The organism is Actinopolymorpha sp. B9G3 (assembly GCF_040120725.1).
Lineage (GTDB): Bacteria > Actinomycetota > Actinomycetes > Propionibacteriales > Actinopolymorphaceae > Thermasporomyces.
In genome coordinates, this window is record NZ_JBEEAB010000019.1 from 55,584 (window position 1) to 112,235 (window position 56,652).

Consider the following 56,652-nt stretch of genomic DNA (forward strand, 5'->3'; position numbering starts at 1 on the left):
ACGACGGCAGGGGCGCGGGCAGCGCACGAGTGGGGAGCCGTTGCTGGACGCTCATGTCGTGGTGGAGCGGGAGACGTTCCGGCTCGACCTGGAGCTGCGGATCGACGCCGGCGAGGTCGTCGCGCTGCTCGGGCCCAATGGCGCCGGCAAGACGACCGCCCTTCGCGCGCTCGCCGGTCTGCACCCGCTGACGGCCGGGCACGTCACCCTCGGCGGGCACGACCTCGACCGGCCAGCCGGCCGCGTGTGGACGCCGCCGGAGCTCCGCTCGATCGGCGTCGTCTTCCAGGACTACCTGCTGTTTCCGCACCTGAGCGCCCTGGACAACATCGCGTTCGGACCTCGCCGGCACGGGGTAGAGCGGCGGCAGGCCCGCGCGCAGGCTGCGGGTTGGCTCGACCGGATCGGTCTTTCGGAGTACGCACGGCGCAAGCCGCGGCAGCTCTCCGGCGGACAGGCGCAGCGAGTGGCGCTGGCGAGGGCGCTCGCGGTCGACCCGAGCCTGTTGTTGCTCGACGAGCCGCTCGCGGCCCTCGACGCCCGGACCCGGCTCGACACGCGTGCGGACCTGCACCGCCACCTCCGCGCGCACAACGGCGCCACCCTGCTCGTCACCCACGACCCGCTCGACGCATTGGTCCTCGCGGACCGGCTGGTCATCCTCGAGGACGGCCGGGTCGTGCAGGTCGGTGACGCCGCCACGGTGACCGCCCAGCCGCGGACGGACTATGTGGCCCGCCTCGTCGGCCTCAACCTCTACCGCGGCCGTGCCGAAGGGCTGACCGTCGTCGTCGGCTCGGACCTTGCGCTCGCGGTGGCGGACCGCGTCGACGGCGATGCGTTCGTCGCCTTCCCGCCGTCCGCCGTCGCGTTGCACCGGTCCCGCCCGGACGGCAGCCCGCGAAACACCTGGCCGGCCACCGTCACCGGTGTCCAGCGGCACGGGGACAACCTGCGGATCGGGCTGGACGGGCCGATCGTCGTGGCCGCCGATGTCACGCCGGCCGGTGCGGCCGCCCTCGATCTCGTAATCGGCCAGCGGGTCTGGGCCGCCGTCAAGGCCGCCGAGACCCGCGCCTATCCCGCCACTCCCGACACGGTGTGACGAGCCCGCCGGACTCGCCGGACTCGCCGGACTCGCCGGACTCGCCGGACCCGTCGCCGGATGGGCCGGCGCCTCACTGCTTCCGTAGCCGGATCCCCATCCCGATCCCTTCCGTCGTGACGGTGCACTCCTTGAAGGCGGACTGCTCCGCGAGACGGTGGAACTGGTCCGGTGCGTACGCCCGCCGCCGCAGCATCCCCAACGTCCGCCTGACCATGAAGGCGTTCACTCGGCTGAGCCGCATCCTCGCGACCTCCTGGTCGATCTCGGCCGCCGAGGCGTTGCTGCGCAGGTCCTGGATCACGGCTGTCCCTCCACCGCGCAGCACCCGGTGCATCTCGTCGAGCGCGTCGATGGGGCGGGCGAAGTTCTTGAACGCCGCCTGACAGACCACCAGGTCGAACGACTCCGCCGCGAACGGCATGTCCGCGACATCGCCATGGCGGAAGTCGACGGTCACACCCTCCTGCCGAGCGCGGTCGCTCGCGAGGTCCACGAACGTGTGACTGACGTCCAGGCCGGTCACGCGGAGATGGCCCGTTCGGGCCAGTTCGATCGCGTGAAACCCAGGGCCCGGCGCCACCTCGAGCACGGCGGTGCCGTCGGGGAACTCGCCGGCGAGCTTGGCGGCACCCGTGCGGTAAGACTCCAGCTGGTCACCCGAACTGCGTTGCCGGGCGTACCACCGGGCCGTCATTCCCTCCATCTCCGGCACCAGCTTGAACCGCTTCTGCCGGACGTTCGTCGTGTCGTTCATGGTCTGCTCCTTCGGGTGTCGTGACGATGCGTGTCGTACGAACCGTTCAGGGAGCGAAGGCCCAGCTACTGTTGCGGTTGCCACCTTGTGGCCGGGTTCCGTTCCGCGGGTCCGGTTCGAGGTCGAGGACCCCGGCGTGGTGTTCCCGCACCCGCCGGGGTCCGTTCTGTCGTGGATCCGTTCTCTTGTGGGTCAGTCGTTGGTGCTGCCCCTCTCGGCGAGTGCTTCGAACTCGGGCGGCATCCGGCCGGTCTCGTGCCAGTCCCGCCAGTCCGCGAGGCCGGGCAGCGATCCGGTCGTGAACTCGTCCAGCAGCGAGCGGATCCAGCTGGCTTCCGCCTCGCGAATCGCCAGGTCGTACTCCGACTCGACGAGGAACAGCCGTGGAACCTCGCGACCCGCTTCGGCGAGGGCGTCGCGTTGGGCGGCGATCTGCTGCTCCAGCCTGGTGAGCCGGTCGCGGAGCAGCTGGGTCGCCTCGTCCGGGTGCAGAACGCCGATCACGGAGAGGCCGGCCTCGAACCTCGGCTGCTCGCGTTCGGGGACGGCGACCAGCTCGCGAACCCAGTCCTCGAGCTCTTCGCGTCCTGCGTCGGTGATCCGGTAGAGGGTGCGCTCGGGGCGTCCGCCTTGGCGCTGGCTCCCGGTCGCCTCGAGCAGGCCGTGCTTCTCGAGATTCTGGACGACGGTGTAGAGGGAGCCCCACTTGATCTTCATGTCCTGGTCCTTGCCGCGGGCGCGAAGGACCGAGGCCATTTCGTACGGGTGCATCGGCCTGGACATCACCACCGAGAGGACGGCGAGGGCGAGCAGGTTTCCGACCTTGCGTCGCTTGGCCACGGTGCTCGCCCCTCCTCGACGGGATCCTCGTGAGCGATTACTCGTCCGCGAGCATACGGCTGCGAGTAGAGGCTTTCAACCCCTCACTCTGGCTGGTCGCGGTGCGTTGCGCTGTGGGGATGCTCAACGAGCGTGAGGTGCGACGCCCCGAGGCTCGCCCCGCCGGTTGGGCAGCCACGCAGGCGGTCGACATCCATGACGGGCTGACGTTCGCTGCCGAGGTCGACACGTCCACGCGGTCGCCGGACGCCTGCGCTGACGACGTGATCGCCCAGCTCGACCTCGACGTTGCTCGCCCGTCCTGAGGCTCGGGGAAAGCCGCCACCGGCTCGTTTCGACTGAGGTCGAAAGACCTTGGCACACCACAGCCTGCCCGTGATCATGGTTGCCGTTGTCCGCGTCCAGCGAGCGTGCGACACCGGATCTCACGGGGGTGACGTTCGTGTCCGATCGGGAGACTGTCCGAAGGCGTCCGAGCTTCGAATATGCGAGAACCAGGCCAGCTGGGCGTACTCGCGTCGGTGTTCCGGACGGGAGAACCCCAACACGCTGTCGTAGCCGTACGGCAGCGCGGGTGCTGGTGGCCCTCCTGTGCCTGTGCACCTGCCTACTTGTGGCACCACCGTCGCAGGCTCGAGGCGCCGCGGACGAGGTTCCAGCACCCACCGGGCCACCCCCGCCGGGAGTCGATCCAAAACACTGGGAACGGCTGAAAGCAGTATGGGGTAAGAACAAAGCGATCGATCAGGTGTACCAGCAGCGCTATTACCTCACCCACCCCGAACGCTTCGGCGACCTGGTACTTCACCATGCCATCCCACAAAAGTACTGGAAACCAACGAACCCGTGCCACGGTGTCCTACCGCCGGGCCTTCTTCATTCGCTGGACAACTTGCGCGGCGTCATCAAGGGCGGCGCGAGAGGCGCGCCGCGAAGAAACTGGGTCATCAACAACAGATTCCATCTGTCCCTGATCGAGATGATGTGGAACGCATTCGATGCGGAGTTCATCGTCGGGGGCAGGTGTCGCGCCACGCCGGAAGACTTCTACCGTCAGCGAAACCTCATTGATCAGGCCTGGAGCTGGTTCTTCATCGAGACCTCCTACAAGCTTCCTCCCGAAGAGCGCGAGGTGCGGTTCCAGTCACTGAAGACGATTGGCGAGGGTGCATTCGGACAACCTCACCAGGTTCCCGGCGAGAGAGCGACAGCAGTAGCGGCCAATCACGCAAAGGCGTTCTTTGACAGCGCCAAGGCCGGTGGAATCGACTTCTCGACACTCGAGCTCCGTTACCTCGCTTTAGATCAGAAGAGCGGTGACGTCGGTATCGACTACGCCTTCCGGGTGAGCCCGGGTCGCGGCAGCGCGGATCTTGCGGACGGGCTCGAGAACGCGGCGGAGGCGTCGGACGCCTTCTTCGTGTGGTTGGCGTTGCCGCGCACGGCGTTCTGGGTGAACCTCAAGCCGAACGAGCCGGACAAGATCATGGACGCCCAGCTCGCACGCACGAAGGTCGGTCAGGTGATGCTCGAGGCTGACCTCACTCTCAAGCAGCAGGCATCCTGGGCTCTCCATCCGAAGCGGAAGCTCGGTGCGCGGTTCTGGCGCGAGGCCGGTCGAGACTGCGTCCCGGGAACGCGCTTGTGGATCACGCCGGACATCGCGCAGGTCTACGAGAAGGGCAACGAGCTCTACATCCTGGAGGCACCTCTCGACGTGAAGGTCGAACAGTGGAACTACCAGCCCACCGCAGGTGATCCACAGATCCCTGGAGGCGGCACGTCGTGTCCAGGCATGTCGGAGGCGGAAAAGAAGACAGTGTTCGACGTCTACGGGCAAGTGGTTCTGCCGCACCTGAAGAAGGAGGTGAACACTGCTCCGGAGTTCGCGGCTCTCCGTCGGATCTACCTGAGCCGGATCGCGGCCGAGTGGTATCGCGAACGTGCCGCAGATGGCGACACGTCATTTGCAGGGTTGGTGGAGAGTGGCAACATCGACCGCTGGGCCGATGCGGGTCGGTGGCGTCCAGAGCAGACGTTCAAGCGCTACGTCAAGTCGTTTACCAAGGGCGAGTTCCGCGCCACCGAGTCATGGACCGAGGGCAACGTCGAGAAGACGTGGACGATCCAGGCGGGCGGCGTCGACTTCGCACTGGTGCCGACCAAGTCCGTCGGGAGCCGAGCATTCGAGGATCGTTGGCCCGGGCTGGATGCACTGGCCAGGCAGGGAGTCGCGGGCAGTGCGGTGGACAAGAGCACCGGGAACCGGTGGCTGGGTGGCCACTCCGCGGTCGATCGGGCCGCGTTGGCGCGCGAGTTTCCGCTCGACGACGAGCCCGCGGCCCGCCCTGAGAACCAGACACTCAGCGACAGAGCAAGATCCGCAGCGCCATACCTGGTTGCGGTTCTGGTACTGGCCAGCCTGAGCCTCGTGGCACTGGCAGTCCTTCACGCCCGTCGTTCGCGACAGGGGGGTACGCACTGATGACCGAGGAACTGCCGCCAGAGCCCCGGGAGCCGCGACGGCGTGCCACGACGTGGCTGGTCATCGCCGCTGTGATGTTGCTCGTGGCAGGAGTCGGGATCGGACTGTGGGCGCTCTACGGCGGCGGCAACGGGCCTGACTACGCCGCGGACTGCCGGATGATCGAGAACGAGGCCCCCGAGTTTGGTCAGGACATGATGGCTCTGCAGCAGATGGGCGCCGACAAGGTGGCGCGGCGGCAGTGGCTCACCAGGCAGGCGAAGCACCTGCGTGAGCTGGCCGACAAGCTGACGGATCGCGAGTTTGCCCGTGACATCTACGCAGGTGTGGACGCTGTCGAGGCGATGCAGGAGGACCTCGAGAACGGCGACATGGCCTCTCTCAACAAGGGTATGCAGTCGCTGAAGACGCTGTTCGAGAGCGCGGTGACGTTCCTCGACACCCACTGCGAGCGGTGGCTCGGGCCTGGCCAGTGGGGTACTCCAGGCACCAAGCCCACGGGGCCGACGGACTTTCCGACGGCAGATCTGCCGACGGATTTCCCAACGGACCTGCCGAGCGACCTCCCGACGGATTTCCCAACGGACCTGCGGAGCGTGCCGCCGCTGCCGTCTCTCTCGCCGACGGAGGACCGTGCGGGCGTCCCGTTGCCCAACCCCTCTTCACCTCGGGTAGGTCAACCCTTCACCGCAGTCGTGGCCAAGAACGAGCGCGTATGGATTCCTGTTCGGGTCACGCTGCTGGCCGTCGACGTACGTCGGTCCGGATTGTCCGCAGAATTCGACGGCATGACGGTGACACTGCTGCGGTACAAGGCGACCCATATCGGTGACCGCACAGTCACGTTCCCCGAGGATCCACTCCAGTTCAGCTTCTCGGTCAACGCCGGTGTCGTACCTGCGGGCCCGATGCGGTTCGCACACAATGCACCGAACGCACCGGCACACTGCACGGCGAACGTCGAACCATTCGCATGGGCACCGGGAAGGACAGTGAAGGGTTGCACAGTCGCCATGCTTGACGACTCCCTCACACCTGACGAGGTCAGCTTCTCCAGTGGGCTTCCTGACCGGTGGGATTTCGTCGATTTTCAGTACCCCTGACCGGTGAGGGCAACGCGTCGCCGAATCCCCCGAATGGTCGCGACGGCAGTTTTGCAGCTCAGGACCAGTAGACGATGACCTTGTCGCCGACGCGGGCTTCGTTGAACAGCTGCGAGAGCGTGTCCCAGCTGCGGACGTTCACACAGCCGTGGGAGCAACCGTTGTAGCCGCGGGCCGCGAAGTCGTCGGAGTAGTGGACCGCCTGGTGGCCGCTGAAGAACAGCGAGAACGGCATCCGGGTGTCGTAGAAGTTGGAGTACCCGTCGAGGACCTTCGCGCGGACCGTGAACGCGCCCTCCCTGGTAGGGCTGGACGGGCAGCCGAACCGGACGTCCATACTCAGGCGTACGGAGCCGTCGACCACCCAGCGGAGAGTACGCGTCGACTTGTCGACACAGATCGCGCGACCGGTGGTGCAGCGCGAGTCGAGGGCCGACGCGTTCGGCGCCGGCGTGGGCTTCGGCGGGTACAGCTCGGCGCGCGTCGGCGTGCGGGTCATGGCTACGAGCCGGTCCCAGGTGGCGGCGTCGACGTATCCAAGCCGCGGCATCCCACGACGGGCCTGGAAGCCGTTGACGCCCTCGCGGGTGGTGGTGCCGTAGTAGCCGTCGACCCACTCGGCGGCGAGCCAGTCGAGCTGGTGCAGCCGCGCCTCGAGCTCACGTACGTCGTCGCTGCGGTCCTCGAGTTCCATCAGCGCCTGCGGCTTCGGCTTCGGCGTGGGAGTGGAGGTCGCCGTGGGCGTTGCCGTGGCGGTGGGCGTGGTGGTGGGCGTGGTGGTGCTGGGCGAGGCCGTCGGAGTGGGCCGCGCCGACGTCGACTTCGACGGCGTCGGGCTGGGCGTGCGTACCTGCGAAGGCACGTTCTCCCCGGCGGCTCCCCGGTCGGCGAACGACGCGAAACCGGTCCCGTAGGCCACTCCGCCAAGGGCAGCAACGGCAAGAACTGAAGAGGCAATCACGATGGTGAGCGGACGGCGGCGCATGGGCTCCCCCTGAAGTGGTGCGACATCAACAAGATGCCGGGGACCGGTGAAATGTTGCTCGTGACGATCACCAAATTGGTCACGATCTGGCCAACGCCTGGCAGTGAAGGGACGGATCGTTCCCGTGACGATGAAGGGGGCAGTACGCCGGACGGTCTGAAGCGCGTTCTACAGCAGGTCGGCCAACCAGCTGGTGCCGTCCGCGTGGGCGTGCAGGTCGCGCCACGGCGCCCACGTGCGGATGTCGTCCGTGTCGGCGCCCCAGAGGTCGAGACTTCGGGTGGACTCGGCGTGACGGAGCCAGTGGTGCAGGCCCCACAGGTCGCCGAGGACGGCGTACCCCCAGAGTCTGGTGGGGGCACCGGGCAGCGTCAGGAGGTCTGCCGCGTGCTCGACCACCCGCCGTGCCGCGCGCGGACCGCCGGGTTGCGCGAACACGGTGCGAAGCAGGTGCTCCAGGTCGAGGTCGGCCGGCGCGACGCAGGCGAACTCGAAGTCGATTGGCACGGCCCGCTCGCCATCCCAGACCGCGTTGTGCGGCCCGGCGTCAGTGTGGGTGAGGACGACGGGGACGCGGGCCAGCGCCTGGAACATCGCGTCCAGCATGTCCCGCAGCTGCCCGTGAACCGCGCGGTCGATGACGCCCCGGTCGGTGAGCTCGGCCAGCTGCCGGCGTGCTGTGGTCTCGTCGAGGGCGTAGAACGGCGTCGTCGTACACCCCAGCGCCCGTGCCTGACCGACATCGGTGCGATGGACCGCACGGAGCCGCTCCCACAGGTCCTCGACGGCGCGGGCCCGGGTGATGTCGTCGAGCGCGGCCCAGGACTCTTCGAGGTTCGCTCCAGGAAGTCGGGTGGTGACGATCCACTCGTGCCCGTCTCCGACGCCGTGACCGAGGACGCGCGGGTAGCCGACGGCCGCGGGCAGGATCGCGGCCAGGGCGGCCTCGCGGGCCAGTGATCCGTCCGCTGCGCGGCTGAGGCGGAGCACCACACGCTCGCTCAGCCAGACCTCGTTGGACTGGCTGTGAACCGGCCTGGTGGCCTCCTCGATCCGGGCACCGTACGTCGCCAGAAGGTGACGTGCTGTGCGGTAGAGGTGATCTGCCCTCGGCACACGGTCGTTCCCCGACGTCGACATCCGTACGCACGGTAGAGAAGGCGAGCTGAGCGCGGCAACGGGATTGACCTGAAGGGCTGTCGGTGGTGGCGGCCTACCATGGCCGCCATGCCGGGCCGGGCGGTGGACATTCGCGGGGCGACGGAGAACACGCTCCGCGACGTGGACGTGTCGTTCGGCGCTGGCATCACCGCCGTCGTCGGGGTCTCGGGATCGGGCAAGTCCTCGCTGATCTCCGACACGCTGTTCCACGAGGCGCGGCGGCGGTTCCTGGAGACGCTGACCCTGGGTTCGCCGTGGGCGCAGCTTCGGCCGGCAAGGGTGCGCTCGATCGACGGGCTCGGACCGGCGGTCGCGGTCGCGCAGAACGTCGTCAACCGCAACCCGAACTCCACCGTCGCCACGGCGACCGGGATCCATCCGGTGCTTCGAGTCCTGTACGCGGGTTTCGCCACGCGGACCTGCTCCCGTTGCGGCAGCGATCCCGGCTTCGTCGCCACCAGTCACGAAGAGCAACTCGCGTGGGTCCGCGACGCCGTCTACGGCCTGACAGCCGGCGACGAGGACCGCGACGCCACCGGTGGGCAGAGGCAGGGGCAGGGGCTTCACGTCGAAGGTGCTGGTGAGCAGGTGCCCGATGTCGAGGGCTCTGGTGAGCGGCGGCTCGAGGTGGTCGTTCCGCTGGTACGCGGGACAGAAGGAACCCATCGCCGGCTGCTCGACTTCCTGGCCGAACAGTTCGGGTCGGATGCACTCGACGTGGACGGCAAGGCGCTGACGACCCAGCCGGACCGCGGCCTGTCCGCCCGCCAGCCGCACGACATCGACCTCCGCCTGAAGCCGCTCCGGACCGGCGCCACCACCGACGAACTGCGGGCGATCCTCGCCTCTGTCCGAGGGCTCGGCGCCACCCAGCTGATCCTTCGTACGCCGGAGGGCGCCGCCCGGTCGATGTGCTGCGCGCCGGTGTGCCCCATCTGCGGGGAGCTCCTGCCGTCATTGCGGGCGCCCGACTTCGCCCACAGCGGCGGCGGGATGGTGCGGGCCTACCGGCTGGGCGGCCGGACCCTCGAGGACTATCTCGCTCTGTCGGTGTCCGAGGCGGCGGCCGCGCTCGGCGACTTCGGCCTGCCACCCACGGCGTCCCGGGCGCTCGACCAGGTCCGCGTCCGCCTGGAGGCCCTTGCCGCGATGGAGCTGGGCTATCTGCCTCTCGACCGTCCGTCGCCGTCGCTCTCGCGGGGGGAGGCGCAGCGGCTTCGGCTGGCTGTCATCCTCGCGACACAGGTGGAGGACCTGCTGCACGTCCTCGACGAGCCGACGGTCGGGCTCGACGCCGAGCAGGTCGTACGCCTGATCAGGCAGCTGGCGAAGCTGCGCGGCCCGGTACTGATGGTGGAGCACGACCGCTGGGCCGTCGCGGACGCCGACGACGTCGTCGAGCTAGGACCGGGTGGCGGCGCGGAGGGGGGCCGCGTCACGTTCCAGGGGCCACCCGCGCAGTTGTGGCGTGCGGGCACCGTCACCGGCCGTTGGTTCTCCGGCCGCGAGGTCGCGCCCGTGCGTGCTCGGTCCCTTCGCGAGCCGGCAATGACCACGCTGCCCATGCGTTCGACACCCGGAAGAGGTGTCGATGCCCCTTCCACGTACTACAGGCATACCCAGCGTGGTCATTTGCCGCCGGATTCGCCGCCGTCACCGCCACCACCGTCGGCTGCGTTGGCGGCGTTGGCAGTGTTCGGGGCGTACGCACACAATCTGCAGGCGTTCGACTGCGAGATCCCGGTCGGCCGGCTCACGGTGATCACCGGTCCGTCCGGGGCGGGCAAGTCGACCCTAGCCCGCGACGTGATCGTCGCCTCGATCGACGCGGGCGAGGCGCGCGGCTGCGAGCGCTTCGAAGGTCCGCGGCTGCGGGCCATCACCGTCGACCAGAGCCCGATCGGACGTAACCCGCGGTCCAACCCGGCGACCTACACCGGGCTGGCGGGCCACCTCCGCGACCGGTTCGCCGCCGGGACCGGGCTGCCTGCCTCGGCGTTCTCGTTCAACCGTCCCGACGGCGCCTGCACGACCTGCTCGGGCATGGGTGCTGTCGAACTCACGCTGCTGCACCTGCCCTCGGAATGGCTGGTCTGCGAGGACTGCGGCGGCCAGCGGTTCGGGCGGGACGTCCTCGACGCGCGCGTCGAGCTTGCCGACGGACGCCGCTACACGATCGCCGAGGTCTACGACCTGACCATCGACCAGGCGGCACCGCTGCTCGCCGACGATCGGAAGAGTCAGCCGGTCCTGTCGGCGCTGCGCGACATCGGTCTCGGATACCTCCGGCTCGGCCAGCCCTCACCCACGCTCTCCGGTGGGGAGGCGCAGCGGGTCAAGGTGACCAAGGCGCTGACCCGCGCCCGCGCCGGCTCCCTCGTCCTCCTCGACGAACCCACGACCGGGCTCCACCCCGCCGATCTCTCCCGCCTCACCGGCAACCTCGACCGCCTGATCGGGCAGGGGTGCACGGTGGTGGTTGTCGAGCACCACCCCGACATCGTCGCCGCCGCGGACTGGGTCGTACGCCTGGGACCCGGCGGCGGCCCGGACGGTGGCCGGCTGCTCGGCGCTGGCGCGGCGGACCCGGCTGAGCGTCCTCCCCGGGAGCCGCGACCGAGGGCCCGCGCGCGCCGCCAGCCGCGCGGATCTCCGGCGATCACGGTGACCCGCGCCCACGCCAACAACCTGCGCGACGTGAGCGTGACCTTTCCCAAGAACGCCATCACCGCGATCGTCGGCGTCTCCGGCTCGGGCAAGTCGTCCCTGCTCACCGACGTCCTCGCGGCCGAGGCGGATCGGCGCCTCCTCGAATGCCTGTCGATGTACGAACGCCAGTCGGTCAAGGAAGGTCCTGCCGCAGACGTCGAAGCGGTCGAGGGACTCGGGCCGACGGTGACGATCGGACCTGACCGGGACCTGTGGAACCCCCGGCGTACGGTCGGCACCGCGACCGAACTGAGCTTCCACCTCGGCGTGCTGCTCGCCTACGCCGGCTCCGGTGGCGCAGGTGCAGGTGGCGCCAGTGCTGCGGATGGTGCCAGTGCTGCGGATGGTGCCAGTGCTGCGGATGGTGCCAGTGCTGCGGATGGTGCCAGTGGTGCGGGTGGGAGAGCGGGCGGAGCTGGCAGGGGTCGGTTGACGCCGGCGCACTTCTCGCCGGGTTCGTACGAAGCGGCCTGCCTCACCTGCCACGGCCTGGGCACGGTGCCGGAACCCCGCCCGGAGCGGCTGATCATCCGGCCGGACGCCCCGTTGTGCAAGGGCGCGATGTACTCGCCCGGCTTCTTTCCGCAGTCGTACCTCTCCAAGCCCGCGAACCAGGGCTACTGGATGATCCAGGGACTGGCGAAGCTCTACGACTTCGATCCGTTCGAGACGCCGTGGAACCAAATGACCGACGCCGCCCGCGAGGCGTTCCTCTTCGGCGAACCTGGCGCGAAGGGCCCGCATCTGAACCGGGAGTCCTGGGTCGGCTTCTTCCCGGTCGTCGCGGGTTGGGACCAGGGCGGGCGCTACGTCGACCACGTGCCATGCCCGTCGTGCGCGGGTGGTCGGCTGCGTCCGGAGTTTCTCGCCGTACGACTGGGCGGCGCCAACCGGCAGGACCTGCACGAGCGATCGCTCAGCGCGGTGGCGGACGTGGTGGAGGGCGTACCCGTACCACCAGACGCACCGGGGTGGGTCGCGACCTCGCGCTCGGTCGCGCTCCGCAGGTTGCGGTTCCTCGAAGGCGTCGGACTCGGCTACGTCCACCTCGACCGGAAGTCGGCTTCCCTGTCCGCCGGTGAGGCCCAACGGGTCAAGCTCGCCGGGCTTCTCGGCGCCGAGCTGACCGGCATGACCGTCCTGCTCGACGAGCCGACCCGTGGCCTGCACCCGCGCGAGGTCGACGCGTTGAGCGAGGCGCTGTGCCGCCTCCGGGATGCCGGCAACACGGTCGTCCTCGTCGACCACGATCCGGACCTGGTGGCGCATGCCGACCGGGTGATCGTCCTCGGCCCGGGCGCGGGTCGTGAGGGCGGGCGCCTTCTCCCGGAACGCTCCGCCGAGGCACGTGCCCTCCTGCCCGCGCATCAGGTTGCCGACGTGCGGTCACCACGCCGAACCCCGACCGGGTGGATGCACGTCGTGGGCGCGCGGGAGAACAACCTGTCGGGCGCCGACATCGACCTTCCTCTCGGCGTACTCGCCGGCATCTGTGGGGTCTCCGGTTCGGGCAAGTCGACGCTCGGCATCGACACCCTCGCCCTGGCCCTCGACCCGCCCCGGTCCTCGACGTCCGTGGCGTACGAGAACGCCGATCCCGGCGCCCATGACGCGATCGTCGGCGCACCGCCCCGCACCGTGTGGTCGGACCAGAGTCGGTCCGGTATCCACTCGCCCGGCCAGCATCTCGGCGTGCTGCGCGCGCTGCGGCAGGCGTACGCGGAGTCCGACGCCGCCGCGGCGCTCGACCTGACCGAGAAGAACTTCGCGCCTTCGTGCGACGCGTGTCACGGGCGGGGTTTCGTCAAGCAGGACATGGGATTCCTGCCGTCGATCGAGAGCCCGTGCGACGCGTGCGACGCGACGGGGTACGGCGAGGAGGCCCGCCGGATCGTCGTCCGTGGACACAGCCTGCCGGCACTCACCCACCTGACTCTCGCCGAGGTGAGCGAGGTGTGGCAGGACCGTCCGGGTGTCGCGCGCCCGCTGGAGCAGGCCCGCGCACTGGGGCTCGGATACCTGCGCCTCGGGCAACCCAGCCACGGCCTGTCCGGCGGCGAAGCGCAACGCCTCAAGCTCGCCCGCGAACTCGGCAGAAAGACGCGGAAACCGACGCTGTTCCTCCTCGACGAGCCGACCCTCGGCCTGCACCCGCGCGACGTGGCCCGGTTGCGTGTCGCACTCGACGCGTTGGTCGACGCGGGCCACAGTGTGCTGGTCGTGGAGCACGACCCGGGCCTGCTCACCGGCTGCGACTGGCTCCTCGAGCTGGGTCCCGGCGCCGGACCCGACGGCGGGCGCGTGATCGCGACCGGTACGCCTGAGGAGATCGCTCTCGGGGCGACGCCGACCGCGCCCTATCTCGCGGCGGTCCTCCCATGACGGCCGGCCTCGCGGACGGGCTGGCGCTGCTCTTGTGCGATCCCTCGCCCGCGTTGCGCTACCGCGTCCTCACCGAACTGATGGATGTACCGCCAGACGATCCCGAGGTGACCGACCTGGCCCGGCTACGGGCCGCGACCCTCGAGCTCATGGTCGGCGCGTCTGCCGATCCCAAGGCACTGGCTTTCGCCCTGTGCCGGTGGGCCTACCACGGCATCGGTCGCGACCACCCGCACGTGGCTGCCGTCGCCGAGCGACTCTTCGCTCTCCAGGACGGCGACGGATCGTGGCCACTCCGGTTGTTCCGCCGCGGCAGATCCGAGGGCGTCTACTCGATGGCGCCGCTGCAGGTCGCGCTGCCGCTGCGCGGCCTTGCCGCCGCCGGCTACGCCACCGATCCTCGCGCTCGACGTGCGTACGACTGGCTCCTCGGCCACCAACTCGACGACGGGGGGTGGCCGATGGGTGAGGCGCACGGCCAGCCGGGCTTCATCGCGGGCTACCGAAAGCTGCCGGGCTCGCGGGGCTGTCGGACCACCACGCAGGGAGCACTCGCGTGCCTCGTCCTCCACGACGAGCTCGCCCACGCTCCGCGGACCCGGCGAGCGCTCGACCTCCTCCTGCAACGGGAGTCCCGCGACGAATGGGCCCTCGGCGCCGAGGTCGCGCGACTGACCGGCCGGGAGCCGCCGTCGGGGTTCGTCACCTACTACGCACGCTTCGACCTGGCGTTGGTTCTCGACATCGCGGCACGGGCGGGAGCCGCACCCGACGACGCACGGATCGCCGGCCTGGTCGAGTTCCTCGAGCAACGCCGCGGACCGTTCGGCCTGTGGGAACACCCCCACCATCCCGACCTCAGTCGCTGGCTGACCTTCGACCTCCTCCGCAGCCTCCGCCAGCTCCGGTCCGGTGACTGGTCCGGCGTCGCGCCCCGCGTACCGTTCCGGGCGTACCCGCATCGCCGGCACCGCTACTGACCACCGGTCGGCCACGCTCGCGCACAGGCAGGTGGTCGGGTCGCCAGATCGACTCAGCGGAGGAATCGGTTCGGGTCGACCACGTCGAGTTCGAGGAATGGCGCCTCGTCGCAGGCGATCCGGGCCAGCAGCTCGCCGATGCCGGTGGCGTGCTTGAACGCATGACCGCTGCCGCCACCGCCGACGACGAGCCGCGGATCGTGGTGCGGCCGGCCGACCTGGAACTGACCGTCGGGTGAACGGGTGATCATGCAGGTCGTCGTCCGGACTGGGTGGGGATGCAGACCGGGCAGCGCGGCGGTGACGATCTCACTGAGCAGGCGGTAGTCGGCGGGTGAGATCGCGCGGTCGCACTGGTCCGGGTCGATGACGGGCAGCGACGGGTCGTCGCTGAGGCCGACCTTGGACGGGTGCCCGTCGACCGCGCCGTGTCCCCAGATCCCCGTGCCGTCCGGGAGGGTACGAATGAAGACCGGGAACCGCTTCAGCTCGAACGACGCCGGATCGTCGCGGGCGTCGAACCACGTCATCGGCGTACGCACCGGCTCCAGAGGAAGTTCGGGCACGAGCTTCCCCAACCACGGCCCAGTCGTCACGACGGCCTGGCGGACACGGAAGTCGCGAGCCGCCGTACGGATGAGGACCCCGCCGGCAACGAGGTCGATGCCGCTCACGTCGGTGCGCGGATAGACCGTGGCACCGGCTTCCTGCGCGGCACTCACCGCGGCGCGCACGCCGGCCTCCGGCCGGACCACGCCGGAAAGGGGATCCCAGACTGCCATGTGGTGGTCGGGCAGGTGGGCATGCTGGGGGAAGCGGTCGGTCACCTCGGCGGCGGCGAGTGTGCGCACGGGAAGGTCGTACGTGGCGGCCGCCGCCAGCGTGCCGGCGACCACCGGAGTGTCGGGTGCGCCGATCATCAGCCCGCCCGTGATGTCGAGGAGCGGGCGCGCCGACGCCTCCTCCAGTTTCCGCCACAGACCGAGCGAGGTCTGGGCCAACGGGACGAGGGCGGGATGTTCCTTACATGCCGTACGAAACAGGCGAGTCGACCCGTGCGTGGACCCCCAGGGGTGACCCGGGTCGAAGCGCTCGAAGCCGATGACATCGGTCCCGCGGGCCGCGAGCCGCCACAGGGCACACGCTCCCATGGCACCCAGCCCGACGACGGCAATGTCGGCATCGACGCTCGGCAACCCCGCCACCTCCCGTCGCGGTGCCTGATAGGCGGGTTGCTTTCGTACCACCCCAGCTTGTTCCACGAGCGGCGAATCCGCCACCATTGGTCAACCACGGATCCAGCTGGACCAAGCCGCGGCGGCAGCGTCCGAAGTCCTCAACGTTGATCAAACACCGGCCGTCGCCGCCTCGCGAGGCAGGTCTGCGACCGGCGCCTCCGCTACCCGGTGCTGGTCTGGGCGTCCACGCGGACGACGGTTCCGTTGTCCCCGTCGACCCGTACCAGCTGCCCGTCGGTGAGCACCCGGGTCGCGTCACCGGTGCCCATCACGGCGGGGATGCCGTACTCCCGGGCGACGATCGCGGCGTGCGACGCCGCCCCGCCCGCGTCGGTGACCACGGCGCTTGCCAGCGAGAACAGCGGTGTCCACGCGGGGTTGGTGTACCGGCAGACGAGCACGTCGCCAGGGGCGAGCCGGCCGAAATCCGTCTCGTCGCGGATGATCCGCACGGGTCCGACCACGGTTCCACGGCTGGCCGGTGTGCCATGGATCGCTCCCGCCGCAGGCGTCGGCGAGCCGAGCAGCTCGGCGGGGACCACCGTGTAGGTCGCGAGGGCGGCTTCGCGCGCGGCCTTGCGGCGGGCGACGGCGGCACCGACCTGCACGTCTTGCGGTGTCGTCACCTCGTCCAGTTCGAGGTAGAAGATGTCCCGCGCGTCGGTGAGGAGGCCGCGCTCGACATAGCGCCGCCCGAGATCCAGGAGTACGCGACGGATGGCCGCGCAGGCGACCATGAACAGGTGGAAGTGGCTGTCCTCCCGCACGCTGGTGCCGGTGCGTACGGCGTCGGTCAGCTTGAGCGCGAGCGGCCCGAACACGCGGGTACGCACCTTCCCGCCGGCCAGGTCCGCGCGGGCGCGTCCAGCGCGAGCCGCGTCGTCCTGCGCGGTCGCGACGGTCGGGCGACGGTCGGCCATGGCCGGCGCGTGTCCCTTGAGCATGCCGTGGACGGCCGCCGGTGTCTCGCGCAGCGGTGGGAACCCGGCGAGTGGCTGGGCGATCTGCCGGAACCCGAACCGCCGCAGGTAGGCGTCGATCTCGTCGAGCAGTGCGCGCCCGGGCTCGGTCTCCCGCAGCCGCTCCGGGACGTCCTCGGCGGGCGTCTCGGCGTAGGTCCGCGACAGGTCGGGCGACCGGTGGATCGTGGCGGCGAGCCGGTCGAGCTCCTGGCTCGCCGCCCGGGTGACGGAGGGGATCCCGGACAGGAGGTCCGTGTGCAGCTGTTCGCTGCGGCCGCGGCCGACCGCCAGCCGGAGGACCGTCGCCAGTACACGGTCGGCGGGCAGCACCCAGGGGACGATGGAACTGAATCGGGTGAGGACCAGCTCGCCCTGTACCTGTCGCAGCTCCCGCACGCGGTCGAGCAGCTCGCGGTCAGACAGCGCCGTGAGGTCCTCCGCCTCGATCCGCTCGACGAGCGGGACCAGCGTGGCGTGACAGCGCGCGAGCCAGTCCGTCGGGCGTACCCGCAGGGCGGCGATCAGCTTCGGCAGCGCGGCGGGCGTACGAATGAGCGCTCGCGCCGTGGGCCGGATCCGCGGTGGAACGACCTGCACCACACCGTCGTCGATCTCGACCAGAACGTCGTCGACGTCGGGCGTGGTGAACCCGGCGGAGCGAAGCCCGTCGAGAATCGCACCCACCGCCGGCCGCAAGGACAGCCCCAGGTCCATCGGAAACGGCGGGTACGGCACGTGGTCCGCCGCGATCTGGTAGTCCGGGCCACGTCGCCTGCGCCGACTTCCCCAGCGCCCCTTCCTGTCGCGCTGGTCCGCGGCCGGCTGCGGACCTCGGCTCTGCCGCCGTGGCGGACCTTCGCTCTCCCCGCCGGCGTCCGGTGCGTCGGGCAGTGCCGTCAGCGGCCGCGCCTGGACCAGCGCGCAGCGCTCCTCGGCGTAGGCCCACTCGATGTCCTGCGGTCGACCGAACGCCTCCTCGACCCGCGTGCCGAGTTTCACCAGCTCGTCGAGGAGTCCGGGCGGAAGCGGCGACGGTGGCGATTCGGCACTGTCGACGAGTTGGCCTGTGCCCTTGTCCACCTCCAGGTGATGGCCCGTCGCCTCACCGGAGACCAGGGCTTCACCGAGCCCGCGGACAGCCTCGATCACCAGTCGGTCGCGACGTCCGCTGACCGGATTGGCGGTGAACGTCACGCCCGCCCACTCCGCGTCCACCATGGTCTGGACGACGACCGCGAGGGCGAGGCCGCGTTCGTCCCAGCCGTTCTGTGCGCGGTAGGCGACGGCCCGGGGGGTCCACAGCGAGGCCCAGCAGTCGCGCACCGCGGTGAGCACCGACTCCTCGCCCGTGACGTCGAGGTAGGTGTCGTGCTGTCCGGCGAACGAGGCGTCGGCCAGGTCCTCTGCGGTGCCGGACGAACGCACGGCGACGGGCCCGGAGCCCAGCTCGCGGTAGGCGTCGCGGATCGCGTCGGCGATCGCGCCGGGAACAGGCCCGGTGGAGATGCGGTCCCGAAGCTGGTCGGCGTGGCTGCCGGCGAGTTCGCTGCTGGCGAGGGCGTTGGCCCCCAGGAAGTCGGTGTAGGCGTTCGTCGTGACCACGAATCCCGCCGGGACCGGGAACCCGGCGCGGATCAGCTCCGCGAGGCCCGCTCCCTTGCCCCCCGCCAGCGTGACGTCGCAGGTGTCAGCGCTGTCCAGGCGTCGTACGTACGTGACCATGGCGACCCTTCCGAACCGGCTTGAATCCGGCGGTTACTCACCCGACAGGTCATTCTTCATCGCATGGTGGAGTTTGTTGGACGTTACCAGCAGTTCACCCGTACTTCAACAAGCGATGAAGTAATATGCGGCCGTGACGAACGAGGCGGGCGGCACGGACCGCTCGCGAAGGTCCCCACCTCGGCGGCGTGCCCAGCAGGGTGAGGCCCAGCAGGGTGAGGCCCAGCAGGGTGAGGCCCAGCCGAGCCAGCGTGGGCAGGGTCAGCGCCGGCCGGGCCGCTGGCGTTCCGGGGCGGAGAGTCGGGAACGCATCCTCACTGCCGCCCGATCGACGTTCGCGCGGTACGGCTATGACCGGGCGACCATCCGGCAGATCGCAGCCGAGGCGCGGGTCGACCCGGCGATGGTGCACTACTTCTTCAGCACCAAGTCGAAGCTGTTCGCCACAGCGATGGAACTTCCGGCCAACCCCGCGGACCGCGTCGCCGCACTGCTCGAAGGCGGGCTCGACGAGCTAGGGCCACGGATCATCCGGCACTTCCTTCAGGTCTGGGATGACGCCGGCAGCTTCGAGCCGATGTACGCCCTGCTGCGGTCGGCACCGACCGACGACCAGTCGGCGGGACTGCTGCGGGAGTTCGTCCAAGGGGAGATCCTGGGGCAGGTCGCGCGGGTGATCGGTACCGACGACGCACCCTTGCGTGCAGAACTCGTGGGCTCACAACTCATGGGCATTGCCCTTGCGAGATACGTCGTACGGATCGAACCTCTGGCGTCGGCGAGTCCCGACACGGTCGTCGCGTGGCTCGGTCCCACGTTGCAGCGCTACCTCACCGACCCGACGCCGCCGCCCGAACCGTTGGCGTGACGCGTCGGGCCGCTCGCGCGAACAGGCGGGAAAGTCGCGTGATCGGCGGCCCTGTCGGCCGCAGCACTCAGGAAGCCGCTTTCCGTGCACAAAGGGCGCAGCTGTCCGGACCCTCGCGGTGGCTGTCCACGACATCACGCACCGCGTCGTTGACCCGATAGGTCGCCTCGGCGTGGATCTGAGCCATGAGTGCGTCATCGACGAGGCCGCGCTCTCGTAGTGCCTGTTCGTAAGTCGTGACTGGATCCTGGACCGCGCCCGCGCCCGGAGTTGCTGCCTCGGGCGGGCCGGCCCACATCGTCTGCACCTCGACGAGGAAGGGACCCTCACCTGCCCGGGCCCGTCGTACCGCACGTCCGGCGGCCGCACAGGCGGACTCGACCGCGACACTCGTCACGCAGACACTCGGGATGCCGTAGTCATGCACGTGCCCGGCGGCGGGGTCACCGGTGGACTCGGATGCGGCGGCGAGGCGGTCTGTGCAGAGGAGAAAGACGACCGGCAGCTTCCACAGATGGGCAAGCTGCGTCGCCGACCGGAAGCCCTCCTCTGTCGACGTGGCCTGGTCCACGATCGCGACCGCGACCCGATTCGAGCCCTGCTCCTGATAGCCGAACGCCCGTCCCAGGGCGGGAAGATATCCGGCGCCTTCCGCGCTCGGACCCGACGTCCGCAGGCCGAGGACCGACCATGGAACGCCGCCCTCGGATTCCTCCGGCGACTGATGGCCGTGCGCGGTTCCGATCGCCTCGCCCACCACGCAGCGCAGGTCGATTCCCCGCGCGATCGCGAGATAGTGCGGTTGCCGTGGTGCGGTGACGGAGTCGTCGGAGTTCAGGTGTACGCCGAACCCTGCCGCCATCGGCTCGCAGCCGAGCAGACTGCTGCGCACACCGTTCCGCCGGACCGGCCCATCTGCGTCGGCCCGCCCACCTGCGCCGGCCCGCTCGGCCACGTCGGTCCGTCCACCGGTGCCGGACTGCCACTCGCGCGCCCTGGACGGTACCTGCACCGCCGCGGTCGTCGCCCGCCTCGCGTCGGCCTCGCGCCGGATCGCATCGTGGAATGTCCGGAGCAGGACCATCGTTCGCAGCAGATCGACCCGCACGGCGTCATCGAGCGCCGGGTCCTCGTGCATGTCTACTCCCTTGCTCCTTCTGTGAAGAAACGGTCAGCGCAAGGGGTGGGTTGCGCAATGGGGACAATTCGTCCGGTTTTGTTCCTGCGACGGCGGGTGGCGATCATCAGCTGGCCCTCGGCTGTGTACGTGTGACCTGGGAGATCCGTTGCGGGCTGACGCCGAGCATGATGGCCGCGTCGCGTACCGACACGTGCTGTGCCACCAGCCGGCGTGCCGTGGCCGTGGTCGAGGAGTGGATGGCGTCGGCCAGTTCGCGTGCCCTGGATCGGAGTGCGCGGACCCGGGCGGCTTCGTCGTCGAGTACGCGGTCACCGGTGTGGAAGTGCCAGTCGAGGACGAGAGAGGACCCGGTGTCGTCCGGAAGCCGCGCCGTCCGCACGATGATTTCCCGCACCCGGCGGTTGAGTGCGGGAAGCGTGCGCGCGGTGGTCTGGGCGCCTTCGATGCCTGGCACGTCGGCATGCCAGGTCGTACCGTCGCGGGAAACCACGACGCGATACGTCGATTCGGTGATGTCGGCCAACCCCTCGTGACGAACGTGAGTGCCCACTCACGTTCGATTCGCCCGCCGTTGCCTGCCGGGGTGCCTCGTATGTCTAGCCGGTAGACAGGAGGGCGTCAAGCCATCGCAATGGGCCTGCCGGGTCGTGTTCAGGGCCAGACGTGGTAGGTCTCGACGTCCAGCCAGGCGTCGAACCTCGGGTATTTACGCTCCGGATAGGGCTTGCCGGTGTAGTGCCTGGCGAGTCGGTCGATGCCGGCGAGATCGGAATCGGGTTCGAGGGTCACGGTGCCCTGAACGCTCACGTGCCGGTACCACGAGTCGCCGTCCAGCACCGTCAGGGAGACGCGGGGGTTGGCGCGGATGTGCTCGAGGCGCTTCCGCCTGGCGTCGAGGTTGAGCAGAATGCGCGCGCGCTCCTCGTCCCAGAGATACCAGGTCGCCACCGAGACGGGCGTACCGTCCGGGCGGACAGTGGCCATGACGGCCGGGTTGGGCTGCTTCAACAGCTCGATGACGTCAGGGGAGAGTGGCGGCTTCGGCATGTGGACTCCTTCGTACGTCTGGAAAGTCGGACGCCGGTAGGGCGCCATCACGACAGGCGAACCACTCTGCCCCGCCGGGCTATTCCAGGGGCGTCGTCGGGTCCGGCAGGTGTGGGAGTGCTGGTGAGTGGGGAACCGAACGCACGGTTGCGCCATCGGGCAGTGAGGGTGCCAGGCGGGCTACAACCTTCGTCGCATCCGGCGGTGACCGTTCGGCGGACGCCCGAAGCAGCGTCGCCACCCAGGCTGGGACCATGACCCTCACCAGACGACTCCTCCTCACCAGCCTTGTCCTCGTCCCGACTGCTGCCAGCACCTCGGCGTACGCCATTCCCGCTCCCCCAACGACCGCGCCCGCTTCGGCAACGACCGCGCCCGCTTCGGCAACGACCGCGCCCGCTTCGGCAACGACCGCGCCCGCTCCGGCAACGACCGCGCCCGCTTCGGCAGGCACCGCCGCCGACTCGATCCTCGGCTCGCCGTCTTCGGCGATCCGCGAGCGTGCAGGCGTACGCGCGGAGGAGTCGCTGCGCCCCCGCCTGCCCGAACCCACCGGACCGCATCGCGTCGGCACCACCGAACTCCACCTGGTCGACCGCGACCGCCGCGACCCGTGGGTGGCGGATCGGCAACGGGAGCTGATGGTCGGCGTGTGGTACCCGGCGCGTGCCAGCTGGCCAGGGAAGTCACCGACGACTCCGTACTTCCGGCCGCACGCCGCCGAGGCCTTCGGCGCGAGCGCCGACATGCAGCTCGGCCTGCGCCCCGGACAGGTGGACTGGGCGGGGATCCGTACGCACGCACGGACCTCGCCACCCGTCCTCGCCCGACCCGGCGGTCGCCCCGTTGTGGTGTTCTCGCCGGGCGCCCGCATCCCCCGTGCGCTCGGCACCGTGCTGGTCGAGGAACTGGCCAGCCGTGGTTACGTCGTGGTCACCGTCGACCACACCCACGAGGCGCCGGTGGAGTTTCCCGACGGCCGGCTCGAGCTGCCGGCAACGTTCGACGGCACGCCCACGGAGCGGAACCACGTGGCGCTGGCAGCGCGGGTCGCGGACGTGCGCTTCGTCCTCGACCAGCTTGGCGTGCTCGCGGCGGGTGGCAATCCCGACGCCGACCGGCGGCGACTACCGGACGGTCTCGGCGGGATGCTCGACCTGACCCGGGTCGGGATGTTCGGCCACTCCGCGGGCGGGTTCGCCACGGCTGAGGCGATGCTGGTCGACCGGCGGATCGACGCGGGCATCGACATGGAAGGCAGCATGGCGTACAGCTTCGAAGACAACGACCTCGGCGATGTCGTCGGGCACGGTCTCGACCGGCCGTTCATGCTCATGGGTGCGGGCCTCACCAGCGGGCTGCCACACACCCACCGTGACGCACCTGAGTGGCGCGAGTTCTGGGCGAACTCGACCGGGTGGAAGCGGGACCTGTACGTCGCCGAGGGCGAGCACTTCACGTTCGCTGACCAGCAGGTGCTCCTGCCACAGATCGACGCGGCCTATGACGTGCCGCCCGAGCGGGTGTCGGGGTCGATCGGCACGGTGGACCCGGTACGGGTCACGGCCTCGGTGCGGGCGTACGTCACGGCCTTCTTCGACCAGCACCTGCGGCACCGGCACCAGCGCCTTCTCGACGGGCCGTCGCCGCGGCATCCGGATGTGACGTTCATCCGCTGAGCGCACTGGTCCGCCCGCGAGAGGCGCCGGCCCTCCGGCGAGATGACTGACCGGTCCAGGACCGCCCTGTGGCCGGGCCGTGTTCCGCGGGCGGGATGTGTGGAAAGGTTTCCACACATCTGTGTCCTGGACCGAACGACAGATGTGGGAGGGCCGATGGGACGGCTTCGGGTTGGCGTCGTCGGGTGTGGGGGAGCCGCGACGGGGCACGCGCAGACGATGGCCAGTACGGCGGAGTTCGAGATCGTCGCGCTGGCCGAGCCCAGCCAGTCGAATCTCGAGCTGTTCCGATCGCGGGTTCCGATGGTGGCGGAGGTCCCGTCCTTCGCGTCCGCCGAGGAGATGTTCGAGGCGGTCGAGTTGGACGCCGTCACGGTCGTCACGCCTCACACACTGCACTTCCCGATCGTGATGAGCGCGATCAAGCGGAGCCTGCACGTGCTGTGCGAGAAGCCCCTCACGTGTACGGCGAGAGAGGCGCGGGAGATCGAGGCGGCGGCCGAGGCGGCGGGCGTCACCGTGATGGTGCGGTACCAGCGCCGCTTCGATCCTGCGTACACCTTCATGCGGGAGACGATCGCGGGCGGCGAGCTGGGTGAGCTGCGTTCGATCATCATCACGTGCGGGCAGCGGTGGCTGACAGGCACGGCCGGCACGTGGCGGCAGGATCCGGCGCTGTCCGGCGGCGGCATGCTGATGGACAGCGGCTCCCACCTGGCCGACATGCTGCTCTGGCTCGTCGACCGGCCGGTGGCGTCGGTGTCGGCCCTCGTCGACCAGGTGGGGTCGCCCGTCGACATCAACACGACCGCGACCGTCGCCTTCGCCGGCGGCGTCCAGGGACAGCTCGCCGTCGTGGGCGACCTGGCGACGACCTGGATGGAGACCGTCGTCGTCTCCGGGTCGGACGGGCTGCTGCGCTACGAGGTGGAGCCGCAGCATCCGTGGCGGACGGGGCGGGTGACGTTCGCGCGGGGGAAGTCGATCGAGCAGCGGCTGGACCTTCCGCGCACGCCCGACCTGCACGAGGCCTGGTGGTCCGCGATCAACGGGGAGACGCCGAACCCGGCGCCGCCGGCGGCCGGGTTGCGGGTCGCCGAGCTGAGTGAGGCCATCTACCGGTCGGCCAGCCTCGGCGAGACGGTCCGCCTCGACGGTCGATAAGGGCGGGTCCATCCCGCGCTAGCGGCTGCACCGGGCCCTGTCGTTCATGATCATGCGTGGGAAACTGTGGTTTCTGGCGCTGGGGAACGCCCCTTTCCCACGCATGATCATGAACCGCACGCCCCGCACCGTCTCCCAGGGACGTACGTACGCCTGCGACCCGCTGCGTACGCCTCCCGCGTGGTCAGGCGGCCGACCGCTACGTCGAGTGGCGTAGCGACGGAGCCGCTTCCCGAGTGACGCTCGCCGAGGCAGGATCGGGGAGCCTCGATGGCATGAGAAATCCCGTCGAGACCACCGCGCTGACCAAGCGCTACGGCCGTACGCCGGCGGTCGAGGAGCTCAGCCTGACCGTCCAGCCGGGCGAGGTCTACGGCTTCCTCGGCCCGAACGGCGCCGGCAAGACCACGACCCTGCGGATGCTGCTCGGACTCGTCCGACCCACGAAGGGCAGCCTGCGGCTGTTCGGCAACCCGCCCGGAGCAGGTCACCTCGACCGGGTGGGAGCGCTGATCGAGGGTCCGGCGTTCTATCCGTACCTCTCCGGCCGGGACAACCTGCGGGTGCTCGCGCGCCACGCGGGTGTCGCCCGACGCCGCGTCGACGACGTGCTCGAGACGGTGGACCTGGCTGAGCGGGCGCGGGACCGCTACGCGAAGTACTCGCTCGGCATGAAGCAGCGCCTCGGCCTCGCCGCGGCCTTGCTGAAGGACCCTGACCTGCTGATCCTCGACGAACCGACGAACGGCCTGGACCCGACCGGGATGGCCGACATGCGTGTCACCCTCCGCAGACTGGCCGACGCCGGCCGGACGGTGCTGCTGTCGAGCCACCTCCTCGGCGAGGTCCAGCAGATCTGCGACCGCGTGGGCGTGATCTCGCGCGGCCGGCTGGTGGCGCAGACGACCGTCGCCGATCTGGGCAGCGGTGGCGCTCTCCGCATCGTCGCCGACCCGCTCGACGTGGCGCGCGATCTCGTCGCGACGCTCGCCGGCCCGGACCTCGTACGCGTCGACGGCGAAGCGCTGGCGGTGGACATCGACGCCGCCAAGGCCGCCTGGATCAACACCGAACTCGTCCAGGCCGGGATCTCCGTCAGCGAGGTCCGCTGGAGGGAGCCCGACCTCGAAAAGATCTTCCTCGAGCTGACAGGAGAGCCGACCCATGTGGGGTAACGTCCGCGCCGAACTCGCCAAGCAGGTGCGCCGGCCCGCCGCCTGGCTGCTGCTGGCCATCGGTGTGCTGCTGAGCCTGACGTTCGCCTATCTCATTCCGTACGCCGGTTATGCCGGTGGCACCTCGGGCCCGCCGAACAGCGACCGTGGGCTGGCCGCCATGGTGCCGGATGCGTTCGTCGGGAACGCGATCGGCGGGACGCCCGTCTTCGTCGGGGCGCTCGCGCTGATCTTCGGGGTCCTCGTGACGGGTAGCGAGTACGCCTGGGAGACCTGGAAGACCGTCTTCGCGCAGGGGCCGTCCCGGTGGAGTGCGTACGCCGCCAAGCTGGTGACGGTCGCCGCCGGGTCGCTCGTCCTCGTCGGCGCGCTCGTCTGCGTGTCCGCCGCCGCGAGCGCCCTCGTCGCCGTCGTGGAGGACCAACCGCTCGACTGGCCGAGTGCGACCGACATCGCGCTCGGAGTGGGCGCCGGCTGGCTGGTCACGATGATGTGGGCCGCGTTCGGCGTGCTGCTGGCCGTCCTGCTGCGGTCGGTGGCGCTGCCGGTCGGGCTCGGACTGGTGTGGCTGCTCGCGATCCAGAACCTGCTCGCCGCCATCGCGGCCCCTCTGCTGGACTGGGTGGCGGAACTGCAGAAGGGCCTCCCCGGTCCGAACGCCGGTTCCCTCGTCGCGACGCTCGGCGCATCGTCGGACACGCCAGGGGTGGCCGAGCTCGTCGGGTCGGGCCAGGCGACCCTCGTGGTCACGGCGTACCTGCTGGCGTTCACGATGGTCGGTGGCTGGCTCCTGCATCGCCGCGACATCGGGTAGCACCGGACATCCAGTGAGGACTGCGGACAGATGAGACTCTCGAGATCGCTGATCGGCGACATCGCCCTCGCGCTCGTCCTCACCGTGGTCGGGCTCGGCGGGACGACGTCGGCGAATGCGTTCATGTCGCCCGACCGCCCGATCGACGCCGTGGGCTTCGGCCTGGTGATCGCCACTGCACTCGTCCTGTCCGTACGGCGGCGGTGGCCGCTCGTCACGCTGGCAGTGGCGACGCTGTGCTCGTCGACCTATCTCGTGCTCGGTTATACGTACGGACCGATCCTCTTCTCCTTCTTCGTCGCGGTCTACACGGTGGCCCGGCATCTGCCGCTCGCGCGGGCCTGGCCGCCGTGCGCGCTCGCCCTGGTGATCCTGCTGGCGCACATCTTCACCAACAGTGCGTCGCTGCCGGGGTTGCTCGGCGTCATCCCCGGTTCCGCGTGGGTGGTGGTGCCGTTCGCGATCGGCGTGACCGTACGCCTGACTCGTGAGGCAGCGGCTCAGGCCCGCGCCGAGACGGTCCGCCAGCACGTCGACGAGGAGCGGCTGCGGGTGGCGCAGGAGGTGCACGACGTGGTCGGCCACGGGCTCGCGGCCATCAAGATGCAGGCCGACGTCGCCCTGCACGTCCTGCCGAAGCGCCCCGAGCAGGCGGAGGTCGCGTTGAACGCGATCAGCCGGACCAGCACCGCGGCCCTCGACGAGCTCCGCGCCACACTGGCGGTCGTCCGGAGGACCGGAGCGGATCCCGAGCGGACACCCGCACCCGGCCTGGAGCGGCTCGACGAGCTTCGCCAACGCATGAGCGACGCCGGAGTCGACATCCACCTGGAAACCGACGGCGAGCGCCGCGCCCTTCCGGCGGCCGTCGAACTGGCCGGTTACCGGGTCGTCCAGGAGTCGCTGACGAACGTCCTCCGGCACGGCGCGGCGAAGGTTGCCAGCGTGCGGATCGGTTACCAGACTGACGCCGTGACGCTGGCGATCTCCAACCCCGCGGGAGCCGTACGCAGCCGCGGCGGTGGGCTCGGCATCCCAGGTATGCGGGAGCGCGTCGAGGCACTCGGCGGGGAGTTCACCGCCGGACCCACCGACGATGGACAGTTCATGGTGCGGGCGTCGATCCCGACAGGAGGTGCGGCGTGATCAGGGTGCTGATCGTCGACGACCAGGATCTGGTCCGGTTGGGCCTTTCGACTCTGGTGGACAACGAGGACGACCTGGATTTCGCGGGCGAGGCCGGTGACGGGCTCGGTGCCGTTGCCGCCGCACGGGACCATCGGCCCGACGTCATCCTGATGGACATCCGGATGCCCGGCGTCGACGGGCTCGAGGCGACCCGGCGGATCTGCGCCGATCCCGAGCTGGCGGGTACGAAGGTGATCGTGTTGACGACGTTCGAGCTCGACGAGTACGTCTTCGACGCGTTGCGCTACGGCGCAAGCGGCTTCCTGCTCAAGGACACCAAGCCGAGCGAGCTCCTGCAGGCGATCCGGCTCGTGGCCGAGGGAGGCGCGCTGCTGTCGCCGTCGGTGACGCGACGGGTGGTGCGGGAGTTCGCGTCCCGGTCACCGCGCGCGGTCAAGCCGCACCCGCAGCTCGACACCCTCACCGACCGCGAACGGGAGATCGTCGGCCTGGTCGGCGAGGGACTCAGCAACGACGAGATCGCGGAGCGGTTGGTCGTGAGCCCGGCGACCGCGCGTACACACGTCAGCCGGGCGATGATCAAGCTCGCCGCGCGGGACCGCGCCCAGCTCGTGGTGTTCGCCTACCAGTCCGGCCTCGTCAGCTAGTGGCCGTTGTGCTGCAAATGACCACGCTGCCCATGCGTTCGGAACCTGGGATAGGTATCGGCACCTGTCCAGCTACCGGGGGCCTGCTCAGCGTGGTCATTTGCAAGAGCAGGGGAGATGTCGGTGATTGCTGCGCACCGAGGCGCGTCCGGTGACGCACCGGAAAACACCCTTGCCGCATTCGAGGAGGCGCTCGCCCAGGGCGCCGACGTCATCGAACTCGACGTACGACGGACCGCGGATAGGGAGCTGGTCGTCTTCCACGACGCGAACCTGAGGCGGACAACCGACGCCACGCAGGTGTTTCCTGATCGTGCACCGTGGCGGGTGCGTGACTTCACCCTTACCGAGCTACGGCGCCTCGACGCCGGTGGCTGGAACGACGAGCGGTTCGCCGGTCAACGGATTCCCACCCTGGACGAGACGATCGACCTCGTGGGCGACCGCGCCCGGCTGCTGATCGAAATGAAGCGACCGTCGGAGGACGAGGGCCTGGTCGCCGCGGTGGCGGCATGCCTCGACCGGCATGGTCGCGGCGGTCCGCTCGACGCCTCCGGCGACAGCGGCAGGTTCGTGGTGGCGTCGATCGAACGAGAGTATGCGTTTCGCTACAAGGAACTTCGTCCCGAGGCCACGGTGGCGGCGTTGACGGTACGCGCGGACACGGACCTTGCGGAGCTGGAAAGGATCGCCCAGTACGCCGCGTTCATCGGCACGGGGCAGGCGCGGTTCCCGCAGGAGCAGGTCGAACGCGTCCAGGCTCTCGGTCTCGGTGTCCTCACCAACACGAGCACGGCCGCGGACGTGCGCCAGATGATGCCGCTCGGTATCGACGGCGTGATCACGGACCATCCGGGCCGGATGCTCACGGCGCTGCGGGAGGAGCGGGCGGTCTGGATCGAGGTCGAGTCGCTGGAGCCAGGGTGCCGGTCCAGCTGTCCGGTGGAAGTCCAACTCAACAAGGGGATGAATGGCGGCAAGTGGTCGGGCGACGCCCAGCTGCTCGTGCGGGCGACGGGCCCTGGCGACACGGTGGAGGTCGCCTTCGACACGAGTGGACTCGGATCCCGCAACCTCGGGTTGACGCTGGGCGGATCGCCCGCCGGAGGCATCCATCAGCTCTCGCTCGACGGTGAACCGCTCGGCCCGCCCGTCGACACCTACCGTGCCTCGGTGGCTCGGCAGACGCTGACCTTCCCCCACCTCGTCCTGGCCGAGGGTGCGCACGTGCTCCACGCCCTCGTGACGGGGCGGCATTCCTCCTCGACCGGGTTCGACCTCGGCCTCGACGTCCTGGAGCTCCGCGCGGCAGTGGCCAAGTAGCTGGAACGCAAACCGCGACACCCTGCCCGACAACGTGCGGGAGATGCTGGAGTAGCGGTTGAACCTCGACTCTGCGGGCCCCGCTCCTCAGCTGGTGTGGGCCTGCTCGTCAGCGGGCACCGCCCGCTCGCGGGACCTCGAGCCCGCTTCGTCGTGGTGGTCTGGGCCGGCCAGCAGGTGGTCGCCCAGAGGTGTACGCATGGAGAGCACCTCGCGCCCGACCCGCTGGGAACGGACCAACCCCGCCGAGCGCAAGGCGGCGAGCTGCTGGGCCACGTGACCGGCGGCGATGCCGAGCTCACCAGCCGCCGCGGTCGTCGACACCGGTCGGGACAGGGCCGCGAGCAACCGGGCCCGCGTGCGTCCGAGCACCGCGACGATCGGTGCTGGGACACCCTTGCGCGGCTCCCACACCTGGGCGACGTCGTGGGCGCGGTACCACACGGTCGGTGGGCTCGGCGGATCCGTCGCGCCCCCGAGCCGATGACCGGCGAAGACCGACGGCATGAGGACGAGGCCCTCGTCGTTCATCGAGACCTCGGCTGAGAAGGGCCGGCGTACCTCGAGGGTGTCCCGTCGCCAGCGCACACCGTCGGGCAGTCCGGCGAACGCGAGGCCCGGCCCACCCCGCGCCAACGCCCGTGCGCGGCGGGCGACGTCGGCCTCCAGACATGCCCGGATCCGCGGCCAGTCAGCCCGTAGGGCGACGTCCCAGAATGCCGCGAGTTCCTCGGCCGCGCGGTCCCGGACGAGCCCGGGCGCCCGGATCAGGGCACGGGCCTCCGCCCATCGATGCCGGCTGGTGCCGGGCGTGAACCAGTGCTGGATCAGTCCGAGCTCGGTGCGTACGCGCGTCAGGGGAGTACGCCGGACAGCGGACAGCTCGGCGTCGATCGACTGCGGCTCCCGACCCGCAGGCGGAGCGAGGAAGTCGGGCGTGTAGTTGTGCGGTGGGATCAGGGCGTAGAGAAACCGCAGGTCCAGGTCGGATCTGTCGATGGCCTGCTGAGTCACGCGACGCCACGAGGCGTAGACCGGATGGTTGGCGCGGGTCAACGGATGCAGGAGCCGCAGAGCGTTGCGGGCTTCGAGAAGCGGCGAGTAGCCGAACCTGGTCTCGGCCAATGACGTCGCGGTGAAGACGTACCGGATCACAGCTGATGATTCTGCCTCAGCAGAATCATTGGATTCCACCGGCGCCGGAACCAACGATTTCTCGTTGCCGCACGACAGTCTGACTCTCTGGGGAGAGATCGTGTCCACACCGTCCGCGCCACCTCGGCACCGTCCTGGCTGGATGCGTGCCCTCATCGCCGTCGTCGTCATCGACATGGTGGGCAGCGGGCTGTATCTACCCGTGTCGCTGCTGTACTTCACCAAGGTCGCCGGGATCTCGTTGGCGACGACAGGGCTGTGCCTGTCGGCGGCGCAGCTCCTCACCCTGCCGCTCCCACTGCTTGTCGGTCGCCTCGTGGACCGGTTCGGATCCCGCGCGGTCGTGCTCTGCGGGCTCCTTCTGCAGGCCGGCGGCTTCGCCGGCTTCCTCCTGGTCAGCGAGGCCGTCACCCTGTTCGTCGCAGCGGGCCTGGCGGCGGTCGGGCAGCGTACGTACTGGTCGTCCATCTTCACGCTGATCGCCGACCTGGCGTCCTCGGCCGACCGCGACCATGCCTATGCGAAATCCAGCGCCGCGCAGAACGCCGGAGTCGGTGTGGGCGCGCTCCTCGCCGCGGCATTGCTGGCGGTCGGCGACGAGTCGGTGTTCCGCCTGGTGATCGTCCTCGACGCCGCGACCTTCGCCCTGTCGGCGCTGGTTCTCTGGCTTCGGATCCCACGCCGTACGCACGACAGCGGACCTTCCTCGTCGGCGGGCCGGGCGTCCGTGGGCGGCCCACTGCGGGACCGACCGTTCCTCGTCCTGGTCGCGGCCAACACGGTTTTCGCCTTGTGCAGTGGGCTTCTCGGGCTCAGCCTGCCGGTGTACGTCGATCACCTGCTCGGCAAGGCGAGCTGGGCAGTCGGCGTACTGCTGGCGCTGAACACGGCCGCGCTCGCGCTCTGCCAGACCGTGGTGGTGAAGCGACTCGCCGGGCGCCGGCGTACGCGGGTGATGTGCGTCGCGGGCCTCGGCTGGGCGGGCTGGGGTGTCCTGATGGCGACTATGTTCGCGATCCCGGTCGAGTGGGTGGTAGTGGCGCTGTTCCCCGTCACGATCCTCTACACCGTGGCGGAGTTGCTGCACGCGCCCGCGTCGAACGCACTCGCGTCGGAACTGGGCCCGGAACGGGAGCGCGGCAGGTACATGTCGACGTTCCAGTTCTCGTTCGCGCTCAGCGGTGTCGTGGCGCCGGCGTTCTTCACCCAGCTGTTCAGCTGGCAGCCGGTCGCGCTGTGGCTGATCGTCTGCGTGGCGGCGCTGGCGGCGGGACTGGCCGTGGTGGCGCTGGAGTCACGGCTGCCGGTCGAGGCCGTCGCCGCGCGGTCCGCAGAGTCCACGCCGGTCGGCTGACCGGCCCCGCGCAGCTGGCAGCTGCCAGCCGCAACTATCCGGTCAGCCGCGCCAGCTCCGTGACCCTGCCGCACAGGCGTCCCCACTCCGAGCCGCATCTGGCGCCACGGGAACCCGCTGCCGGGCGGCGGTGTAGGACAGGGCAGTGGTGCCATCGGGAGCCGGCAGGCATCCTGAGCCGGAGGCACCGTCAGGAGGTCCGCATCACCGATCCCGCGGAGGCCGCCGAGCAGGTGGTCATCGCCCGCGTACGTTCCGGCGACCGGGAGGCGTACGCGGACCTCGTACGCCGTCATTCGGCGATCGCCCATCGGACCGCCGTGCTGCTGGGCGCGGGATCCGACGCGGACGACGTCGTCCAGATCGCGTTCGTCAAGGCTTATCGGGCGCTGGGTGGCTTCCGCGCCGGTTCGGCGTTCCGGCCCTGGCTCCTGCGGATCGTCGCGAACGAGACGAGCAACGCGGTACGCGCGGCGAAGCGGCGCCGGGACGCGACGCTGCGTTCGGTGGACGGTCTGGACGATGCGGCTCCCGATCCGGCGAGCGACGTGCTGTCCAGCGAACGCCGGGCGACACTTCTCGCCGCCGTAAGAGAGCTGCCGGAGCCGCAGCGCCGCGCGGTGGTCTGCCGGTATCTCCTGGAGCTCGATGAGGAGGAGACATCCACGGTGCTCGGATGGCCGCGCGGGACGGTGAAGTCCCGGCTGCATCGCGCGCTGGGTCGCCTGCGTACCCGCCTGGCCGAGACCGCCGAGCCACTGCCGGGCGCCGTGACCGCCGTAACCGCCGTGACCCCCGTCGAAGCCGCAGAGCCGCGGCATGCCGCCGGTCCGGACCGTCAGGCGCCGGAAGCGGTGGTGGTGGACGCGCCGTCGACGGAGGCGTACGACGATACGAAGGAGGCCGGCCATGGGACCTGACCTCCCGCCAAGCGGCCGGCTCCCGGCCGATGAACTCGGCGGGCGACCCGGCGATGGATTGGCCGACGACCTTCGCGTCCTCGGTCGTACGATCCACACTCCCGCGCCGGACGGCGACGCCCTCGCCGCGGCCGTCATGGAACGGCTGGCGGCAGAACCCGCCCCGACCGGCCACCGGGGTCGGCTGCGGGCCTGGACAGCGGCCTGGACGGAGCCGATCCGGACGGTCCTGCGCGAGCCCCGACGCGTGGCCGTCGTCGCCGCCACCGCACTGGTGGTGGCCCTCGCGCTGACGCCGCCCGTACGCGCGACCGTGGCGGAGTGGTTCGGTTTCGGCGTGGTCGTTCGCCCCGGACCACGGGTCCCCTCGGCGCCGCCGCCGTCTGCCACCGGATCGCTCACCATGAAAGACGCGGCGCGGCTGGTGCGGTTCATCCCTGTAGTGCCCCGTGCGCTCGGTACACCGGACAAGGTCGACGTCGCCTCGGACGGCCGGCTGCTGTCGCTCAGCTGGAGCAGTTCCGGCGGCACACGGCGCCTGGACGAGTTCGAGGGGCGGTTGGCGCCGATGTTCGTCAAGTCGGTCAGCAGGGGCGAAGCGGAGTACGTCGACCTGGACGGGCGTACCGCCCTGTGGTTCCCCACGCCACACGAGGTCGCACTCATCGACGAGGCGGGAGTTGAACGTACCGAGTCCGCGCGTCCCGCGGGTCCCACGCTGGTGTGGGAGTCGGGCGGTGTCACCCTCCGGCTCGAGGGCGTGGCAGACAAGCGGCGCGCATTCGAGATCGCCCGGTCAGCTTCCTGAACGCGAGCCGTGCCGCGAGCGGCGTCGCGGTGAAGGGCGATGTGGGCATGGGCGAAGCGGGATCCGGGGAACGCGGGGACGGGGAGCGGTGTAGCACTGGCGTCAGACCCACTCCGCGGTCATCGAAGGAGCCACTCATGTCCCGCTCCACGCACGCATCCACACTCCCGGTCCGTCGCGGGCGCGGCCTGGTCCTCGCTCTGGTGGGCGCGATGGTGGGCCTTCTCGCACTCGGGCCGGGGACGGCACACGCTGGCGGACCGACGAGCGTCCTCGTCGTCTCGCCGCAGAAGGGCGTCACGGCATCGGCGTACCACTCCGACGACGAGTACGCGCTGCTGTCGCGCGCACTCGACGAGAGTCCCGTCGCGCAGAAAGGTGCGCCTGTCGATCAGGTCCTGGGCCCGGGTGGTTCACAGACCAATGTCACCTGGCTCGTGCACGACATCTCCATCTGGCGGCTGGACCGCATCCTGGTCGATACCGAGGAGGGAGTGTGGATCAACACCCGGGAAGCGTGGGAAGGCGACGCGGTTGACCTGGACGGGGCTGGAGTGTGGCACCGTTCGCCGGATCCGGAGGGGCTTCTCGCGCTGCTGGGACGCTGGGGGATGCTCGACGGGACGGCGAGTGTCCCGGTCGAGTCCGTCCCCCAACCGGCCGACGAGGCTGCCGCACGGGCGAACTCCCCGGGGGCCAGGAACGAGAACGTGAACGGGCTCAACGTGCCCAGCAGTACCCGCGACAGTGGCGTGCTCGGCATGTGGTGGCTCGCGCTTCCGGCACTCCTCCTGGGAGCACTCGGCGGAGCGCTCGGCAGGCCGGCTGCGAGTCGCCTTGTCCGCAGGGCCCAGGCCCGCGCCTTCCGACCGCGCCAGCACCTGATCGATGCGTGACGTCGCCGACGGTGGAGGGCCGCAAACCGTCACCGCACGAAACGCGCTTCGACCGCTGGCATGAAAACCGCGCCCTCACCAGTTGGCGAGGGCGCGGTTTCGCGGTGGTACATGTGCTCAGACGAGGCGGATGTTCTCCGCCTGGGGGCCCTTCTGGCCCTGCGCGACGTCGAACTCCACCTTCTGGCCCTCGGCCAGCTCACGGAAGCCCTGGGCCTGGATGTTGGAGTAGTGGGCAAAGACGTCGGCGCCGCCGCCGTCCGGCTCGATGAAGCCGAAGCCCTTGTCACCGTTGAACCACTTCACTGTGCCTGTCGCCATCGCTGTCTCCTTCAGGGTGGCAGTGCCGGCTTCGCACGGTGCGAGCCGGTGTCGCTGCGTTGTTCGACCCTCCGGAGAAAGGTCCGGATAAACAGAAATGCGCCCGTTGGTGAGTAACCAGCAGGCGCACACAAACGTTCATGGGAACCACAACTGCAACTTGTGCCCACCGTAGCACGCTACGAGTTGGCGTCTCGCCGAACGGGTCAGATCCGCGCGGCGTCGCGACGGCGCGGGCGGCGCCGCGGGAGCGTCCGAAGGTCAACGAGCGCCCGGGCGTGTCGTTCTGTCGGACAGTGAGTCCGGGTCGGTCGGGGCAAGCGGAACCCGTTCGCCTACGTCGCCAGGCCGGCCAGGATCGCGGCCGTGTCCTCCGGGTGGACGAGGACCCGGACGTGGCTGCTGTCGAGGGAGTGCACGTCGAACTGGTTGTCCGGCGTCAGTGCGTCCGCCTCGGCGATGAAGCGGTCCTGGAGAGCGATCGGTATGGCGGCATCGCGGGTGAGTCGGATGTACGTACGGCGAACGCGGCCCCAGGTGTCAGCCTGCGCACGCGCGTCGTCGCCACCGACGTCGAGATTCTCATCCGGCTCCAGCGTGTTGAGGTAGGCGAGGAACTCGGCCTCGGTGCAGTCGTCCGCGAGCACGGCCTTCAGGCTGGCCAGCTTGTCGGGGTCGGCCATCCGGAAACTCTGCCGGATCACGCCGAGTTTCCTCGGGTCCCCGACGAGAGCGGTGTTGGTCTCGTTGAGACTCGGCGGTCCGTGCTCGGGGGTTGATGCGTAGTCCATCGGCGCCAGGTCGACGCAGCACCAGGCCGAGACGTAGACGATCCGATCGATCAGGGCCGGAACCGTATTGCCAACGCCGGTCAGCGTGAGGCCGCCGCGGCTGTGTCCGACCAGGATGACAGGCCCGTGCTCGGAGGCGCGGCGTACGACGTCGCAGACGTGCTCCACGTTGTCGGCGAGGGTGACCCCACTGAGCGTCGTCGGCGCCGCGGCCAGGGCGGCGAGGTCCTGCGGCGCCTGGTAGGCGGGCGAGAACGCGGCCTGGAAACCATGGCCGGGCAGGTCGACGGCGAGCGAGCGGTGCCCGCGCAGGGCGAGCTCGCGTTGCATCGGCGCCCAGCTGAACGAATTGCCGAACGCGCCGTGCACCAGGACGAAGGTCGGTTCCATGCCGGACAGTCTGGCAACCGCACGGGCGGCGCCTTCCGCGCAGGGTGCGGGCACCCGACGTGAGCGGCCTGCGATGCGCACCTCACCGGCCGCAGGCATCGCTACAACGTACGGATGTCGTCGATGCGCGACTCGTCGAACGCGATGCCGAATCCCGGCTCCGTCCCGAGCGTGATCCGGCCGTCCACCGGCGTGGGAACCACCTGCTCGAAGTGGAGCTTGAACGGCATGAACTCCAGCAGGTACTCGACTCTCGGGCAGATGCTCGGCGGCTGGCTCGCCACGACGTGCAGCGCTGCCCGGATGCCATGACCGTGCGGGATCACCGGCACGCCGTGCAGCGATCCGACGGTGCAGATGCGGACGAGCTCGGACACCCCGCCACACCATTCGGGGTCGGACTGCAGGATCGAGACGGCTCCGGCCGCAAGGTAGCGCTGCGCCTCCCACCTGCCGTAGAGGTGCTCGCCGGCGGAGATCGGGACCTCGGACTCCCGGTTGAGGCTCGCCGTCGCCTCCAGCTGGTCCGGTGGCAGCGGCTCCTCGAGCCAGTACGGACGGAACTGCCCGGCCCGGCGCAGCCATTCCCGTGCGTACGGCAGGTTCCAACTCATGAACGCGTCGAACATCAGCTCCACGTCGTCGCCCACCGCCGTACGCAGCCGACGGGCGAGGTCGACGTTGGCCGTCATGCCGGCGGGCCCGTCACCAGGGCCGTAGGCGAAGAACCACTTCTGGTACGCGAACCCGTTGTCGGCCAGCGCTCGGGCCCGGTCCTCGGCGGCGCCCTCGTCGAGCGACGTGCCGAGGGTGCTGGCGTACGCCTCGACGGTCGCCGCCCGCGGTCCGCCGAGGAGTTCGTAGACGGGAACGCCGTGCAGCCGACCGGCAAGGTCCCACAGGGCGTTGTCGACCGCACTGATCGCCATCATCGGGTAGCTCGACCGCGAGTGCCGGTCACGGCGGTACATCTGGTCCCACACGATCGCGATCGCGCGCGGGTCCTTGCCGATGAGGAAGTCGCGCAGCTCGTTGGTCACGACGGTGGATGCCGGCCGGTCGACGGGTCCGTAGAGACCGAGGTGGTCGCCAGCGCGGATCTGCAGGTAGTCGGCCTCCTGGACGCCCGGGTGGGCCGAGCGGCTCTGCCACCGAGACGTCGGCGCGTGCTCGGGGTAGTGCGCGAGGGGCCTGCTCTGCCGGTACCACGAAGGCCGCTCGGGTGCCGGGCCGCGCAGTCGCAGGATCTCCACCGCGGTGATCTTCATTCGACGCCCGCCTCCTCACTCCAGCGAGCGACAGAGGCGCCGCACGCTTCTGGCCGGTCGACCCTACGCCGACACTGGTGGACCAGGGCTCGCAGCGCGAGCCAGCGTCTCGCAGCGCGAGCCAGCGTCTCGCAGCGCGAGCCAATCGCAGAGAATCTTTACTCTTTGCTTTCGGTCAGGGACTTGACGTGATCAGCTTCTCGGTCGACGCTACGGGGCAGGGATGGGCCCGGCGGCTTTGAGACGCACCGCCGTCAAGCCACGCGGGCTACAGGAGCATCGATGAGCGAGACACCGGTGTACGACCAGCTGATTGCCGAGAGGCTTGGTCGCGGGCCGACTGAGTTCGAGGGTCACGAGCACTGGGACGAATCCGACGAGGCGACAGCGGCGTACGCCCGCGGCGTGGCCGAGGCCGAGGCGACGTGGGAGCAGTTCTGGGGGCGGAAGACCACCGTGCGGGCGCGGACGCCCGCGCCCTACCGCGAACGCCAGCGCGCCGGCTGAGGTCGTACGCGCGACCATCGGGGAGCGAGGGCTCCATCCGCCTGGCGCGGAGCTGAACCGGCACGTCCTAGGGTGGGGCCGGTGCGCCCACGTCTTCGTCATGCGGTCCGCGCGCTCATCGTCGACGACGAGCAGCGCATCCTGTTGTGCCGGTTCGATCTGAGCCGGCAAGGGATCGTCGTGTGGGCGAGCCCCGGAGGCGGGATCGAGCCCGGCGAAACACTCCTCGGGGCACTTCGCCGCGAGCTGGACGAGGAGGTCGGGCTCGCACTCGACGGCGCACCGCCGCACGTCTGGCACCAGGTGGTCGAAGGGCCGGGCCACGCGCGCCACTACGACGGTGTGGTCAACGACTACTTCCTGCTGCGGACCTCGCACTTCGATCCGCGCGGCTCGTTCACACCGGACCAGCTCGCGGCCGAGAACATCGCCGGCCTCAGGTGGTGGTCGTTGGCCGAGCTCGACGCCTATCGCGGGGCGGATCTGTTCTCGCCGCGCGCACTTCCCGTCGTACTCCGCGAACTCCTCGACAACGGTGTGCCTGCGCAGCCACGCCTCCTGGCCCTCTGATGGTGGCGATGGCGGCCGGGGTCGCCTCGAACGAGACCGTGGTGTCGCCAGCGCATGTGTAGCGAATCGCCCGCACGCCTGTCGGCGGGGGATGCGAACATGTGTTCGTGGCGAGTGGTGAGGCGACCATCCTGCATGCCGACCTCGACGCGTTCTACGCCTCGGTCGAGCAGCGGGACGACCCACGCCTGCGCGGCCGGCCGGTCATCGTGGGCGGGGGCGTGGTGCTCGCCGCCAGCTACGAAGCCAAGGCCTATGGCGTACGCACGGCGATGGGTGGGGCGCAGGCGCGGTGGCTGTGCCCCCGGGCGATCGTCGTCTCGCCCCGGATGTCGGCGTACTCCGACGCCAGCAAGGCGGTCTTCGAGGTCTTCCGGCACACGACGCCGCTGGTGGAGGGGCTGTCGATCGACGAGGCATTCCTCGACGTCGGCGGGTTGCGGCGGATCTCGGGGACGCCCGTCGAGATCGCGCGGCAACTCCGCCACGACGTTCTCGCCCAGGTGGGTCTGCCCATCACGGTCGGGGTCGCGCGCACCAAGTTCCTCGCCAAGGTCGCGAGTGGGGTGGCGAAGCCCGACGGGCTGCTCGTCGTCCCCCCCGATGGTGAGCTCGACTTCCTGCATCCCCTGCCGGTGCAGCGGCTCTGGGGGGTCGGGCCCGTGACCGCCCGCAAGCTCCACGACCGGGGGATCACGCATGTCGGTGAGGTCGCCCAGCTCGCGGAGCGGACGCTGGTCGCGATGCTCGGCCAGGCGGCGGGCCGGCATCTCCACGCACTGGCCCACAACCGCGACCCGCGGCCGGTCCAGGTCGGTCGGCGGCGGCGTTCGATCGGCTCACAGCGGGCGCTCGGCCGCTCGCCGAAGACGTCCGCGGCCATCGACGCGGCGCTCGTCGGCCTGGTCGACCGGGTCACCCGCCGGCTGCGGGCGGCTGGCCGGCTCGGGCGGACTGTCGTACTCCGGCTGCGCTTCGACGACTACACGCGCGCCACCCGGTCACACACGCTGCCCCGGCCGACCGCGCACACGCAGACGATCCTGGCGACGGCGCGTGGGTTGCTCACGGCAGCCGGACCGCTGATCGAGAGCAAGGGCCTCACTCTCGTCGGGATCGCCATCGCGAACCTCGACGACGACGCCGCGATCCAGCTGGAGCTGCCGTTCGATCGCCAGAGCGGCACAGCTCTCGACGCGGCGCTCGACAACGTGCGGGATCGATTCGGCACGGGCGCCGTCACCCGCGCGGTGCTCCTCGGCCGCGACCAGGGCCTGTCGGTGCCGATGCTCCCCGATTGACCTGGCGCGCACCCTTGGCGGAAGGGTCCCCCACAGGAACGCCGGAGGGAGGAGGGTGTCCCTCATCCAGGAGCGGCTCGGTTGCGGATTCCGGGTTAGCATCCGCGCATGACACAGACCGGACCTGAGAAGATCCGGATCGTTCGGCTGGGCCCGGAAGACGTCGCCGAGGTGATGGCGGCCGCCGCGTGTTTCGATCAGCAGCCGCGGCCGGACGCCACCGAGCGGTTCCTGCGTACGCCCGATCATCATCTGTTGGTGGCCTACATCGACGGCGAGCCGGTCGGGATGGTCACTGGTGTGGAGATGACGCACCCGGACAAGGGGACCGAGATGTTCCTCTACGAGCTGGGCGTCGTCGAGGGTTTCCGCAACCGGGGGATCGGTCGGGCGTTGGTCCGCCGGCTGGCCGATCTCGCGACCGAGCATGGGTGCTACGGCATGTGGGTTCTTACCGACGACGACAATCCCGCCGCCATCCGTGCCTACACAGCGGCTGGTGGCAAGCTCGGCGGCCAGCCCCGCGGGGTCGACTGGACGTTCAGCCCTCCCACCTGAACGAACCGAGGGCTCTGCGTACCCGGTCCAGGGCGCGCTGGCTGAGCCGTTCGGGTGCCACGTCGTGGCCGGCCCAGTGGGCGGCCCCGAGCCAGTCGCCGACATCCCAGAGCTCGCGACAGGCGGCGAAGGCCGGCATGGCCCGCTGTTCGGCCTCGCTCCACGCCCGCACGGACGCATAGCCGGCGGCGATCGCGGACCATGCCTCCCGCTTCGCGTCCGAGGAGTCCTGACGCGGGTAGAAGTTCGTCAGGTCGTACGCCCGCCACCCGAAGCCGCAGTGGTCGAAGTCGAACACCACGAACTCGCCGGCGGAGGTGAGGTGGATGTTTCCGCCGTAGAGGTCGCCATGGATCAGGCCGTACGCATGCTCCGGAAGGTCGAGCCGGGTGATGTACGCCTTCAGGCGTTCGGTGAGTGTGCGCAGCTCGGCGTAGCTGGCCTGCTGGTGGGGGCCGACGTGCTCGGCGATGGCGGTGAGGGCCATGTCGACGAGGCGCTCGAGGTCGAGGTGGTAACGATGCCGCGGTGACCCGAACTCGTCCATGGCCACGTGGAGCCGGGCGATCTCCGTGCCGAGGGCGCGTGCGCGTTCGATGCCGAGCGAGCCGTCCTCGCCGGGGGGTACGCCGGGCGCGAACGTGAACAGCGCGAAGTGCCGCTCACCTTCAGGTGCCTCGAGCTCGCCGAGCAGGTCGCCGCGGCGACGAGGGTACGGATGGGACACCGGGCATCCGGCACTCGCCAGGTGGTTCAGGAGTTCCAGTTCGAAGAGCAGATCGTCCGCCGACCGCACCCAGTACTTGTCGCGCGAGTAGATCCGAAGGATCCGGCGCTCGCCGGCGCTGTCGGCCAGCAGGTAGGTGTCGTTGAATCCCCGGCGCAGCAGCCTCGCCACCACGGGTCCGGCAACGTCGTACTCCCGCTCGACCAGCCGTGCCAGGTCGTCGGGGTGCAGGAGTGAGCTGACCACGCGCACGTCGTGGAGCGTAACGCGTGTGCACGACAGAATGCTGCCCGTGCCCGTCGGGTCAGCCCTGTCCGTCCGGCGGCGTACGACCGGGACGGCTGTGTGACAGTCGCACGACCTGACGGTTGCGGCGGATCCGCAGCGGGCCGACGAGACGCGGTCCGGCATAGCGGCGTTCCCACCGCGGGAGGCGACGCCGTAACGGCTGACCCAGGAACTCGCCGAAGATGACACCCGCCGCCAGTGCCAGGGAGTCGGTCGCCGCGATGAGCAGATCGGAGATGCCGAGGAAGCTGTTCCCCTGTGTGAGTTGGAGCATCGCGGTGTAGATCGTCAGGCCGGGCAGCATCGGAATTATGGCCGGCAAGACCACCGCGAGGGCCGGCAGCCGGCGGCGCGAAGCGACGGCGTAGCCGCACACACCGATGCCGACCGCCACCACCGCCCGGGTGGTCGACGGTGAGGAGAGCAGGTGGTCCAGGCCCAGGAACGCCGCGTACCCGGAGCCTCCGAGCAGGAAGATGGCCGGAACCAGCCGCAGCGGTACGTACAATCCCACCGCCATGGCGCCGGCCACGACGCCGGCCGAAAGGAACCGGTGCGGTAGTCCCAACAGGGTGAACGGCGGCGGCGGCTGGACCGGCATGACGATTCCCACCTGCCTGGCGACGATCAGCGCGACCGCCAGACCACCGATGATTCCCGCGGAAAGCAGCAGGACCTCCATCGTCCGCGCGGCTGCGGTCACCATGAAGCCGGTCAATGCGTCCTGGACAGCCGCCAACAACGCGAGTCCGGGCATCAGGACGACGACGCACCCGGCAACGACCAGCGGAGGCTGTACCGGAAGGCCGACAGCTGTCAGACCTGCGGCGACCGAGGTGACGATCGCGGCACCGGCGAAGGTCACGTAGAAGTCGGGCACGTGCCGGTGAGCCAACCGTCGGCCGATCCGGTCGATGAGAACGGTCGTGCAGAAGGTCACCATCACCAGCAGGAGTCCACCGCCCAACTGGACGGCGACGGCGCTCGCGAGCGCGCCCCACGCGACCGTGACACCCCAACGCGGATAGCGTTTCGGCGCCCCTTCGATGACGCGGAGTCGTTGGTACGCAGCGGTCGGGGCCAGTTCGCCTTCGGTGAGGGCGAGGACCATCTGGTGGAGTTCGACCAGCCGGTTGTGGTCCACCGCCCGGGCGCGCACGATCCGCAGATCCGTCACAGGTGCATCTGCGTCACCGACGGCGATGGACACCAGAACCTGCGTGTACGTGACGGAAGCCTCCACGTCGCGCAGCCCGATCGCCGCCGCGGATGCGAGGACCGATGCCTCGACGTCGACCGAACCCGCGCCGCTGCGGAGCAGGAGTTCGCCCAGCCGGAGCAGAAAGTCGAGGGCTGGCGGCAACGCGGGTGGCTCGTCCGGCCCGTCGGCGTCCCCGGTCGTACGAATGAGGTACGGCGAACGCTTCGGCAACTGCGAGACGGTCGGTTCGTCGCGGTGGAGGAGGGCGTCGACGGCGCGGTGTAGACGGTTCCGTAGACGGCGGCGTTCGAGGTTGCTCACGATGGTCGCCCCTGCTGCAGCAGCGCATCTCCTGCGACCAGGATCCACTGTCCCGCCGTTCCGGGCTGCCCGTCGAAGATTTGTCAGACCGCCCAGGCGACCGAAGACCCCGGGCCACGGTCACGATCGCGGTCAGAGCGTGTCGAGCGTTCGGGCGCGTTGCACGACACTTGACCCCTGCATCCTGTCAGGCCTAACCTGACAATGCGTCAGGGATATCCTGACGCCATGGTGCGAAGGAGGCGGAAGCCGGTGTCCTCGACCCAGATATCGCCATCGGATCTGCGGTGTTCGTTCTGCAACAAGTCCAAGGAGGAGGTCGACCGGCTCGTCGCCGGTCCGGCCGTCTTCATCTGCGACGGGTGCATCCGCCTGGCCGAGCAGGTCATCGCCGAAGAAAGCGGCCAGCTCTTCGGAGACCTGCAGAGCAGGAGCACCGAGGATCTGCTGGCCAGCATCGCTCGGCTCGACACCGCGCCGGATCATGTCGAGCGGGCTGTCGCCGAGCACGTGAGCATCCTGCGTGAGCGCGGGGTGACCTGGGCGCGCATCGGTGAAACCCTCGGCATCAGCCGACAGTCGGCGTGGGAACGGTTCTCCGGCGAGGAGTAAGGCGGGCTTACGCCGTGAGGACTGGCGAGAAGTGCTCCACGACGGGGAAGGGCTCGTAGAACGTGTGCAGAAGGCGTCGCCATTCCTGGTAGTCGGCCGAGCCGCGAAAACCCTCGGTGTGATCCTCCAACCGCTCCCATTGCACCAGCAGGAGATAGGTGTTCGGTCGTTCGAGGCAACGCGACAGGGTGAGCCCACCGAAGCCGGGCATGCGCGCGATGATCTCCTTCGCCTGGGCGAAGGCGCCCTCGAATTCTGCCTCCTGACCGGGCAGCACCGGGAGTAACGCGTGTTCGAGGATCATCGCCCCATGGTCTCCTGCGGGTCTGCCCATCATGCGTCGGGGCTGGGAGCGTCGGGGGTCGGACGAGTCGTCGGCATCCGATCGAGAAGTCAACAAAGCTTTCAGCGAAAGCCGAAGGTGAGGATGGGTGCCAGCCGGTCCTCACCGAGACGGCGGAGCACCACATGCTCATGCGGTACGACCGGATCGGGCAGCGCGTCGAGCGGAAACCAGCGCAGATCCGCGGCCTTGGCGGGCTCGATGAGCTGAGGTTCGCCCTTCCATCGTCGGCATTCGAAGAAGAAGTCCACCCGCTCGTCGACCGGCTTCTGGTTGCCCCCGGTCCGGTGCATGCTGGTCAGCGGCGTGAGGTCGGCTGGTTCGATGAGCACGCCCAGCTCCTCACGCGCCTCCCGACAGGCAGAGTCCAGCACGGACTCCTCGGCCTCCACGTGTCCCGCGGCGCCCATCGCCCAGTGGCCGTCCATGTAGCCGGTGTTCTGGCGTAGTTGGAGCAGCACCTCGTCGCCGGCGGTCCCGTGGCGGCGGAGCAGGACATAGGCGGCCGGGACGACCCGGAAGCGATCCGTCATGGCGTACGAGCCTAGGGTTTCCCTCCCGCAGCCACCCCGACCCGCTCAGCATCCGCGCATGATCACCGACGACTGGCCCCTGGGATCTCCACGGCGATCTCACCACTGAGCCGGGCGCCAGCCGCGAGCGGGAGCTCGTCGCCGCTCCAGAATCGACCCGCGTCGTACCAGCTCGACCGCCGGCCGGTGGGCAGCAGACCCATCGCCTCGTACGTCACCGCGATGACCTCCGCGCAGTACGCGGTCTCCAGATAAACACCGCGCCCACCGCAGCCACCGCCCCTGCCCGGCAGGGACCATCGCCGGCCACGGGTCTGCCGCAGTGTCGACAGGCCTTCGCGCACGCCGAGGGCTGGTACCCGACCACGCAACCAACGCGACACCATCCGCGCGCTCGACGGGAACGGGGTTCCGTCCAGCCGCGCGATGGTCCGCAGCACGGCGTCCTCCATCTCCGGTGTCACCGGCTGGTCGAGTTGGCGGAGCCAGGCCTGCTGGCCGTACTTCCGCGCCCAGACGAGCACCGCCGCCCGGAGATCATGCAGCTGGACTCCCCGCTGGTGCGTACCCGACCACAGGTCCGGCAACGACCGCCCGAGCTCGGCGTGCCACATCAGCGGCGGCAGATCGTCGAGGACGACCGACATGCCGACATGGTTGACCGGGCTGTTCGTGGTCACCCGGATGGCGCGATCGGCCATGGAGTGGCCGCGGAATAGCCAGATGTCGCCGGTACGTGTCAGGTCCAGCGCCTCGTCCAGGGTGATCGTCGTACCCGGCATGGTCGTAGCCTAGGCAGGTGCGCTGGTGGAAATGGCTGGGACTGGCAGGCGTGGTGGGTGTCGCGGCGACGGGTGCGGTGATCGTCCGGGCCGAGCGGCGCCGCCAGGCCTACACGCCCGAGGAGATCCGCGCCCGGCTGCATGCCCGGCTGGCGGAGGCGACGCCCGGTGGGTCCGCGGGTAGCGACGGCTGACGCGAGAGCCGATGGCCGATTCGTTCAAGGCGACCGGGGGATGCTCGGACTAGCGTGCCGAGCCAATGCGGGGAGCCCTCCTGGCTCCGCCTATCCCTCTCGTACGAAGGAAGTCCGTTCATGCAACCTCGTCTTGACGCCATCGGGATGGTCGTCGCCGACATGGCACGGTCGCTCGCGTTCTATCGCCGGCTGGGCCTCGACATCCCGCCCGAGGCCGACACCGAACCCCACGTCGAGGCCCCGCTTCCGGGCGGCCTGCGGCTGATGTGGGACACCGAGGAGGTGGTCCGTTCGTTCGACAGCGAATGGAAGCCGCCGAGTGGTGGGCACCGGATCGGACTGGCCTTTCGGGTCGATTCCGCGGCCGACGTCGACCGCACGTACGCCGAACTGCTGGAGCTCGGATACACGGGCCACAACCCGCCCTGGGACGCGTTCTGGGGCCAGCGCTACGCCACCTTGGCCGATCCCGACGGCAACTCCGTCGACCTGTTCGCCCCGCTCGACGGAGGAGCCACCGCCGCAGGAGCCTGACGGCCGCGCGGCCGGTCCCGGCCGGATGCGTTGACCGGGCGTGCTACCGCTCCCTAGCGTCTCCAGACATCTAGACGTCTATAGGGGGTCACCGGGGACACCCCCCGTGACTGGAGGTCGCCGTGGTCGCCGCGGAACGTCCGTACAAGCTCGGAGTCATCGGTTGCGGTCGGGTGTTCCGCTGGCCGTACATGTCGCTCATCCAGCAGCTGCGCACCCGCGGCCAGCTCGACGAGATCGTCACCTGTGACGCCAACCCAGAGGTCCGCGAGATCGTCGCCGACCAACCCGGCGTCGTCAGTTTCACGACCGACCACCGCGAGGTCCTCGACGACCCGGACGTCGACATCGTGATGGTGCTCACCTCGATGCCCGAGCACGGGCCACTCGCGAAGGACGCGCTGCTCGCCGGCAAGCATGTCCTCGTCGAGAAGCCGATGGCCATCACGCTGCCCGAGGCGGCCGAACTGGTCGAGCTGGCCAAGACGAGCCCGGGCCACCTCGTGTGCGCGCCGTTCGTCATCCTGAGCCCGACGTTCCAGGCGATGTGGCGGCACGTCATGGCGGGCGACATCGGCCGGCCGACGCTCGCCCGCGGCCGCTACGGCTGGGCCGGCCCCGACTGGGGGCCGTGGTTCTACCAGGCCGGCGGCGGGCCGCTGTTCGACCTCGGCGTCTACAACGTCACCGCGCTCACCGGGCTGCTGGGACCGGTACGCCGGGTGTCGGCGTTCACCGGCAAGGTCCACGACCAGCGCATGGTCGACGGCCGGATGATCGACGTCCAGACGCCGGACAACTACCAGATCCTGCTCGACTTCGGCGGGTCCGTCCTCGCCACGGTGACGACCGGTTTCTCCATGCAGCAGTACCGTTCGCCCGCCGTCGAGATCTACGGCACCGAAGGCACCGTCCAGATGCTCGGCGACGACTGGGCACCCCAGGGGCACGAGCTGTGGCAGAACTCCGAGGGCGCGTGGAAGCTGTACGCAAGCCCGAACCCAGGATGGCCGTGGACCGCCGGTCTGCAGCACCTCGTCGAGTCGGTGGCTGCCGGGACCAAGCCGCTGGTCGCACCGGAGCACGCCTACCACGTGCTCGAGGTCATGCTCGGCGCCATCGCGTCCGGTGAGGACGGAAAGCACCACGAGGTGTCGAGCACGTTCCCGGCGTTGTCGTTCGGTGACGGCGAGGCCGGGCGGGAGGCGGCCCACCGGGTGCACGACCGTACGCACGCGAGCAGATGACGGGACGCGCGGCGGCGTCGACCACCGGTCAGCGGGTACGACGGGACCGGGACAACCCGCTGCCGCTCTACCACCAGGTGGCGGCGGGCATCCGCGACCAGATCCGCGCGGGCACGCTCGGTCCCGGCGCGCGGCTGGCCTCGGAGTCCGCGCTCAGCCAGCAGGCGGGTGTCAGCCGGATGACCGCGCGGCAGGCGATCGCGCTGCTGGTCGCGGACGGCCTGGTCGTGGTCCGGCACGGGGTCGGGACGTTCGTCGCCGAGCCGAAGCTCACCTACGACGCACTGCACCTGCTGGGGTTCAGCGAGACGCTGGCCGCGCAGGGGAGTACGACGACGTCGGACGTGCTGGAGCAGGCCGTCGTACCGGCGTCGCCCCACGTGGCTACAGCTCTGGGCGTCGAGGCCGGCTCGCCGGTGGTCACGGTGCGGCGGATCCGCAGGGCGCACGGTGAGCCGCTGGTCCTGGAGGCCAGCTACCTTCCCCACGCATTGTGCGGCGGACTGGAGAAGGCCGACCTGACCGGTCGTTCGCTCTACGCCACCCTGGAATCGGACTTCGGGCTGCGTCTCGCGGGTGCCCGCCAGCATTTCGCCGCCCGCGGCGCCAGTGCCGCCGAACGCGCCCACCTCGACCTGGCCAAGGGTGCCTGCATCATGGCGTTGTGGGGAGTGAGTGAGGACTACGCCGGGGAGCCGGTGGAGTACTTCGAGGCGACGTACCGGGCGGACCGGTTCGAGTTCGCCGCGTCCAGTCGCCGCCCGCGTGCCGGTCGCGGGGGACCGGGTGGTTCCGGGACGGGCGACGACGCCAACCCGTTGCGCGTCGTCCTCACCGATTCCACCGCCGATGTCGCCGAGCAGGCCGGTCCCGAGGATGGGTGAGCCGGCCCACACCCGTGAGATCCCGAACAGATCCGGAGGAAGAGACGTGGCCTACGCCCCCTCTCCGCGCCCGACATTCACCGAGCCCACCCACATCCCGTACCGCTCGGTCACCCGCCACCTCTGGGGCGACGACGGCGCGGGTCGGGTGTCGGACTGGATCTACGTCTCCAGCACCGACATCCACCAGTTGGTGTTCGGCCTGCCGCCGCGCGGGCGCTTCCGGCACTCCGACTCGTTTCGTACGGTCTTCGCGGCCGACGAGGTGTTGTACGTCCTCAGCGGAGTCATGCTGATCGCGAACCCGGAGACCGGCGAGGTGCATCGCGTCACCCCGGGCGAGGCGGCGTTCTTCCGGCGGGACACGTGGCACCACGTGATCAACCATGGCGACGAGGAGCTCCGCGTGCTGGAGTTCTTCTCCCCGCCGCCGTCGCAGGGGACGTCGGGCAGCTACGCACGCACCCGCCCGTACCTCGAGCAGTCGACGTACATCCAGGACCACGTGCTCGGATCCTGGCCGGCGGAGCGTGACAAGATCCGGTCCGCGGACACGATCACCAGGATCGGCGTCGCCGACCGGCGGCTCCGGTTGGAGGGACACCAGCAGCAGGTGCTCGTCGGTCTGCTGGCCTCGACCGAACACCTCACGGCCGGTGTGGTCGAGCTGTTGCCCGGCCGGCGTGGTGACGTCGAGTCCCATGCCGGCCAGGAGGCGTTGTACGTCACGCGGGGACGGCTCAACGTCCACCTCCCGGAGGCCGGGCCGGATGTCGCGTCCTGGTGTGAGCTGGAGCCGGGGGACGGGTTCTTCCTCCCGGCCGGTACGCCGCACCAGTACTACAACTGGTCGGCCGAGCCGGTGGAGTTCGTGTTCGGGGTGGCCCCGGCGTACCTCCCTGACGCCGGCCAGGCGACCGCCGCGACGCCGGAGTCGTCCGGGTGAGTCGTACGAGGTCCGCCAGCGACACCGCCGCCAACGCTGCCGCCAACACCGCCGCCAACACTGCCGCCAACACCGCCGCCAACACTGCCGCCAACACCGCCGCAGCCCCTCAGCTGCTCGTGGGAGTCGACGTCGGAGGTACGAAGATCGCCGGCGGCGTGGTCGACCCTCGCACCGGGACGGTCCGCCACCGGGTCACTGTGCCGACCGACCTGCGCCGGGGCAGCGACGCGGTCCTGCTCACGACGGTGGCCCTCATCCGCCAGCTCGCCGACGCCGTGGCGGACGAAGGGTGTCCCCTCGGCGGCGTCGGTGTCGGCGTCCCCGAGCTCGTCAGCCCGGCCGGCGACATCACCTCGGACCACCTGCTGGCCTGGCGCGGTGACGAGCTCTCGGCGGCGATCGCGGCGGACGGCAGACCTGCCGCCCGCACCGACCTGCCGGTACGCATCGAGTCGGACGTCCGCGCGGCTGCTCTCGCCGAGGCCCGCTTCGGCGCCGGGCGCGAACACGACGTCTTCGTCTACGTCACGATCGGTACCGGTATCTCGTTCAGCCTCGTCCAACATGGCGTGCCGTACGCCGGAGCCCGCGGCAACGCCCTGCTCCTGCTGGCGCCTGGCGCCAAGCCCACTGGCCCTGACGTCGTGGGGCGACCGGGCGCCTCCGATCAGCCGCCGTTGCTGGAGACGGTGGCCGCTGGTCCCGCGCTCGTCGAACGCTTCCGTGTCGCCGGTGGCCAGGTGGCCGGTGGTGAGGTGGCCGGTGGTGAGGTGGCCGGTGGCCAGGTTGTTGGTAGCCAGGTCGCCGGTGGTCGGGTCGAGCGCGATGCCCGGATGGTGCTCAACGCCGCCGCTGCCGGTGACCCGGTGGCGGTGACGGTCGTCCGTGACGCCGGCGACGCGCTCGGTGACGCGATCGCCCTGCTGGTGAACGCGCTCGATCCGGAGGCGGTCGTCGTCGGTGGCGGGCTCGGCCTTGCGGGTGGTGCCTACCTTGCGGGTGCGGTGGACCGGGCGCGGCGGATGATCTGGGCGCCTGAGACCCGGGCGCTGCCGATCGTGCCGGCCGGCCTCGGCGTCCACGCCGGCGTCGTCGGTGCCGCGCTGGCCGCCGACGCTGAGCATGGCCGCTGACGCTGACCATGGACGCTGACGCTGACGCTGACCGTCGATTTTCGGATTAGAGGGAGACCCTGAGGATGGTCTTGCCCTCGGCGGTGCGTACCTCCACGCCGGCGACGTCCTCGCGCGGGATGCTGGTCGAGCCGTGCAGGACGAGCGGGTCGGGCGCCCCGGGGACTCCGTATCCCTCAGGCGGCACCTTCCAGCTCATCGCCACCTGTCGTTGGCCGTCCCTGGAGACCGCGATGAGCTGGCAGCTGAGCGGGCCGTGGACTCCGCGGAGTTCCATTGCCAGGTGGGTGCCCCACTTGCGGCTCTCCACCCCGATCACGCCGGTCGTACCGGTCGCACGGTCGGTTGTCGCGAATCGTTCGCCGGTGAGCAAAAGTTCGCCCGCCGGGCGGTGCACACTGTCGGGCGTGGCGGTGGTGTCGCGCCCGCGATCCGCGATGAACGTGCCACCGACAGCACCGGCCATGAGCAGGACGACGGCCGCGGCCGCCGCGAGTAGCCGGTCGGGCCGGATCCACCGGCGCTCGTTCGTGCCGTCCGCGCCACCGGAACCCCGCGCTCCATGCGGTCCGCCGGCCCGACGCGTACGGCCCGCTCTGTCTGCACTCGCCCCGACGACCCCGGGGGCGGCCAGCCGCCCGCGTCTCCGCAACTCCAGGACGGCGCCGTCCGGTTCCGCGCCGTCCACCGGCCCGTCCACTGCACCGTCCACTGGGCCGCCCACTGCACCGTCCACTGGGCCGGCAACCGCACTCGAGTCGAGTACTGCGGGGTCCACGTCGCGGAGCGCTCCGGCGAGTCCCGCGAACTCCGCCAGCTCGGCCTGGCACCTGGCGCACTCCGCGAGGTGGCTGTCGAAGGCCTGCCGGTCAGCGTCCTCGAGCAGCCCGAGCGCGTATGCCGCGACGTCGGTGTGCGGACCGTGGTCCGTGTGATCGATCGTCGTCATGGCAGTGTCACCCCCCGTTCTTCCAGCGCCAGGCGGAGAGCGCGCAACGCGTAGTAGACCCGGGACTTCACCGTGCCGACCGGGACACCGAGGTTGTCGGCGGCCTGATTGACCGTACGGTCCTTCAGGAACGTCTCCACGAGCACCTCGCGATGAGCTGGGGTGAGCGCCTGCAGCGCTTCGGTGACGGTGACGGTCCGCAGGAGCCGCTCGGTCTGGTCCTCGACGGGCACTTCCGGGAGCTCGTGGGCCACCTCGGCGGGCCGGGCGTCTCGTCGACGTCGGTCGTCAATCACGATACGTCGCGCGACGGTGCCGAGCCAGGGCATCAGCGACCGTCCGTCAGGGTCGAGCTCCGCAGCGTTGCGCCAGGCCCGCAGCAACGTCTCCTGCACGACGTCCTCGGCCCATTGCCGCTGCCCGCCCGTGAGGCGCATGGCGAACGCAAGTAACGGTGTGTAGTAGTCCCGGTAGAGGATGTCCATGAGGTCCTGGCCCGGATCCTCGGTGGTCTGGGCGCGACGACCTCTTCTGCCGCTCACCCTGAAGGGGTTCATCGCTCGGCCTTCGGCATGCTGGATCTCTTGCTCGCACCCATCTGGTTTCGACGGGGCCCACAACGTAGCAGCGGACGGGCCCCCGGCCAGTCCGAGGCTGACTCCACCCCGTGCCCGGCTGGTGACGCCGTACGCCTCGGATTGTCCTGACGGTACCTGACGACGCGGCGTACCGCCCGGGACGGATTGGCCGTTCAGGTCGCGCCCCGCTGACCTCGTGTCCTACTGTGTGCAGGCGGCGACGCGCAACGGCGCGGTACGCGCCGTGCGTCGGCATCACCGCAAACGGGGGGCTACACCGTCCGTCCACACGACCAAGTCAGCCCAGCGTTCAAGGTGGTTTCCATGGGTATTGGTGCCAGCATCTTCCTCATCGCTGTCGGCGCCATCCTCGCGTTCGCGATCGAGTACGACGTCTCTGGTCTCGACATCTCCGTCGTCGGCTGGATCCTCATGGTCGTCGGGGCGCTCGGCCTCGTGGTGACCATGGTGATCTGGGCGCCGCGCCGTCGGCAGGCTTCCGGGCGCACCGAGGAGTACGACACCCGGCGGCTCTACGGTCGCTGATCTCCCGTCCTCACCGAGCGATACGACACCGCCGGGTGCGCGGCCGCTGCCGCTCGGCCGTCGGCCGTGTAGTCGGTCCGCGGTCAGCGAGCGGTCAGCGACCACCGGTCGGGTCGGGACGGACAGTGGCAGGCGTACATCTGCTCCGTCTTCCCGCTCATTCCGCATGCGTGACCGTAACCGGCCGGCGACGATGGGGTACGGAGCGAGGAGAAACATGCGCGCAGCCATGTACACCCGGGAGCGCACACTCCGGGTCGAGGAACACGAACCAGTGCCGCCGGGCCCCGGTGAGGTCCAGATCGAGGTCGCGTACGCCGGGATCTGTGGGACCGACCTGCACATCCGCCACGGTGCGATGGACGCCCGGGTCCCCGACCGCGCGATCCTCGGGCACGAGGCGTCGGGCAGGGTGGTGGCGGTGGGTGCCGGGGTGGCGGCCGATCTGGTCGGTGCGCCCGTCACGGTCATGCCGCTGCGGTGGTGCGGCATCTGCGCCGCCTGCAAGGCCGGTCATTCCCACGTCTGCCAGCGGCTGCGGGTCATCGGCGTCGACCTGCCGGGTGCCATGCAGAGTCTCTGGACCGTACCCGCCGATGTCGTCATCCGGCTTCCCGACGATCTGCCGCTCGACAAGGCCGCCCTGGTCGAGCCGACCGCGGTCGCGGTTCACGACGTACGCCGGGCGAACCTCCGCGGAGGCGAGTGGGCCGTCGTCATCGGCGGCGGTCCGGTGGGCCTCCTGATCGCACGGGTCGCCAAGGCAGAGGGCGCCGGGGTCCTCGTCGTCGAGCCCGACCCGTACCGCCGCGGTGTGGCGGAGGAGATCGGGCTGACCACGCTCGACCCGACAACTGAAGATGTTCCGGCGTACGTCGCCGACTGGACGGCTGGCGCCGGCGCGCCGGTCGCGTTCGAGGTGTCGGGTGCGGCCGCTGGCGTGCGTACGGCGACAGACGTCCTCGGGGTCCGCGGCCGGATGGTCGTCGTGGGAATCCACCCCGACCCCGTGCCCGTCGACCTCAACCAGGTCTTCCTGCGCGAGCTGTCGATCGTGGGTACGCGCGTCTACGACCGGGCCGACTTCGACACCGCGGTCGAGCTGGTCCATCGCGGCGACGTGCCGGTGGAGTCCCTGATCTCCGAGATCGTGCCGTTGGCCAAGGTGAGCCAGGCGTTCGACGCACTGGAGTCCGGCGGCGTCGTCAAGGTGCTCGTCGACTGCCAGGCGGACTGACGGATCGCCTCGATGCATCATCGGTACCCGGTCGCTCGCCAGGGTGACGTGGTCAGCTGAATCACCGACCCGGCACGGAGTTGGTCGACGCGGACCGGTGCGCTCGCTAGCGTGATCAGATGCCCCCGCCGCCCGCTTCCTCAACCGAGGCACCCACTCCGCACCCGCCGTCGCCGTCGGCGGCCATGATTGCCCAGGCGTTCGGCCTCGGGCGGCCGATCGAGTCGCTGGTCCCCCACCACCACGGCAACCACGAGACGTGGGCGCTCGCCACCATGGCGGGGCGCTTCCTCGTGAAGCGGCTATGGGTCGGTCCTGACCCGGAGTGGCGACCGGACCTCGACCGCGCGATGGCGTTCGAGGTCCGTGCCTGTGACGCGGGGATCGACGCGCCTCGACCGATCGAGCCGCGCAGCCCGGCGTTCGGGTGCGCGACCCGCGTGCACGGGTTCGGCGTGTTCCGGGCGTACGAATGGATCGACCATCGTCCGGTCGACAAGGACGACGACCTGGGTGAGTGGCTCGGTGCGACGCTGGCCCGGCTGCATCAGCTGGAGCCGCTCGACGCCACGCCGGAGCCGCAGTCGTACGGCCTGTTCCCCGCTGTCCGCTGGCACGCCTGGCTCGCCGACGGCGAGGCACAGGGGCGGCTGTGGGCGCCTGCCCTGCGCAAACACCTGGCCGACATCCTCGACGCGTCCCGCTGGATCGGCGAGGCGTTCGCCGAGGCCGGCGGATACGTGGTGACGCACCGCGCCGTGGAACCGTGGAACGTCCTGATCTCCGAACGCGGTCCGGTCCTCATCGACTGGGACACCTCCGGTCCCGACAGTGCCCCGCTCGAGGCCGCCCACGCGCTGTTGGACTTCGCCGCCTTCGGCCGTTCGGCACCGGACGCGGCGATGGTGCGCCGCGCGCTGTCGGCCTACACAGCGGAGGGTGGTGCCGCGCCCGGTACCGGTCGGGCCGTGATCGCCCGCCGGGTGGGGCTCCGGCTCACCCGACTGGCCGAACGCCTGGAGGTGACGCTCGGGCTCGTCGACCACCGCTCGATCGAACCGATGCAGGCGGACGTCCGGGCCAGGGAGCAGATCGAGGAACTGCCCGACCTGGTCATGCGCCTCACCGGGTGGTCCACGCTCCTCGCGACCTGAGCCCGCACCTCTCGCCGAGCGGGTAGGAGAGATCCCGGACGCCACCGGCCAGGCGTAGGAAAGACTGGGGGCCACGACGTACGGGAGACAGCGGCACGATGAGTCACGGGCACAACCACGGCACGGTGACCGGCGCTCACCGCGGCCGGTTGGTCGCCGTTCTCGCGTTCACGGTGGCCGTCCTGGTGATCGAGGCGGTCGGCGCGGTGCTGTCGGGGTCGCTGGCGCTGCTCGCCGACGCGGGGCACATGGCGACGGACGCGGCCGGCGTCACGATGGCGCTGATCGCCATCACCCTCGCCCAGCGCGCGCCGACCGCCAGGCGTACCTTCGGATGGCAGCGGGCCGAGATCCTCGCCGCCGTCATCAACGCCGTGCTGCTGTTCGGTCTCGCCCTCTACATCCTCGTCGAGGCGGTACGACGCCTGCTCGACCCGCCCGAGGTCGCGTCGACGTTGATGCTGGTCGTCGCGGTGATCGGCCTGGTGGCCAACACCGCGTCGCTCCTGCTCCTGCACCGTGCACAGTCGGAGTCGTTGAACATCCGGGGCGCCTACCTCGAGGTGCTCGGCGACCTCGTCGGCTCGGTCGCGGTCGTCGTGGCGGCGGTCGTGATCGCCGCCACGGGATGGGTCGCGGCGGACGCCGTGGCATCAATCGCGGTCGGCGTCGTCATCCTGCCGCGGGCATGGGTGCTCCTCCGCGACGCCGTCGATGTCCTGCTGGAGACGGCGCCCAAGGGTGTCGACCTCGATCATGTGCGCGATCACATCTGTTGTGTCGCTGGTGTCCTCGAGGTCCACGACCTGCACGCCTGGACGATCACCTCCGGGCTTCCGGTCCTGTCCGCCCATGTGGTCGTCGACGACGCCACCATCGCCGGCGGACAGACCGGCAAGGTGCTCGACGCGCTCCGCGCCTGCCTTGCGCATCACTTCGATGTCGAACACTCGACGTTCCAGATCGAGTCGGTCGAGCATCGCGGCCACGAGGGCGCCGTGCACGACTGAGCCTTCGCTGATTTGTCGGGCCAATCAGCGGCATGGTGCAACCCCTCTCCTGCGGCAGCGGTTTCCTTACGGAGGGAAGAGGGAGGAGTCATGTCCGAAGACCCGACGCTGACTGACGCAACTCGGGTCGAACTGTTCCGCCTCATGATCCTGGTGAGGGCGTTCGACGACGCCGTACGCCGCGAGTTCGAAGCCGCAGCGGCGCGAGATCAGGACCATGACGATCACCCGGCCGGCGACGTCGATCGAGACGGTGACCGGGCCAAGGCCCTGGGGTTGGCGTTTGTCGGGCGGGAGCCCGTGGCCGCCGCAGTGGCGGCACAGCTGCGACCACGCGACGCGGTGACGGCCGTGACGAGGCCGCACCAGCTCGCGGTTGCGCGCGGCTTGGACCTCCACCGCCTGGCGGAGGAGTCGGTCGGCCTGGCGCATCGACACGGGAGCACGCACGGCGTCGGCGCGGAGCGGCCCCAGTCCGGTGGCATCGCGAGCATCGCTCCACCCGCAGGTGGGTCGGCGCAGGACGCCTGGGCCGCCGAGGACCTCCGCTGGACCAGCCCGCTGATGTTGTCGGAGGGCTACCTGTCCGCGCTCGGGCGCGCGTTCGCGTTCCGGGAACGCCGCAGCGGCCAGATCGCGGCGTCGATCGTCGACCGGGCAGTGGCGGACGAGGAAGGTTTCCGGTCGGCCATGACTCTGGCCAATCTTTGGAAACTGCCTGTTGTTTTCGTCGTCGAGGACGACTATGGAACGACCCCACCAATGGCTGCGAGTTCGGGGAGTACCGAGATGGACAGCCTCACCCCCTTGACGACCTATGACATCCCGGGGGAACGTGTGGAGCACAACGCGGTGGAAGCGATCTACACAGCGACCGGGCGCGCAGTGACCCGAGCCAGGTCAGGCGAAGGTCCTTCCCTCGTTGAGGTAGGCACCGTGAGAGTGCGGCAGGAAGACGCCAGCCGGGTTACCGGCTACCTGCCGGATGAGTACGACGTCGTGGCCCAGGACCCGCTCCCGACGTATGAAACCAGCCTGCGACAGCAGGGAACCGTCGAGGACGAACGGCTGGCCCAGATTCGTACCGAGGCGGTTTACCGGGTGTCACAGGCGATCAGAATGGTCGCCGAGAACCAACGCCCCGAAGACTGC

The 56,652-nt window shown here is 70.0% G+C and carries 55 protein-coding genes (2 of these 55 running past the window's edge); 35 read left to right on the top strand and 20 right to left on the bottom strand.

Annotation, left to right across the window (positions count from 1 at the left end; genetic code table 11):
• Positions 1–1,105 carry the 3' portion of an ABC transporter ATP-binding protein gene (locus ABNF93_RS26695; RefSeq protein WP_349330942.1) on the top strand. The gene continues 32 nt to the left of window position 1, outside the view, so only the last 1,105 of its 1,137 coding nucleotides appear in the window; its start codon lies off the left edge, out of view; the stop codon is at positions 1,103–1,105.
• A gap of 73 nt (positions 1,106–1,178) precedes the next feature.
• Here ABNF93_RS26695 and ABNF93_RS26700 read toward each other — a convergent pair whose 3' ends face one another.
• Both ABNF93_RS26700 and ABNF93_RS26705 read right to left on the bottom strand, forming a co-directional pair.
• On the bottom strand, positions 1,179–1,862 hold the full coding sequence (locus ABNF93_RS26700; RefSeq protein ID WP_349330943.1) for a class I SAM-dependent methyltransferase: 684 nt from the start codon (positions 1,860–1,862) through the stop codon (positions 1,179–1,181).
• Positions 1,863–2,054: 192 nt separating this feature from the next.
• Positions 2,055–2,702: a PadR family transcriptional regulator gene (locus ABNF93_RS26705; protein ID WP_349330944.1), complete on the bottom strand. Its 648-nt coding sequence runs from the start codon at positions 2,700–2,702 to the stop codon at positions 2,055–2,057.
• A gap of 29 nt (positions 2,703–2,731) precedes the next feature.
• Here ABNF93_RS26705 and ABNF93_RS26710 point away from each other — a divergent pair, with 29 nt between their 5' ends.
• The 3 genes from ABNF93_RS26710 (at position 2,732) to ABNF93_RS26720 (ending at position 6,290) form a co-directional block, all read left to right on the top strand.
• Positions 2,732–3,007 carry a phosphotransferase-like protein gene (locus ABNF93_RS26710; RefSeq protein ID WP_349330945.1) on the top strand — a complete coding sequence of 92 codons (276 nt, stop codon included), beginning with the start codon at positions 2,732–2,734 and terminating at the stop codon, positions 3,005–3,007.
• A gap of 443 nt (positions 3,008–3,450) precedes the next feature.
• Positions 3,451–5,187 (top strand): hypothetical protein, encoded by a 1,737-nt coding sequence (locus tag ABNF93_RS26715; RefSeq protein WP_349330946.1) that lies wholly within the window; start codon positions 3,451–3,453, stop codon positions 5,185–5,187.
• On the top strand, positions 5,187–6,290 hold the full coding sequence (locus ABNF93_RS26720; protein ID WP_349330947.1) for a hypothetical protein: 1,104 nt from the start codon (positions 5,187–5,189) through the stop codon (positions 6,288–6,290). Before ABNF93_RS26715 ends, ABNF93_RS26720 begins: the two co-directional genes overlap by 1 nt.
• A gap of 58 nt (positions 6,291–6,348) precedes the next feature.
• Here the strand turns inward: ABNF93_RS26720 and ABNF93_RS26725 are convergent, their stop codons facing one another.
• A complete protein-coding gene (locus tag ABNF93_RS26725) occupies positions 6,349–6,984 on the bottom strand; it encodes a L,D-transpeptidase family protein (RefSeq protein WP_349330948.1) in 636 nt (211 codons plus the stop codon).
• 43 nt (positions 6,985–7,027) lie between these two features.
• On the opposite strand from ABNF93_RS26725, the gene ABNF93_RS26730 reads away from it, so the two are divergent.
• Entirely contained in the window at positions 7,028–7,204 is a 177-nt protein-coding gene (locus tag ABNF93_RS26730) for a hypothetical protein (protein WP_349330949.1), read from the top strand.
• Between the two features lie 239 nt (positions 7,205–7,443).
• Here ABNF93_RS26730 and ABNF93_RS26735 read toward each other — a convergent pair whose 3' ends face one another.
• A complete protein-coding gene (locus ABNF93_RS26735; protein WP_349330950.1) occupies positions 7,444–8,415 on the bottom strand; it encodes a phosphotransferase family protein in 972 nt (323 codons plus the stop codon).
• 87 nt (positions 8,416–8,502) lie between these two features.
• Between ABNF93_RS26735 and ABNF93_RS26740 the strand changes: the two genes are divergently transcribed.
• Complete coding sequence (locus ABNF93_RS26740) at positions 8,503–13,527, top strand: ATP-binding cassette domain-containing protein (protein WP_349330951.1); 5,025 nt, start codon at positions 8,503–8,505, stop codon at positions 13,525–13,527.
• Complete coding sequence (locus tag ABNF93_RS26745) at positions 13,524–14,507, top strand: prenyltransferase/squalene oxidase repeat-containing protein (protein WP_349330952.1); 984 nt, start codon at positions 13,524–13,526, stop codon at positions 14,505–14,507. Before ABNF93_RS26740 ends, ABNF93_RS26745 begins: the two co-directional genes overlap by 4 nt.
• A gap of 53 nt (positions 14,508–14,560) precedes the next feature.
• On the opposite strand, the gene solA is transcribed toward ABNF93_RS26745, so the two are convergent.
• Both solA and ABNF93_RS26755 read right to left on the bottom strand, forming a co-directional pair.
• A complete protein-coding gene (gene solA / locus ABNF93_RS26750) occupies positions 14,561–15,703 on the bottom strand; it encodes an N-methyl-L-tryptophan oxidase (RefSeq protein WP_349330953.1) in 1,143 nt (380 codons plus the stop codon).
• Positions 15,704–15,906: 203 nt separating this feature from the next.
• On the bottom strand, positions 15,907–18,429 hold the full coding sequence (locus tag ABNF93_RS26755; RefSeq protein ID WP_349330954.1) for a PEP/pyruvate-binding domain-containing protein: 2,523 nt from the start codon (positions 18,427–18,429) through the stop codon (positions 15,907–15,909).
• Between the two features lie 133 nt (positions 18,430–18,562).
• On the opposite strand from ABNF93_RS26755, the gene ABNF93_RS26760 reads away from it, so the two are divergent.
• Complete coding sequence (locus ABNF93_RS26760; RefSeq protein ID WP_349330955.1) at positions 18,563–19,297, top strand: TetR/AcrR family transcriptional regulator; 735 nt, start codon at positions 18,563–18,565, stop codon at positions 19,295–19,297.
• Positions 19,298–19,364: 67 nt separating this feature from the next.
• On the opposite strand, the gene ABNF93_RS26765 is transcribed toward ABNF93_RS26760, so the two are convergent.
• From ABNF93_RS26765 to ABNF93_RS26775, 3 genes are all read right to left on the bottom strand, one after another.
• Positions 19,365–20,435 (bottom strand): thiamine pyrophosphate-dependent enzyme, encoded by a 1,071-nt coding sequence (locus ABNF93_RS26765; RefSeq protein WP_349330956.1) that lies wholly within the window; start codon positions 20,433–20,435, stop codon positions 19,365–19,367.
• Positions 20,436–20,541: 106 nt separating this feature from the next.
• A complete protein-coding gene (locus ABNF93_RS26770) occupies positions 20,542–20,988 on the bottom strand; it encodes a type II toxin-antitoxin system HicB family antitoxin (protein WP_349330957.1) in 447 nt (148 codons plus the stop codon).
• Positions 20,989–21,089: 101 nt separating this feature from the next.
• Positions 21,090–21,485, bottom strand: coding sequence for a PPOX class F420-dependent oxidoreductase (locus ABNF93_RS26775; RefSeq protein WP_349330958.1), 396 nt, complete (start codon positions 21,483–21,485; stop codon positions 21,090–21,092).
• 254 nt (positions 21,486–21,739) lie between these two features.
• Between ABNF93_RS26775 and ABNF93_RS26780 the strand changes: the two genes are divergently transcribed.
• The 7 genes from ABNF93_RS26780 (at position 21,740) to ABNF93_RS26810 (ending at position 29,436) form a co-directional block, all read left to right on the top strand.
• Positions 21,740–23,164, top strand: a complete 1,425-nt coding sequence (locus ABNF93_RS26780) for an alpha/beta hydrolase family protein (protein ID WP_349330959.1) — start codon at positions 21,740–21,742, stop codon at positions 23,162–23,164.
• A gap of 156 nt (positions 23,165–23,320) precedes the next feature.
• Positions 23,321–24,328 (top strand): Gfo/Idh/MocA family protein, encoded by a 1,008-nt coding sequence (locus ABNF93_RS26785; RefSeq protein ID WP_349330960.1) that lies wholly within the window; start codon positions 23,321–23,323, stop codon positions 24,326–24,328.
• Positions 24,329–24,603: 275 nt separating this feature from the next.
• The gene (locus tag ABNF93_RS26790) at positions 24,604–25,503 is read left to right on the top strand and encodes an ABC transporter ATP-binding protein (RefSeq protein ID WP_349330961.1); all 900 of its coding nucleotides are present in this window, start codon (positions 24,604–24,606) and stop codon (positions 25,501–25,503) included.
• Positions 25,493–26,317, top strand: coding sequence for an ABC transporter permease (locus ABNF93_RS26795; RefSeq protein ID WP_349330962.1), 825 nt, complete (start codon positions 25,493–25,495; stop codon positions 26,315–26,317). The genes ABNF93_RS26790 and ABNF93_RS26795 overlap by 11 nt, the downstream gene beginning before the upstream one ends.
• A gap of 30 nt (positions 26,318–26,347) precedes the next feature.
• Positions 26,348–27,463 (top strand): sensor histidine kinase, encoded by a 1,116-nt coding sequence (locus ABNF93_RS26800; protein ID WP_349330963.1) that lies wholly within the window; start codon positions 26,348–26,350, stop codon positions 27,461–27,463.
• Positions 27,460–28,113: a response regulator transcription factor gene (locus ABNF93_RS26805; RefSeq protein ID WP_349330964.1), complete on the top strand. Its 654-nt coding sequence runs from the start codon at positions 27,460–27,462 to the stop codon at positions 28,111–28,113. The genes ABNF93_RS26800 and ABNF93_RS26805 overlap by 4 nt, the downstream gene beginning before the upstream one ends.
• Before the next feature lie 123 nt (positions 28,114–28,236).
• Positions 28,237–29,436, top strand: coding sequence for a glycerophosphodiester phosphodiesterase (locus ABNF93_RS26810; protein ID WP_349330965.1), 1,200 nt, complete (start codon positions 28,237–28,239; stop codon positions 29,434–29,436).
• 87 nt (positions 29,437–29,523) lie between these two features.
• On the opposite strand, the gene ABNF93_RS26815 is transcribed toward ABNF93_RS26810, so the two are convergent.
• Complete coding sequence (locus ABNF93_RS26815; RefSeq protein WP_349330966.1) at positions 29,524–30,591, bottom strand: ArsR/SmtB family transcription factor; 1,068 nt, start codon at positions 30,589–30,591, stop codon at positions 29,524–29,526.
• Positions 30,592–30,691: 100 nt separating this feature from the next.
• On the opposite strand from ABNF93_RS26815, the gene ABNF93_RS26820 reads away from it, so the two are divergent.
• From ABNF93_RS26820 to ABNF93_RS26835, 4 genes are all read left to right on the top strand, one after another.
• On the top strand, positions 30,692–31,945 hold the full coding sequence (locus tag ABNF93_RS26820) for an MFS transporter (RefSeq protein WP_349330967.1): 1,254 nt from the start codon (positions 30,692–30,694) through the stop codon (positions 31,943–31,945).
• 233 nt (positions 31,946–32,178) lie between these two features.
• A complete protein-coding gene (locus tag ABNF93_RS26825; RefSeq protein ID WP_349330968.1) occupies positions 32,179–32,865 on the top strand; it encodes an RNA polymerase sigma factor in 687 nt (228 codons plus the stop codon).
• Positions 32,855–33,673, top strand: coding sequence for a hypothetical protein (locus ABNF93_RS26830; protein WP_349330969.1), 819 nt, complete (start codon positions 32,855–32,857; stop codon positions 33,671–33,673). Before ABNF93_RS26825 ends, ABNF93_RS26830 begins: the two co-directional genes overlap by 11 nt.
• Positions 33,674–33,810: 137 nt before the next feature.
• Complete coding sequence (locus ABNF93_RS26835; RefSeq protein ID WP_349330970.1) at positions 33,811–34,569, top strand: hypothetical protein; 759 nt, start codon at positions 33,811–33,813, stop codon at positions 34,567–34,569.
• Positions 34,570–34,686: 117 nt separating this feature from the next.
• Here ABNF93_RS26835 and ABNF93_RS26840 read toward each other — a convergent pair whose 3' ends face one another.
• From ABNF93_RS26840 to ABNF93_RS26850, 3 genes are all read right to left on the bottom strand, one after another.
• The gene (locus ABNF93_RS26840; RefSeq protein ID WP_349330971.1) at positions 34,687–34,890 is read right to left on the bottom strand and encodes a cold-shock protein; all 204 of its coding nucleotides are present in this window, start codon (positions 34,888–34,890) and stop codon (positions 34,687–34,689) included.
• Between the two features lie 335 nt (positions 34,891–35,225).
• Positions 35,226–36,071 carry an alpha/beta fold hydrolase gene (locus ABNF93_RS26845; RefSeq protein WP_349330972.1) on the bottom strand — a complete coding sequence of 282 codons (846 nt, stop codon included), beginning with the start codon at positions 36,069–36,071 and terminating at the stop codon, positions 35,226–35,228.
• A gap of 101 nt (positions 36,072–36,172) precedes the next feature.
• Positions 36,173–37,339, bottom strand: a complete 1,167-nt coding sequence (locus ABNF93_RS26850; RefSeq protein WP_349330973.1) for an enolase C-terminal domain-like protein — start codon at positions 37,337–37,339, stop codon at positions 36,173–36,175.
• A 282-nt stretch (positions 37,340–37,621) separates the two neighbouring features.
• Here ABNF93_RS26850 and ABNF93_RS26855 point away from each other — a divergent pair, with 282 nt between their 5' ends.
• The 4 genes from ABNF93_RS26855 (at position 37,622) to ABNF93_RS26870 (ending at position 40,275) form a co-directional block, all read left to right on the top strand.
• A complete protein-coding gene (locus tag ABNF93_RS26855) occupies positions 37,622–37,846 on the top strand; it encodes a hypothetical protein (protein ID WP_349330974.1) in 225 nt (74 codons plus the stop codon).
• Positions 37,847–37,927: 81 nt separating this feature from the next.
• Positions 37,928–38,416, top strand: coding sequence for an NUDIX domain-containing protein (locus tag ABNF93_RS26860; protein ID WP_349330975.1), 489 nt, complete (start codon positions 37,928–37,930; stop codon positions 38,414–38,416).
• Positions 38,417–38,523: 107 nt separating this feature from the next.
• Positions 38,524–39,717, top strand: coding sequence for a DNA polymerase IV (gene dinB, locus ABNF93_RS26865; RefSeq protein ID WP_349330976.1), 1,194 nt, complete (start codon positions 38,524–38,526; stop codon positions 39,715–39,717).
• Positions 39,718–39,825: 108 nt separating this feature from the next.
• Positions 39,826–40,275 carry a GNAT family N-acetyltransferase gene (locus ABNF93_RS26870; RefSeq protein ID WP_349330977.1) on the top strand — a complete coding sequence of 150 codons (450 nt, stop codon included), beginning with the start codon at positions 39,826–39,828 and terminating at the stop codon, positions 40,273–40,275.
• On the opposite strand, the gene ABNF93_RS26875 is transcribed toward ABNF93_RS26870, so the two are convergent.
• Together ABNF93_RS26875 and ABNF93_RS26880 are read right to left on the bottom strand one after the other, a co-directional pair.
• Positions 40,259–41,254, bottom strand: a complete 996-nt coding sequence (locus ABNF93_RS26875) for a phosphotransferase enzyme family protein (RefSeq protein WP_349330978.1) — start codon at positions 41,252–41,254, stop codon at positions 40,259–40,261. The two genes, ABNF93_RS26870 and ABNF93_RS26875, sit on opposite strands and share 17 nt — an antisense overlap.
• Positions 41,255–41,306: 52 nt before the next feature.
• Positions 41,307–42,812, bottom strand: coding sequence for a threonine/serine exporter family protein (locus ABNF93_RS26880; RefSeq protein ID WP_349330979.1), 1,506 nt, complete (start codon positions 42,810–42,812; stop codon positions 41,307–41,309).
• Between the two features lie 252 nt (positions 42,813–43,064).
• Here ABNF93_RS26880 and ABNF93_RS26885 point away from each other — a divergent pair, with 252 nt between their 5' ends.
• Entirely contained in the window at positions 43,065–43,424 is a 360-nt protein-coding gene (locus tag ABNF93_RS26885) for a ClpX C4-type zinc finger protein (RefSeq protein WP_349330980.1), read from the top strand.
• A 7-nt stretch (positions 43,425–43,431) separates the two neighbouring features.
• On the opposite strand, the gene ABNF93_RS26890 is transcribed toward ABNF93_RS26885, so the two are convergent.
• From ABNF93_RS26890 to ABNF93_RS26900, 3 genes are all read right to left on the bottom strand, one after another.
• The gene (locus ABNF93_RS26890) at positions 43,432–43,728 is read right to left on the bottom strand and encodes an antibiotic biosynthesis monooxygenase family protein (protein ID WP_349330981.1); all 297 of its coding nucleotides are present in this window, start codon (positions 43,726–43,728) and stop codon (positions 43,432–43,434) included.
• Positions 43,729–43,829: 101 nt separating this feature from the next.
• Positions 43,830–44,300: an NUDIX hydrolase gene (locus ABNF93_RS26895; protein ID WP_349330982.1), complete on the bottom strand. Its 471-nt coding sequence runs from the start codon at positions 44,298–44,300 to the stop codon at positions 43,830–43,832.
• A gap of 62 nt (positions 44,301–44,362) precedes the next feature.
• The gene (locus ABNF93_RS26900; RefSeq protein WP_349330983.1) at positions 44,363–45,082 is read right to left on the bottom strand and encodes a hypothetical protein; all 720 of its coding nucleotides are present in this window, start codon (positions 45,080–45,082) and stop codon (positions 44,363–44,365) included.
• 17 nt (positions 45,083–45,099) lie between these two features.
• Between ABNF93_RS26900 and ABNF93_RS26905 the strand changes: the two genes are divergently transcribed.
• From ABNF93_RS26905 to ABNF93_RS26930, 6 genes are all read left to right on the top strand, one after another.
• The gene (locus ABNF93_RS26905; protein ID WP_349330984.1) at positions 45,100–45,276 is read left to right on the top strand and encodes a hypothetical protein; all 177 of its coding nucleotides are present in this window, start codon (positions 45,100–45,102) and stop codon (positions 45,274–45,276) included.
• A 120-nt stretch (positions 45,277–45,396) separates the two neighbouring features.
• Positions 45,397–45,813, top strand: coding sequence for a VOC family protein (locus ABNF93_RS26910; protein ID WP_349330985.1), 417 nt, complete (start codon positions 45,397–45,399; stop codon positions 45,811–45,813).
• Between the two features lie 122 nt (positions 45,814–45,935).
• The gene (locus ABNF93_RS26915) at positions 45,936–47,060 is read left to right on the top strand and encodes a Gfo/Idh/MocA family protein (protein ID WP_349330986.1); all 1,125 of its coding nucleotides are present in this window, start codon (positions 45,936–45,938) and stop codon (positions 47,058–47,060) included.
• Positions 47,057–47,944 carry a GntR family transcriptional regulator gene (locus ABNF93_RS26920; protein WP_349330987.1) on the top strand — a complete coding sequence of 296 codons (888 nt, stop codon included), beginning with the start codon at positions 47,057–47,059 and terminating at the stop codon, positions 47,942–47,944. Before ABNF93_RS26915 ends, ABNF93_RS26920 begins: the two co-directional genes overlap by 4 nt.
• Positions 47,945–47,990: 46 nt before the next feature.
• Positions 47,991–48,890, top strand: a complete 900-nt coding sequence (locus ABNF93_RS26925; RefSeq protein ID WP_349330988.1) for a cupin domain-containing protein — start codon at positions 47,991–47,993, stop codon at positions 48,888–48,890.
• Positions 48,887–50,026, top strand: a complete 1,140-nt coding sequence (locus ABNF93_RS26930; protein ID WP_349330989.1) for an ROK family protein — start codon at positions 48,887–48,889, stop codon at positions 50,024–50,026. Before ABNF93_RS26925 ends, ABNF93_RS26930 begins: the two co-directional genes overlap by 4 nt.
• 46 nt (positions 50,027–50,072) lie before the next feature.
• Here the strand turns inward: ABNF93_RS26930 and ABNF93_RS26935 are convergent, their stop codons facing one another.
• Positions 50,073–50,975 (bottom strand): anti-sigma factor family protein, encoded by a 903-nt coding sequence (locus ABNF93_RS26935; protein WP_349330990.1) that lies wholly within the window; start codon positions 50,973–50,975, stop codon positions 50,073–50,075.
• Positions 50,972–51,517, bottom strand: coding sequence for a sigma-70 family RNA polymerase sigma factor (locus tag ABNF93_RS26940; protein WP_349330991.1), 546 nt, complete (start codon positions 51,515–51,517; stop codon positions 50,972–50,974). The genes ABNF93_RS26935 and ABNF93_RS26940 overlap by 4 nt, the downstream gene beginning before the upstream one ends.
• Before the next feature lie 360 nt (positions 51,518–51,877).
• On the opposite strand from ABNF93_RS26940, the gene ABNF93_RS26945 reads away from it, so the two are divergent.
• From ABNF93_RS26945 to ABNF93_RS26965, 5 genes are all read left to right on the top strand, one after another.
• Entirely contained in the window at positions 51,878–52,099 is a 222-nt protein-coding gene (locus ABNF93_RS26945) for a DUF6458 family protein (RefSeq protein ID WP_349330992.1), read from the top strand.
• A gap of 217 nt (positions 52,100–52,316) precedes the next feature.
• Positions 52,317–53,336 carry a zinc-dependent alcohol dehydrogenase gene (locus ABNF93_RS26950; RefSeq protein WP_349330993.1) on the top strand — a complete coding sequence of 340 codons (1,020 nt, stop codon included), beginning with the start codon at positions 52,317–52,319 and terminating at the stop codon, positions 53,334–53,336.
• 119 nt (positions 53,337–53,455) lie between these two features.
• The gene (locus tag ABNF93_RS26955) at positions 53,456–54,490 is read left to right on the top strand and encodes a phosphotransferase (RefSeq protein ID WP_349330994.1); all 1,035 of its coding nucleotides are present in this window, start codon (positions 53,456–53,458) and stop codon (positions 54,488–54,490) included.
• 98 nt (positions 54,491–54,588) lie between these two features.
• On the top strand, positions 54,589–55,500 hold the full coding sequence (locus ABNF93_RS26960) for a cation diffusion facilitator family transporter (protein ID WP_349330995.1): 912 nt from the start codon (positions 54,589–54,591) through the stop codon (positions 55,498–55,500).
• Between the two features lie 90 nt (positions 55,501–55,590).
• A protein-coding gene (locus ABNF93_RS26965; RefSeq protein WP_349330996.1) for a thiamine pyrophosphate-dependent enzyme crosses the window boundary here: on the top strand, positions 55,591–56,652 show its 5' portion. It continues 30 nt past the right edge of the window; the window shows 1,062 of its 1,092 coding nt (coding positions 1–1,062); its start codon is at positions 55,591–55,593; its stop codon lies beyond the right edge, outside the window.

Bases quoted from the DNA above. Each gene is read 5' to 3' on its own strand.
- ABNF93_RS26895 (WP_349330982.1), bottom strand. From the start codon at position 44,300: ATGACGGATCGCTTCCGGGTCGTCCCGGCCGCCTATGTCCTGCTCCGC.
- ABNF93_RS26775 (WP_349330958.1), bottom strand. From the start codon at position 21,485: ATGCCGAAGCCGCCACTCTCCCCTGACGTCATCGAGCTGTTGAAGCAG.
- ABNF93_RS26755 (WP_349330954.1), bottom strand. From the start codon at position 18,429: ATGGTCACGTACGTACGACGCCTGGACAGCGCTGACACCTGCGACGTC.
- ABNF93_RS26845 (WP_349330972.1), bottom strand. From the start codon at position 36,071: ATGGAACCGACCTTCGTCCTGGTGCACGGCGCGTTCGGCAATTCGTTC.
- ABNF93_RS26740 (WP_349330951.1), top strand. From the start codon at position 8,503: ATGCCGGGCCGGGCGGTGGACATTCGCGGGGCGACGGAGAACACGCTC.
- ABNF93_RS26800 (WP_349330963.1), top strand. From the start codon at position 26,348: ATGAGACTCTCGAGATCGCTGATCGGCGACATCGCCCTCGCGCTCGTC.
- ABNF93_RS26700 (WP_349330943.1), bottom strand. From the start codon at position 1,862: ATGAACGACACGACGAACGTCCGGCAGAAGCGGTTCAAGCTGGTGCCG.
- ABNF93_RS26745 (WP_349330952.1), top strand. From the start codon at position 13,524: ATGACGGCCGGCCTCGCGGACGGGCTGGCGCTGCTCTTGTGCGATCCC.
- ABNF93_RS26910 (WP_349330985.1), top strand. From the start codon at position 45,397: ATGCAACCTCGTCTTGACGCCATCGGGATGGTCGTCGCCGACATGGCA.
- ABNF93_RS26945 (WP_349330992.1), top strand. From the start codon at position 51,878: ATGGGTATTGGTGCCAGCATCTTCCTCATCGCTGTCGGCGCCATCCTC.
- ABNF93_RS26890 (WP_349330981.1), bottom strand. From the start codon at position 43,728: ATGATCCTCGAACACGCGTTACTCCCGGTGCTGCCCGGTCAGGAGGCA.
- ABNF93_RS26725 (WP_349330948.1), bottom strand. From the start codon at position 6,984: ATGGAACTCGAGGACCGCAGCGACGACGTACGTGAGCTCGAGGCGCGG.
- ABNF93_RS26735 (WP_349330950.1), bottom strand. From the start codon at position 8,415: ATGTCGACGTCGGGGAACGACCGTGTGCCGAGGGCAGATCACCTCTAC.
- ABNF93_RS26765 (WP_349330956.1), bottom strand. From the start codon at position 20,435: ATGCACGAGGACCCGGCGCTCGATGACGCCGTGCGGGTCGATCTGCTG.
- ABNF93_RS26935 (WP_349330990.1), bottom strand. From the start codon at position 50,975: ATGACGACGATCGATCACACGGACCACGGTCCGCACACCGACGTCGCG.
- ABNF93_RS26785 (WP_349330960.1), top strand. From the start codon at position 23,321: ATGGGACGGCTTCGGGTTGGCGTCGTCGGGTGTGGGGGAGCCGCGACG.
- ABNF93_RS26795 (WP_349330962.1), top strand. From the start codon at position 25,493: ATGTGGGGTAACGTCCGCGCCGAACTCGCCAAGCAGGTGCGCCGGCCC.
- ABNF93_RS26835 (WP_349330970.1), top strand. From the start codon at position 33,811: ATGTCCCGCTCCACGCACGCATCCACACTCCCGGTCCGTCGCGGGCGC.
- ABNF93_RS26870 (WP_349330977.1), top strand. From the start codon at position 39,826: ATGACACAGACCGGACCTGAGAAGATCCGGATCGTTCGGCTGGGCCCG.
- ABNF93_RS26830 (WP_349330969.1), top strand. From the start codon at position 32,855: ATGGGACCTGACCTCCCGCCAAGCGGCCGGCTCCCGGCCGATGAACTC.
- ABNF93_RS26780 (WP_349330959.1), top strand. From the start codon at position 21,740: ATGACCCTCACCAGACGACTCCTCCTCACCAGCCTTGTCCTCGTCCCG.
- ABNF93_RS26855 (WP_349330974.1), top strand. From the start codon at position 37,622: ATGAGCGAGACACCGGTGTACGACCAGCTGATTGCCGAGAGGCTTGGT.
- ABNF93_RS26900 (WP_349330983.1), bottom strand. From the start codon at position 45,082: ATGCCGGGTACGACGATCACCCTGGACGAGGCGCTGGACCTGACACGT.
- ABNF93_RS26790 (WP_349330961.1), top strand. From the start codon at position 24,604: ATGAGAAATCCCGTCGAGACCACCGCGCTGACCAAGCGCTACGGCCGT.
- ABNF93_RS26955 (WP_349330994.1), top strand. From the start codon at position 53,456: ATGCCCCCGCCGCCCGCTTCCTCAACCGAGGCACCCACTCCGCACCCG.
- ABNF93_RS26850 (WP_349330973.1), bottom strand. From the start codon at position 37,339: ATGAAGATCACCGCGGTGGAGATCCTGCGACTGCGCGGCCCGGCACCC.
- ABNF93_RS26840 (WP_349330971.1), bottom strand. From the start codon at position 34,890: ATGGCGACAGGCACAGTGAAGTGGTTCAACGGTGACAAGGGCTTCGGC.
- ABNF93_RS26950 (WP_349330993.1), top strand. From the start codon at position 52,317: ATGCGCGCAGCCATGTACACCCGGGAGCGCACACTCCGGGTCGAGGAA.
- ABNF93_RS26920 (WP_349330987.1), top strand. From the start codon at position 47,057: ATGACGGGACGCGCGGCGGCGTCGACCACCGGTCAGCGGGTACGACGG.
- ABNF93_RS26960 (WP_349330995.1), top strand. From the start codon at position 54,589: ATGAGTCACGGGCACAACCACGGCACGGTGACCGGCGCTCACCGCGGC.
- ABNF93_RS26720 (WP_349330947.1), top strand. From the start codon at position 5,187: ATGACCGAGGAACTGCCGCCAGAGCCCCGGGAGCCGCGACGGCGTGCC.